The 57,671-nt window shown below is 62.8% G+C and carries 53 protein-coding genes and 1 pseudogene (2 of these 54 only partly in view); 28 read left to right on the forward strand and 26 right to left on the reverse strand.

Going from position 1 to position 57,671, the window contains the following annotated elements; all coding sequences use genetic code 11:
* The 3 genes from EHW12_RS29280 to EHW12_RS29290 all read right to left on the reverse strand — a co-directional run.
* Positions 1-587 carry the 5' portion of a solute carrier family 23 protein gene (locus tag EHW12_RS29280; protein WP_125052450.1) on the reverse strand. Its footprint begins 853 nt before the window's first position, so 587 of the gene's 1,440 nt are visible here — the first part of the coding sequence; the start codon lies at positions 585-587; the stop codon falls past the left edge of the window.
* A 292-nt stretch (positions 588-879) separates the two neighbouring features.
* Complete coding sequence (locus EHW12_RS29285; protein WP_047269349.1) at positions 880-2,103, reverse strand: aminotransferase class III-fold pyridoxal phosphate-dependent enzyme; 1,224 nt, start codon at positions 2,101-2,103, stop codon at positions 880-882.
* A gap of 40 nt (positions 2,104-2,143) precedes the next feature.
* Positions 2,144-3,622, reverse strand: a complete 1,479-nt coding sequence (locus EHW12_RS29290; protein ID WP_125052452.1) for an amidase — start codon at positions 3,620-3,622, stop codon at positions 2,144-2,146.
* On the opposite strand from EHW12_RS29290, the gene EHW12_RS34775 reads away from it, so the two are divergent.
* Positions 3,614-3,754: a hypothetical protein gene (locus EHW12_RS34775; RefSeq protein WP_155277953.1), complete on the forward strand. Its 141-nt coding sequence runs from the start codon at positions 3,614-3,616 to the stop codon at positions 3,752-3,754. The genes EHW12_RS29290 and EHW12_RS34775 overlap by 9 nt on opposite strands.
* Here EHW12_RS34775 and EHW12_RS29295 read toward each other — a convergent pair.
* Entirely contained in the window at positions 3,748-4,857 is a 1,110-nt protein-coding gene (locus tag EHW12_RS29295; protein ID WP_007735206.1) for a ring-opening amidohydrolase, read from the reverse strand. The genes EHW12_RS34775 and EHW12_RS29295 overlap by 7 nt on opposite strands.
* Before the next feature lie 223 nt (positions 4,858-5,080).
* On the opposite strand from EHW12_RS29295, the gene upp reads away from it, so the two are divergent.
* From upp to EHW12_RS29315, 4 genes are all read left to right on the forward strand, one after another.
* Positions 5,081-5,704: a uracil phosphoribosyltransferase gene (upp, locus tag EHW12_RS29300; protein WP_007735207.1), complete on the forward strand. Its 624-nt coding sequence runs from the start codon at positions 5,081-5,083 to the stop codon at positions 5,702-5,704.
* A gap of 92 nt (positions 5,705-5,796) precedes the next feature.
* The gene (locus EHW12_RS29305; RefSeq protein ID WP_003946020.1) at positions 5,797-7,494 is read left to right on the forward strand and encodes a PucR family transcriptional regulator; all 1,698 of its coding nucleotides are present in this window, start codon (positions 5,797-5,799) and stop codon (positions 7,492-7,494) included.
* A 289-nt stretch (positions 7,495-7,783) separates the two neighbouring features.
* Positions 7,784-9,010: a CoA transferase gene (locus tag EHW12_RS29310; RefSeq protein WP_007735210.1), complete on the forward strand. Its 1,227-nt coding sequence runs from the start codon at positions 7,784-7,786 to the stop codon at positions 9,008-9,010.
* Entirely contained in the window at positions 9,007-10,518 is a 1,512-nt protein-coding gene (locus EHW12_RS29315) for a carboxyl transferase domain-containing protein (protein WP_125052454.1), read from the forward strand. Before EHW12_RS29310 ends, EHW12_RS29315 begins: the two co-directional genes overlap by 4 nt.
* An 87-nt stretch (positions 10,519-10,605) precedes the next feature.
* Here the strand turns inward: EHW12_RS29315 and EHW12_RS29320 are convergent, their stop codons facing one another.
* From EHW12_RS29320 to EHW12_RS29330, 3 genes are all read right to left on the reverse strand, one after another.
* Positions 10,606-12,039, reverse strand: a complete 1,434-nt coding sequence (locus EHW12_RS29320) for a solute carrier family 23 protein (protein ID WP_003946008.1) — start codon at positions 12,037-12,039, stop codon at positions 10,606-10,608.
* 148 nt (positions 12,040-12,187) lie between these two features.
* Positions 12,188-13,831: a PucR family transcriptional regulator gene (locus EHW12_RS29325; protein ID WP_007735212.1), complete on the reverse strand. Its 1,644-nt coding sequence runs from the start codon at positions 13,829-13,831 to the stop codon at positions 12,188-12,190.
* A gap of 102 nt (positions 13,832-13,933) precedes the next feature.
* Entirely contained in the window at positions 13,934-15,049 is a 1,116-nt protein-coding gene (locus EHW12_RS29330) for an XdhC family protein (protein ID WP_020909752.1), read from the reverse strand.
* 282 nt (positions 15,050-15,331) lie between these two features.
* On the opposite strand from EHW12_RS29330, the gene EHW12_RS29335 reads away from it, so the two are divergent.
* The 3 genes from EHW12_RS29335 to EHW12_RS29345 are packed head-to-tail and all read left to right on the forward strand — an operon-like array spanning position 15,332 to position 17,878.
* Positions 15,332-16,519: a CoA transferase gene (locus EHW12_RS29335; protein WP_003946016.1), complete on the forward strand. Its 1,188-nt coding sequence runs from the start codon at positions 15,332-15,334 to the stop codon at positions 16,517-16,519.
* 43 nt (positions 16,520-16,562) lie between these two features.
* A complete protein-coding gene (locus tag EHW12_RS29340) occupies positions 16,563-17,222 on the forward strand; it encodes a TetR/AcrR family transcriptional regulator (protein ID WP_003946066.1) in 660 nt (219 codons plus the stop codon).
* Positions 17,219-17,878: an enoyl-CoA hydratase-related protein gene (locus EHW12_RS29345; protein WP_007735215.1), complete on the forward strand. Its 660-nt coding sequence runs from the start codon at positions 17,219-17,221 to the stop codon at positions 17,876-17,878. The genes EHW12_RS29340 and EHW12_RS29345 overlap by 4 nt, the downstream gene beginning before the upstream one ends.
* Here EHW12_RS29345 and EHW12_RS29350 read toward each other — a convergent pair.
* On the reverse strand, positions 17,846-18,391 hold the full coding sequence (locus EHW12_RS29350) for a hypothetical protein (protein WP_225320201.1): 546 nt from the start codon (positions 18,389-18,391) through the stop codon (positions 17,846-17,848). The two genes, EHW12_RS29345 and EHW12_RS29350, sit on opposite strands and share 33 nt — an antisense overlap.
* Positions 18,392-18,506: 115 nt before the next feature.
* Between EHW12_RS29350 and EHW12_RS29355 the strand changes: the two genes are divergently transcribed.
* On the forward strand, positions 18,507-19,238 hold the full coding sequence (locus EHW12_RS29355) for an MBL fold metallo-hydrolase (RefSeq protein WP_030537720.1): 732 nt from the start codon (positions 18,507-18,509) through the stop codon (positions 19,236-19,238).
* On the opposite strand, the gene EHW12_RS29360 is transcribed toward EHW12_RS29355, so the two are convergent.
* A complete protein-coding gene (locus tag EHW12_RS29360; protein WP_125052456.1) occupies positions 19,230-20,621 on the reverse strand; it encodes an amidase in 1,392 nt (463 codons plus the stop codon). The two genes, EHW12_RS29355 and EHW12_RS29360, sit on opposite strands and share 9 nt — an antisense overlap.
* 150 nt (positions 20,622-20,771) lie before the next feature.
* Complete coding sequence (locus EHW12_RS29365; RefSeq protein ID WP_007735219.1) at positions 20,772-21,083, reverse strand: metalloregulator ArsR/SmtB family transcription factor; 312 nt, start codon at positions 21,081-21,083, stop codon at positions 20,772-20,774.
* Positions 21,084-21,174: 91 nt separating this feature from the next.
* Here EHW12_RS29365 and EHW12_RS29370 point away from each other — a divergent pair, with 91 nt between their 5' ends.
* Positions 21,175-22,233 carry an SDR family oxidoreductase gene (locus EHW12_RS29370; protein WP_125052459.1) on the forward strand — a complete coding sequence of 353 codons (1,059 nt, stop codon included), beginning with the start codon at positions 21,175-21,177 and terminating at the stop codon, positions 22,231-22,233.
* 139 nt (positions 22,234-22,372) lie between these two features.
* Positions 22,373-23,671: a hypothetical protein gene (locus EHW12_RS29375; RefSeq protein ID WP_118605734.1), complete on the forward strand. Its 1,299-nt coding sequence runs from the start codon at positions 22,373-22,375 to the stop codon at positions 23,669-23,671.
* 24 nt (positions 23,672-23,695) lie between these two features.
* Here EHW12_RS29375 and EHW12_RS29380 read toward each other — a convergent pair whose 3' ends face one another.
* From EHW12_RS29380 to ugpC, 6 genes are all read right to left on the reverse strand, one after another.
* Positions 23,696-25,885: a transglycosylase domain-containing protein gene (locus EHW12_RS29380; protein WP_030537723.1), complete on the reverse strand. Its 2,190-nt coding sequence runs from the start codon at positions 25,883-25,885 to the stop codon at positions 23,696-23,698.
* Positions 25,886-25,997: 112 nt separating this feature from the next.
* Positions 25,998-26,207: a hypothetical protein gene (locus EHW12_RS29385; RefSeq protein ID WP_019746112.1), complete on the reverse strand. Its 210-nt coding sequence runs from the start codon at positions 26,205-26,207 to the stop codon at positions 25,998-26,000.
* A gap of 22 nt (positions 26,208-26,229) precedes the next feature.
* Complete coding sequence (locus EHW12_RS29390) at positions 26,230-27,066, reverse strand: carbohydrate ABC transporter permease (RefSeq protein ID WP_003946046.1); 837 nt, start codon at positions 27,064-27,066, stop codon at positions 26,230-26,232.
* Positions 27,063-28,238: a sugar ABC transporter permease gene (locus tag EHW12_RS29395; RefSeq protein ID WP_007735224.1), complete on the reverse strand. Its 1,176-nt coding sequence runs from the start codon at positions 28,236-28,238 to the stop codon at positions 27,063-27,065. The genes EHW12_RS29390 and EHW12_RS29395 overlap by 4 nt, the downstream gene beginning before the upstream one ends.
* A 20-nt stretch (positions 28,239-28,258) precedes the next feature.
* Complete coding sequence (locus EHW12_RS29400) at positions 28,259-29,548, reverse strand: ABC transporter substrate-binding protein (RefSeq protein ID WP_007735225.1); 1,290 nt, start codon at positions 29,546-29,548, stop codon at positions 28,259-28,261.
* 170 nt (positions 29,549-29,718) lie between these two features.
* Positions 29,719-30,792: a sn-glycerol-3-phosphate ABC transporter ATP-binding protein UgpC gene (gene ugpC / locus EHW12_RS29405; RefSeq protein WP_003946073.1), complete on the reverse strand. Its 1,074-nt coding sequence runs from the start codon at positions 30,790-30,792 to the stop codon at positions 29,719-29,721.
* 114 nt (positions 30,793-30,906) lie between these two features.
* On the opposite strand from ugpC, the gene EHW12_RS29410 reads away from it, so the two are divergent.
* The 3 genes from EHW12_RS29410 to EHW12_RS29420 are packed head-to-tail and all read left to right on the forward strand — an operon-like array spanning position 30,907 to position 32,652.
* A complete protein-coding gene (locus EHW12_RS29410; protein ID WP_030537724.1) occupies positions 30,907-31,731 on the forward strand; it encodes a DUF2786 domain-containing protein in 825 nt (274 codons plus the stop codon).
* Positions 31,728-32,225, forward strand: coding sequence for a TIGR04338 family metallohydrolase (locus EHW12_RS29415; RefSeq protein WP_039973474.1), 498 nt, complete (start codon positions 31,728-31,730; stop codon positions 32,223-32,225). Before EHW12_RS29410 ends, EHW12_RS29415 begins: the two co-directional genes overlap by 4 nt.
* A gap of 58 nt (positions 32,226-32,283) precedes the next feature.
* Positions 32,284-32,652: a helix-turn-helix transcriptional regulator gene (locus EHW12_RS29420; RefSeq protein WP_003946041.1), complete on the forward strand. Its 369-nt coding sequence runs from the start codon at positions 32,284-32,286 to the stop codon at positions 32,650-32,652.
* Here the strand turns inward: EHW12_RS29420 and EHW12_RS29425 are convergent, their stop codons facing one another.
* Together EHW12_RS29425 and EHW12_RS29430 are read right to left on the reverse strand one after the other, a co-directional pair.
* Positions 32,653-33,240: an ATP-dependent Clp protease proteolytic subunit gene (locus EHW12_RS29425; RefSeq protein ID WP_125052461.1), complete on the reverse strand. Its 588-nt coding sequence runs from the start codon at positions 33,238-33,240 to the stop codon at positions 32,653-32,655. It lies immediately after the preceding gene.
* Between the two features lie 4 nt (positions 33,241-33,244).
* Positions 33,245-33,853: an ATP-dependent Clp protease proteolytic subunit gene (locus EHW12_RS29430; RefSeq protein WP_007735229.1), complete on the reverse strand. Its 609-nt coding sequence runs from the start codon at positions 33,851-33,853 to the stop codon at positions 33,245-33,247.
* A 282-nt stretch (positions 33,854-34,135) separates the two neighbouring features.
* Here EHW12_RS29430 and EHW12_RS29435 point away from each other — a divergent pair, with 282 nt between their 5' ends.
* Complete coding sequence (locus EHW12_RS29435) at positions 34,136-34,930, forward strand: LLM class F420-dependent oxidoreductase (protein ID WP_030537640.1); 795 nt, start codon at positions 34,136-34,138, stop codon at positions 34,928-34,930.
* Here EHW12_RS29435 and EHW12_RS29440 read toward each other — a convergent pair.
* The 3 genes from EHW12_RS29440 to EHW12_RS29450 are packed head-to-tail and all read right to left on the reverse strand — an operon-like array spanning position 34,852 to position 39,163.
* Positions 34,852-36,081, reverse strand: a complete 1,230-nt coding sequence (locus tag EHW12_RS29440) for a CoA transferase (RefSeq protein WP_007735232.1) — start codon at positions 36,079-36,081, stop codon at positions 34,852-34,854. The two genes, EHW12_RS29435 and EHW12_RS29440, sit on opposite strands and share 79 nt — an antisense overlap.
* On the reverse strand, positions 36,078-37,793 hold the full coding sequence (locus EHW12_RS29445; RefSeq protein ID WP_007735234.1) for an acyl-CoA dehydrogenase family protein: 1,716 nt from the start codon (positions 37,791-37,793) through the stop codon (positions 36,078-36,080). Before EHW12_RS29445 ends, EHW12_RS29440 begins: the two co-directional genes overlap by 4 nt.
* A complete protein-coding gene (locus EHW12_RS29450; protein WP_007735236.1) occupies positions 37,793-39,163 on the reverse strand; it encodes an MFS transporter in 1,371 nt (456 codons plus the stop codon). The genes EHW12_RS29445 and EHW12_RS29450 overlap by 1 nt, the downstream gene beginning before the upstream one ends.
* A gap of 146 nt (positions 39,164-39,309) precedes the next feature.
* Between EHW12_RS29450 and EHW12_RS29455 the strand changes: the two genes are divergently transcribed.
* Entirely contained in the window at positions 39,310-40,188 is an 879-nt protein-coding gene (locus EHW12_RS29455; RefSeq protein ID WP_003946037.1) for a LysR family transcriptional regulator, read from the forward strand.
* On the opposite strand, the gene EHW12_RS29460 is transcribed toward EHW12_RS29455, so the two are convergent.
* Genes EHW12_RS29460 through EHW12_RS29470 form a run of 3 tightly spaced genes read right to left on the reverse strand, consistent with a single transcriptional unit; the run spans position 40,185 to position 44,064 of the window.
* Positions 40,185-41,876: an acyl-CoA dehydrogenase family protein gene (locus EHW12_RS29460; protein WP_007735237.1), complete on the reverse strand. Its 1,692-nt coding sequence runs from the start codon at positions 41,874-41,876 to the stop codon at positions 40,185-40,187. The two genes, EHW12_RS29455 and EHW12_RS29460, sit on opposite strands and share 4 nt — an antisense overlap.
* 10 nt (positions 41,877-41,886) lie before the next feature.
* Entirely contained in the window at positions 41,887-43,392 is a 1,506-nt protein-coding gene (locus tag EHW12_RS29465; protein ID WP_007735238.1) for a long-chain-fatty-acid--CoA ligase, read from the reverse strand.
* Positions 43,393-43,428: 36 nt separating this feature from the next.
* The gene (locus tag EHW12_RS29470) at positions 43,429-44,064 is read right to left on the reverse strand and encodes a TetR/AcrR family transcriptional regulator C-terminal domain-containing protein (RefSeq protein ID WP_042450632.1); all 636 of its coding nucleotides are present in this window, start codon (positions 44,062-44,064) and stop codon (positions 43,429-43,431) included.
* A gap of 175 nt (positions 44,065-44,239) precedes the next feature.
* Here EHW12_RS29470 and EHW12_RS29475 point away from each other — a divergent pair, with 175 nt between their 5' ends.
* The 12 genes and pseudogenes from EHW12_RS29475 (at position 44,240) to EHW12_RS29525 (ending at position 56,426) form a co-directional block, all read left to right on the forward strand.
* Positions 44,240-45,220, forward strand: coding sequence for a helix-turn-helix domain-containing protein (locus EHW12_RS29475; protein ID WP_003945977.1), 981 nt, complete (start codon positions 44,240-44,242; stop codon positions 45,218-45,220).
* Positions 45,221-45,424: 204 nt separating this feature from the next.
* Complete coding sequence (locus EHW12_RS29480) at positions 45,425-46,486, forward strand: phenylacetaldoxime dehydratase family protein (RefSeq protein WP_007735242.1); 1,062 nt, start codon at positions 45,425-45,427, stop codon at positions 46,484-46,486.
* A gap of 115 nt (positions 46,487-46,601) precedes the next feature.
* Positions 46,602-46,970 carry a winged helix-turn-helix domain-containing protein gene (locus EHW12_RS29485; protein ID WP_003946030.1) on the forward strand — a complete coding sequence of 123 codons (369 nt, stop codon included), beginning with the start codon at positions 46,602-46,604 and terminating at the stop codon, positions 46,968-46,970.
* Positions 46,971-47,014: 44 nt separating this feature from the next.
* Positions 47,015-48,421: a substrate-binding protein gene (locus EHW12_RS29490; protein ID WP_042450634.1), complete on the forward strand. Its 1,407-nt coding sequence runs from the start codon at positions 47,015-47,017 to the stop codon at positions 48,419-48,421.
* Positions 48,422-48,535: 114 nt separating this feature from the next.
* Positions 48,536-50,101 (forward strand): amidase, encoded by a 1,566-nt coding sequence (locus EHW12_RS29495; RefSeq protein WP_042450636.1) that lies wholly within the window; start codon positions 48,536-48,538, stop codon positions 50,099-50,101.
* Between the two features lie 73 nt (positions 50,102-50,174).
* Positions 50,175-50,798: a nitrile hydratase subunit alpha gene (nthA, locus tag EHW12_RS29500; protein ID WP_042450854.1), complete on the forward strand. Its 624-nt coding sequence runs from the start codon at positions 50,175-50,177 to the stop codon at positions 50,796-50,798.
* Positions 50,799-50,824: 26 nt separating this feature from the next.
* Positions 50,825-51,064: pseudogene (locus EHW12_RS36075) on the forward strand (nitrile hydratase subunit beta); the annotation flags it as partial.
* Positions 51,065-51,213: 149 nt separating this feature from the next.
* Positions 51,214-51,462 (forward strand): SH3-like domain-containing protein, encoded by a 249-nt coding sequence (locus EHW12_RS36080; protein ID WP_346774222.1) that lies wholly within the window; start codon positions 51,214-51,216, stop codon positions 51,460-51,462.
* 98 nt (positions 51,463-51,560) lie between these two features.
* A complete protein-coding gene (gene zigA / locus EHW12_RS29510; protein WP_042450649.1) occupies positions 51,561-52,760 on the forward strand; it encodes a zinc metallochaperone GTPase ZigA in 1,200 nt (399 codons plus the stop codon).
* Between the two features lie 31 nt (positions 52,761-52,791).
* The gene (locus EHW12_RS29515) at positions 52,792-53,706 is read left to right on the forward strand and encodes an SMP-30/gluconolactonase/LRE family protein (RefSeq protein WP_042450651.1); all 915 of its coding nucleotides are present in this window, start codon (positions 52,792-52,794) and stop codon (positions 53,704-53,706) included.
* 151 nt (positions 53,707-53,857) lie between these two features.
* Positions 53,858-55,675, forward strand: a complete 1,818-nt coding sequence (locus EHW12_RS29520; RefSeq protein WP_003946057.1) for an ABC transporter substrate-binding protein/permease — start codon at positions 53,858-53,860, stop codon at positions 55,673-55,675.
* Positions 55,676-55,679: 4 nt separating this feature from the next.
* Entirely contained in the window at positions 55,680-56,426 is a 747-nt protein-coding gene (locus EHW12_RS29525; protein ID WP_003946070.1) for an amino acid ABC transporter ATP-binding protein, read from the forward strand.
* On the opposite strand, the gene EHW12_RS29530 is transcribed toward EHW12_RS29525, so the two are convergent.
* Together EHW12_RS29530 and EHW12_RS29535 are read right to left on the reverse strand one after the other, a co-directional pair.
* Positions 56,412-57,593 (reverse strand): DUF6596 domain-containing protein, encoded by a 1,182-nt coding sequence (locus EHW12_RS29530; RefSeq protein WP_042450653.1) that lies wholly within the window; start codon positions 57,591-57,593, stop codon positions 56,412-56,414. The two genes, EHW12_RS29525 and EHW12_RS29530, sit on opposite strands and share 15 nt — an antisense overlap.
* A gap of 8 nt (positions 57,594-57,601) precedes the next feature.
* A protein-coding gene (locus EHW12_RS29535) for a YciI family protein (RefSeq protein ID WP_003945999.1) crosses the window boundary here: on the reverse strand, positions 57,602-57,671 show its 3' end. It continues 338 nt past the right edge of the window; the window shows 70 of its 408 coding nt (coding positions 339-408); its start codon lies beyond the right edge, outside the window; it ends in the stop codon at positions 57,602-57,604.

Below are 57,671 nucleotides of genomic sequence, written 5' to 3' on the forward strand. Positions count from 1 at the left end.
AAAACCAGCGCGACGAGAATGGCGATACGTCCCAGGAAGCCGCGTAGCGCAACGCTCATCACGATCAGTGCAACCATCACGATCAGTGCCACCCACTGATCCTGCGGCCAGTACAACCCCGCGACCACAGGCGCCAGGTTGAAGCCGATCAACATCACCACAGCGCCGGTGACCACCGGCGGTAGCGCTTTACTGATGACGCCACCGCCGAGAAAGTGGATGGCGATGCCGACGAATCCCAGAACCAACCCCGACACCAGAATCGCACCGGTCACTTCGGCCGTCGTTCCACCTTGGGCACGAATGGCGGCAACGCCACCGACAAAAGCTGCGGATGTTCCGAGGTAGCTGGGGACGTGCCCCTTGACCACCAGCAGGAAGAAGAGCGTACAAAAGCCTGACATCATCACGGCAAGTTGAGGATTGAGGCCCATGATGATCGGGAAGACGAACGTCGCGCCGAACATCGACACGACATGCTGGCCGCCCAACCCGATGGTTCTCGCCCAACTGAGTCGCTCGCCGGGAGCGACCACTTCACCGGCTCCGATATTCTTTCCGTCTCCGTGCAACGTCCAGATCGGCATGACGAGACCTTTCGCAAAGGAGGAAGGTGTTCGAAATGCTTTGTGCCCCAGCTCACAAACACCGTGTCTGGAGTGAAACGCTAATGCAGGACCGAGATTTGGACGTGATGACAATCTGCCAGAACCCACTCACCGAGATTGGCAACAATGGTGGCAGATGATGCGGGCAGGGGTCATCGTCAGTGTTGGAGGCAGTTTCGACCGAAATGAGGACCACGCCACGAAGGGCCCAAACATTTTCTTCGGCTTAATGATTCCGTAACACGATGTCTGTCAACGGAAAACGACAGTCCTAGCCGAGGGCTGCGAGGATCCCCGCGGCCATCTCCGCGACCTGATCATCGGTCATCACAAACGTCGGCGAAATCTGCATCGCACCCTGACCCGCAGCACGACCCGAAATACCATGCTCGCGAAGCGTCTTCACAAACGGCAACGCCTCCGCCGGATCAGCCAACTGCACCGCAGCAACCGCACCGAGCCCACTACGAACCTCCGCCACCCGCGGATGCTCCGCCAGCGGCTGCAGATGCGTATGCAACGACGCCTCCAAACGCTTCGACTCCGCGAGCAAATTCTCACGCTCGAGAATGTCGAGGTTCGCCATCGCCGCCGCAGCAGCACCGGCATGCCCGCCGTACGTGTACCCATGGCGCCACCACGAACCCGCATAGAACGGCTCCGCCACCCGCGGCGCGATGAACACCGCACCCATCGGCACGTAACCCGACGTCAAACCCTTTGCCGTGGTCATCATGTCAGGCTGCAAATCGAAACGAGTGGACGCGAACCACTCACCACCGATCCGGCCGAAACCGGTCACGACCTCGTCGACGACAAACAGGATGTCGTGCTCGCGGCAGATGTCACGCACCTCCGCCAGATACCCCTCCGGCGGCAGATACACCCCACCCGCACCGATGATCGGCTCCGCGAAGAACGCCGCGATCTTGTTCGCACCGACCCGCTCGATCAACTCGAGCAGACTCTTCGCATCATCCCAGCCGACCGTCGCCGCATCCGCCATCAGCTCGCCGTACCCCTCACGGTTCACCGGAATACCAGCGAGAGCCGTTCCGGCAACATGCATTCCGTGGTACGCCTTCTGACGACCGACGATGATCGCCTTCTCCGGCTGCCCCACCTCGTGCCAGTACCGACGAGCAAGCTTCGCCGCAGTGTCCACCGAATCCGAACCACCCGAAGTGAAGAAGATCTTGCTCCCGGCAACCGGCGCGATCGTCGCCAACCGCTCCGCCAACACCTGCGTGGTCTCGGGAACGAAATCACCGAAATTCGAGAAATGAGCGATCTTCGACAACTGAGCCGCCACCGCATCCGCGATCTCGGTGCGCCCGTGCCCGACATTGGTGAACCACAGGCCCGCCGTCGCATCCAGATACCGCGTGCCCTCGCGGTCCCAGATGTACGCGCCCTCACCGCGTGAGACGACAAACGCGCCGTTCTTCTCCACAGCGCCCATGTCCGCGAATCCGTGCCACAATGCCGAAGCCATCGTCGTTCTCTCCCAACTGGATACGTTCGAAATAGATCGGTCAGTTCACGCGGAGTGCGGGCGGAAGAACCCGCTCGACCCACTGGGTTGCCTGCTCGAATGCGTAGGCGAGTTGGAGTACGTCCAAGTCGGCGCCGTGCCGACCGATGATCTGGATACCCATGGGAAGCGAACGATCATCGAAGCCGACCGGCATCCCCGCAACCGGAACCCCGGCCATCGTCCAGGGAACAACCGTCTCCATCCACCGGTGATACGTGTCCATCGACCGGCCGTCGACGGTCTCGGGCCAGTGAGTGTTCTTGTCGAAAGGAAACACCTGGGCACTGGGCGCAAGAATGTAGTCGTAGGTTTCGAACATCTTGGTAATGGCCGACAGCCAGCCGTTGCGGGCCTCCGCGGCCTTGGTCACGTCGAGAGCCGACAGTGTGACCGCGTGCTCGAGTTCCCACAACAGTTCGGGCTTCATCAACTCGCGCAAGCTCGGATCGTTGTACTGATCGATCAAGCCGAGCTGTGCCCACCAACGCCACCGCAAGAACAGTTGCCAGATGTCCTCGGGTTTGAAGTCGGGAAGCGCCGCCTCGACGCGGCACCCCAACTGTTCGAAGACCTCGAACGAGGATTCGCACAACGCGAGAACTCCAGGTTCGGTTGCTAGGTAACCGTTCCAGTCACCGACCCATGCGATCCGAGAGCCCTTCAGATCACGTGCGAGGCTTTCGGTGAATACCGCGGGATCCTCACGAATCCCCAACGGTGCATAAGCATCCGGCCCCGCCATCGTGGAAAGCAGGTGAGCCACGTCGGTGACGGTTCGGCCCATCGGGCCCACAACAGCGCCCTGAGCGATGAATCCCGTCTCCGGTATCCGACCCCAGGATGGTCGAAACCCAACAACATTGTTGAATGCCGACGGGTTTCGGAGCGAACCCATGTAATCGCTTCCATCAGCCACCGGCAGCATGCGGAGCGCCAACGACGCTGCGGCGCCTCCGCTGCTACCGCCGGCTGTGCGCGAATTGTCGTACGGCGACACCGTCGTACCCCACACCGGGTTGTACGTCTGGGATCCGAGCCCGAACTCCGGTGTGTTCGTCTTGCCGATCACGATGGCACCGGCAGACCTGATCCGCTTGACGAACAGTTCGTCATCTTCGGCGATTCGGTCCGCGAACATCGGCGACCCGGACGTGAACGGCAGACCCTTGGCTGCCGAAAGATCCTTCACCGCATGCGGAAACCCGTGCATCCAACCGAGATACTCCCCACTCGCCAACTGCGAATCACGCTCGCGCGCCTCCGCCGTCAACGCTTCCCGATCCCGCAATGCGACGATCGCGTTCACCGCCGGGTTATGTAATTCGATCTGATCGAGGAAGCTGTCCATCACCTCGACACACGACACTTCACGCCTGCGTATCAGACCACTGAGCGTGACCGCATCGGCCATGACGAGTTCGCGATTCTCGGGCGCACCGGAAACGCTCTCGTCGACAGGGTCAGCAGCATGAACCATCGTGAATCCTTTCAAGCAGTGAAGTGGGGTACGCCGCGGCGGACTCGCCGACACCGGCAACTGATTCGAGGACGAATTGCCGGTGGCGGCGCGACTGTCGAGGTTTCCAGCGAGGTTCTTGCCTACTACTGACCGAGATCGACGATGGCAGCGACTGGGCCGCCGCCCTCGGGACCCTGGTGCGCTGCCGATACCGAGACGAACACTGCCGGATCGCCGGTGACAGCTGCCGTGACTCCGCCGACACACGACTTGATCTGGCGGTGCCAGTGCACGTCGGAGTCGTCGAGCATCGCATTACGACGGCCACGGACCGTTCCGTCCTGACTGGCCTCGCACTTCAAGAACACGTTGACGAGTTGACCGTCCAGGTCGCTCGAGTGCGGCCGCTCCGGAAGTTCGAGTCCGGCGTCACGGATCGCCGCCCAGATGCCGTCCTGGTCGAGCGGATCCTTCATCACGCTGTGGCCGATCCGGTAGCGTCCGCCGACGCCACGTGCGTTACCGACGACGACGATCTGCGCGCGGTCCAACTCGACGCCGGACGAGCAGGATGCGACAGAGGAGAAGAGTTCGCGGCTGTGCATGACATCTTCGTCGGTCGGCATGTCGATTTCGCCGAGCGCAACCGCGATCCCCAGAGCCGTTCCGCCGTTGGACAGGTCCATCGACTCATGAGTCTGTTCGGTCCACACAGTCTTGCCGCGGCTCTTGGCGTCACGGATGGTGTGAATTGTCAGCAACGGAGTCTTGGTCTGTACGTAGTGCACGTCGGCGGGATCGGTGATGCCGGCATTGGCCATCGCGTCTTTCACTGCCGCAGCAACTTTGGTGATCATGGCCGTACGGCCGATGTCTTCGGGCAGCAGTTGCTCACTCATGGCGACACCCACGGTCAGTCGCGGCTCGTCGGTCTTGGTGACCTTGTCTGCCGGCACGGTCGCGAAGATCGTCGCGTGCGGGCTGATCACGCCGTCCGTGCCGCCGGACCAGACGATCGGCACCTCCGCCACTTCTTCGGGGCTGCGATTACCCTTGGCGGAGAGAACCTCTCGGAACGCTCGGTCCGCGATGATGCGCGTGTAGTCGTTGACGCCGCCGTTACCCTCGGTTTTGCCGATGACTGCAATGACGCGGTCGGCCTCGAGGACACCGTCGTCGATCAGCTTGGCGAGCTCACTGGCGTCGGAGACGCTGTGTAGCGGAACCTTACGGACCTCGATTGCTTCGGGCATTGGCATCTCCTTGTATAGGGAATCGTGGAGGCAAAATTGGGCCTTGACAGCTCCGGGCGCCCAGTCCAGCCGAGCGGTTCGGAACTGCCGTGTCGACCACGCTATGACGACTCGAACCCATCGGCATCGTCAATACTTGCCCAAACGAAAACCGCGATTGGTTATTTCGACTCCGAATCACCGGTTGCGCGCCGCCCCATCGGTTCTCACTTACGATTCGACCATGGACACCACTGTTGTCGACCATCCGCTGGCGGCATCGCTGCTCACGACCATGCGCGACGCTCGCAGCGACAACGCAACGTTCCGGTCCGCCTTGCGCAGACTGACCCATATGTTGGTCTACGAGGCCATGCGCGGCGCAGAACTGGAACAGTTCGACATCGAGACGCCAGTTGCTCCGACGCTGGGGGTGCGGCTGGCGAATCCACCGCTCCTGGTCCCGGTCTTGCGAGCGGGCCTCGGCATGGTCGAACAGGCGAGTGCCCTCATTCCGCAGGCAGGCGTCGGTTTCGTGGGAATGGCACGAGACGAGAAGACACACCAGCCGGTTCCGTATCTGGAGTCCCTGCCTGCTGATCTGTCGAGCACCCCCGTCTACGTCCTCGATCCGATGTTGGCGACCGGTGGATCCATCGTCCGCACAATCGATCTGCTCATTGCACGCGGAGCCACCGATGTGACTGCAATATGTGTCGTCGTGGCTCCGGAAGGGATCGAAGCACTGAAGAACTCCGGACATCCGGTCCGGCTCCTCACAGCGAGCATCGACGACGGCCTGAACGAAAATGCTTTCCTGATACCTGGACTCGGAGACGCGGGCGATCGCCAATTCGGGCCGCGGTAGTTGGCAGACATACGGAGAACCGCTCATTCCGAGAGGCTATTTTCGTCAACTGTTGACAATGTTCGTCGCGTGATCGAGCGTAGTCTCGCGACATGGATAGATCTGCCAAATATTCGAGCGAAGAGCTTCAACATTTGCCAGAAGGTGGCGACTACAGACTCACAGTTCGGGATGTCCTCGAGCTGCCCAGTCTGCGTGGAGCCGAAGTCCTTGCCGGGCACGGGGGCTTGCGCCACCTCGTTCAATCGGTGAACGTGATGGAAGTACCGGACATCCTCGCTTGGGTGAAGCCGAACGAGTTGTTGGTGACAACCGGGTTCCCGCTGCGCTACGGGCGAACCGGCGAGCTTCTCGACGACACAGATCTCAGTGACCTCGTCGACGGTCTTGCACGTCGAGGAGTCGCGGCACTTGCCGTGAAAACGGGCCGTTATCTCGACGAGCTGCCCGAGGCGATGCTGCACATGGCAGAGCAGCGAGGGCTTCCGCTGTTGGTTCTTCCCGTCACCGCGGGATTCGACGAGGTGATCTCGGAGGTCTTCACCAAGTTGGTGGCGAAGCAGTCCGCGGCACTCGACATTGCCGATCGACTTCACCGCTCGTTGACGTCGATCGTCTTGGAAGGTGGCGATCTACCTCAGATTGCCGCAGAATTCGCCGCGCTTTTCGACGTCAGCGTTCTGATCTGCTCGCCGGACGGAAGGGTATTGACCGAGGCCGGGGATTCAGCCGCGCTGAATGCGCTTCCGTTGTTCGAAAGCACCGGTCGGTTCCTGACCGAGCGGGTCGCCGTCGGTTTACAGAACGCGCCCAAGGGATTTCCCGGCCAGTTGGCGCTCACCCGAGTGGTGGCCGGCGGCACCGACCACGGCCGGATGGTGGCGTACGCCGGCACCCACGAACTCGGCGCAGTTGTCGTTCAAGCGCTGGAGCGAGCGGCCACCGTTGCCGCGCTGGCCGTCACCAAACAGCTGGCAGTTGCGGCAGTGGAATCCAAGTTCCGCGGAGACTTCCTCCGCGACGCACTGATAGGCGAAGCCGGCTCGCCTGCGGAAGTGAGCGCGCACTTCACCCAGTTGGGGTGGGATGTCACTCGTCCACTTGCCGTTGTGGTTGCAGAACTCGACGTCGATCACCCGGAATCCCAGCACGCGAATTCCACTCGCACGGACCAAGATCGACTCAGCGACGGCTGGCAACAAGTGGTACGAACACACGAGCGGACGGCGCCGTCCGTCGGGTTTCGACACGAGGTGGTCACGCTTTTCCCGACCAGCACCGACCGTGCGGTTCGGGACATCGAAGGGTTGGTGCGCAAGGTTGCCGGCGATCGCACCAGCGGCCGCCGATCCTTCAGCACGGGAGTGAGCCGGGTGATCTACTCCCTGGCCGATCTACCCGCGGCCTACGACCAAGCCTGTACAGCCGTGGTCGTCGGCCGACGTATCAACGGGCCGGGGCAGATCGCACACTTCGACGAACTCGGTGTACACCGACTCCTCTCGCTCCAGACGGACAAGAGCGAACTGCGTTCGTTCACCGATGACGTTCTGAAGTCCTTGTCGGCGGACAACGCCGAAGCCGCTGACCTGCGTCTGACACTCCAGACCCTGCTCGACTGCAATTGCAATGTCGCCGAGGCCTCCCGGGCGCTGCACATGCACTACAACACTTTGCGTTACAGAATCGGAAAGCTGGAGAGCGTCGTCGGATCGTTCACCGACGACCCCGTCCTTCGATTGAACGTCTCACTCGCCCTGCAGGTCATGAAGATGCACGAAATGTCATGACTTCGCACGATATGAGCTGACAGAACGTCCCGATAACGGTTCGATACAACCGCAATCGCGCCGCCCGGTGAGCGTTCGTCACTTCTTACCCACCACTGACACCCGTCGTCGGCAAGGTTACCCATGTGCCGTTCACCGGTGCCCGCTTACGGTTCGAAAGACGGGCCGCACATACCTCCTTCAGTGGCCCTGGCCGGTTTCTCGGTCCAGCGGACCGGAGTCGACCGAACTACGGAGGCCTCAACCACCAACTGGCTCAGCCAATTACACCAGAACACGGCGGTGCGACATGAACTCGACTTCGAAGCCTCACAACACAAGTGCTCGTAGTGGTCCGTTACACGACGTGATAGTCGTCGACCTCACGCGCGCACTCGCGGGTCCTCACGCGGCAATGATGCTCGGCGATCTGGGTGCCGACGTGATCAAGGTCGAATCACCTCACGGCGGCGACGACACCCGTGGGTGGGGGCCGCCTTTTGTGGAGCCCACGTTGGAACCACCGAACACACAACGGGAATCGACGTATTTTCTGTCCACGAACCGGAACAAGAAGTCGATCACGCTCGATCTGAAATCCGACAGTGGGCGCGCGACCCTCGAAGATCTCGTCTGCCGCGCCGATGTTCTCATGGAGAACTTCCGCACCGGAGTTCTCGATCGACTCGGATTCTCGACCGAGCGGCTGGCCGAACTCAATCCTCGACTGATCGTTCTGTCCATCAGCGGTTTCGGCCACGACGGCCCGGAAGGCGGTCGCGCCGGCTACGACCAGATCGCCCAGGGGGAAGCCGGACTCATGTCGCTGACCGGCTCGAGTCCGGACGACGTTCAACGAGTCGGAGTTCCGATCGCCGATCTTCTCGCCGGAATGTACGGGGCGTTCGGTGTCGTCGCGGCTTTGAAGGAACGCGAACAGACGGGGAAAGGCCGCGTTGTCCGAACGTCGCTCTTGGCCAGCGTGGTCGGTGTTCACGCGTTTCAAGGAACGAAGTGGACCGTCGCCGGTGAGGTAGGCACAGCGCAGGGCAACCACCATCCCTCCATCGCACCGTACGGACTCTTTCGTACCGGCGATGGCGCAGTGCAGATCTCGGTCGGCAGCGAAAGCCTGTGGAGAAGATTCTGCGAAGGATTCGACCTCGACCCTGACGCCCCGGGTATGGCAACAAACGCCGAACGCGTCGAAAATCATTTCCAGGTCGTCGAATTGATCGAACGTACCTTCAAGCCGTACTCGCGTGACGAGCTTCTGACCGAACTCGACCGCATCGGAGTACCGGCAGGACGGGTTCGGACGATCTCCGAAGTGTACGAATGGGAGCAGACCCGATCACAGGGATTGCTCGTCGACGTCGACCACAGCACGCTCGGAAACATCACACTGCCCGGTCCACCGCTGCGATTTTTCGATCCGGACGGAACCGAAGTGACGGAGACCCGCCACACTGCACCTCCGGTTCTCGGTGAAGACACTGACGAAATCATGTCGTGGCTACAAGGATTCACCCGATGAACCGCCTGACGGCTCGCGACTTGCTCGACCTGGTGATCGATGCCGGCACCTGGGAGTCGTGGGATACCCCTCCGATTCCCGTCGCGACCGACTCCGACTACGCCGAAGCACTTCTGCGGGCCCAGGAGAAGACCGGGCTCGACGAATCCGTCCTGACCGGAAGCGCCTCCGTCCGAGGCCGCCGTGTGGCAATCATCATCTGCGAGTTCGGTTTTCTCGGCGGATCGATCGGCGTGGCGGCGGGAGAACGCCTCGTCGTCGCCATCCGTCGAGCCACCCAAGAGCACCTGCCCCTTCTTGCGCTTCCCACGTCCGGGGGAACGCGCATGCAGGAGGGGACGACGGCGTTTTTGCAGATGGTCAAGATCACCGCGGCGCTCATCAAGCACAAAGAAGCGCACCTGCCCTACATCGTCTATCTCCGAAACCCCACCACCGGAGGCGTATTCGCGTCCTGGGGATCACTCGGTCACGTGACGATCGCGGAACCGGGGGCCCTCGTCGGATTCCTCGGCCCCCGAGTGTTCGAGGCCTTGTACAACTCACCTTTCCCCGCCGGTGTCCAGACAGCGGAGAACCTTCACGAGCACGGACTCATCGATGCAGTGAGGCCGCCAGACCAGCTCGCCGAAATCGTCGAACGCGCATTGCGCATCATCACCGGGGCGCATCGTGGGTACTTATTGCCCAGTGACCCGTGCTCGTACGATTGCCCACCCGATACGTCGGCGTGGGAATCCGTCGTCGCATCCCGGCGCGAAGACCGACCGGGGATACGGGAAGTGTTGCTCAATTCCGCCTCGGACATGCTCCCGCTCAACGGAACCGGCCAAGGCGAGAACGATCCCGGCATCATGCTCGCGCTCGTTCGCTTCGGCGACATGCCCTGCGTCCTTCTCGGACAGGACCGGCGCGGACAGACTGCTCACTCCCCACTCGGCCCCGGCGCTCTGCGGGAGGCTCGGCGAGGTATGCGGCTGGCCGCAGAACTCGACCTGCCGCTGGTGACGATCATCGACACAGCGGGCGCGGCACTGTCGAAGGAGGCCGAAGAAGGTGGACTGGCGGGCGAGATCGCTCGGTGCATAGCCGACATGATTTCACTCGAGGTCCCCACCATTTCCCTCCTGCTCGGGCAGGGCACGGGCGGCGGCGCCCTGGCACTGATTCCGGCCGATCGAGTGCTGGCGGCCCGCCACGGTTGGCTCTCGCCCTTACCTCCCGAAGGTGCGAGCGCGATCATGTTCCACGACGTCACGCACGCGCCGGACATGGCAGCCAGTCAAGGGATCAGGTCCTTCGATCTGCTCGCGGGCGGCATCGTCGATCGGGTCATCCCCGAATTTCCCGATGCCGCGGACGAATCCGCCGCCTTCTGCACTCGCGTCGGAGCGGTACTGCACTACGAGCTGAGCGTGCTCAGTACTACCGATGCGACTGAACGGCTCAACACCCGCACCGAACGCATCGACCGTATCGGCCTGGTCGAAGCCAGTACCTCCGTCTGATCGATCAGTACCCAGAACACCGGAAAGGCCGGACATCCTCCGCGGAGGATGTCCGGCCTTCGTCGATCGAGCACACTCAGCCAAGCGTCACGTGAGTTGCTTGGCGGGTTCCTCCCGATCGCCGCCGGGAGTCTTCGAATCCGGCTTGTTCGGTTCCGGATTCTTCGCATTCAGTTCCGGGTTCTTCGAACCGATGAACTGGCACAGGTGGTACATCCCGATCACGACGATGGTGCCGAGCGCGATGCCGCTGAGCGAGAACGTGTCACTGAACTTCAGAGCCGTGTCGCCGATACCGATGATGAGGCCGGCCGCGATCGGCATGAGGTTGAGCGGATTGCCGAAGTCGACGCCGTTCTCCTTCCAGATCTTGGCGCCGAGCAGACCGATCATGCCGTAGAGCACCACGGTGATTCCGCCGAGAACACCGCCGGGCGTCGCCGAGATGACGGCACCGAACTTGGGGGAGAAGCCGAGCATCATGGCGACGATGCCGGCAACCGCGTAGGCGGCGGTGGAGTACACACGGGTCGCTGCCATGACACCGATGTTCTCGGCGTACGTCGTGGTGGGCGAACCGCCGACGCTGCTGGCGATAGCGGTGGCGAAACCGTCACCGGCGAGCGCACGTCCCATGTACGGGTCGAGGTCGTCCCCGGTCATCTCGGCCACGGCCTTGACGTGGCCCGCGTTCTCCGCGATCAACGCGATGACACCCGGAAGGACCAGGATGATGAACGTGAGGCTGAACGACGGAGCGTGGATGCCGACGATTCCGTTGGCCTCGTCCGAGAACGGAGGAAGCCCGAACCACGACGCCGACTGCACCGAATCCCAGTTGACGCGGAAGTGCTCGGTGATCTGACCGGTGCCTGCGTCGTAGGAGGTGATCGTCCCCGAGACCCGGTCGAGGATCCAGGAGAGGACGTAGCCGAAGATCAGCGCCAGGAAGATGGCGATGCGCGCCATGAAGCCGCGTAACGCGATACTCATGACGATCAGGGCCACCATGACGATCAGGGCCACCCACTGGTCCTGCGGCCAGTACAGCCCCGCGACGACGGGTGCCAGGTTGAATCCGATCAACATCACCACCGCGCCGGTCACCACCGGGGGAAGAACCTTGAATACGACCCGGCCACCGAGGAAGTGGATCGCGATACCGATGGCCGCCAGGACGAGTCCGGACACCAGGATCGCGCCGGTCACCTCGGCGGACGTTCCGCCCTGGGCGCGAATGGCGGCGATACCACCGACAAAGGCCGCCGACGTTCCGAGGTAGCTGGGAATGCGTCCCTTGACCACCAGCAGGAAGAAGAGCGTACAGAAACCCGACATCATCACGGCAAGTTGAGGATTGAGCCCCATGATGATCGGGAAGACGAACGTCGCGCCGAACATCGACACCACGTGCTGGCTGCCCAGCCCGATGGTTCTTCCCCAGCTGAGCCGCTCGCCGGGAGCGACCACTTCACCCGGTTTGATGTTCTTTCCATCTCCGTGCAACGTCCAAATCGGCATGATGGGACCTTTCGTGCAGAGGAAGGTGTCCGAACGCTGAGTGTGCTCCAGCTCACAAAACACCGTGACTGGAGTGAAACGCTATTACAGCGCGGGGGTATCGACGTGATGACAATCTGCCAGAACCCACGGACTCGGATTGGCAATATTAGTGATTGATGCCGCGCATCGCGGTTATCTTCAGTGCTAGAGACAGATCCAGCCGTAGCTCGGGTTGCGCCGTGAAGGGTCCCAGCATTTTCTCCAGCTTAACGACCCTGTAACGCAGTGTGTTGTAATGGAAGTGGAGCTTGCGCGCTGTCTCGGCGATGTTGATGTTGGTCGCGAGCAAGACTTCCAATGTCTTGCGCATGTCCTGCGCTTCGGCAGTTTCCTCCGTCAGTTCTCGCAGTGTCTCCCGCGCGAACGTCTCCAGCTCGTTTTCGTCCTCGACCAGACTGAGCAGTCTGTACACACCGAGATCGTCGAACTGAGTCACCGTCCACGGACCGGAGATCCGTCGCCCGACGGTCAGTGCGGTGCGCGCCTGACTGTAGAGCGCGGGGACTGCGTCGATCGCCGCTGTCGGCCGGGACACCCCGACACTGAACGGCCTTCTCCCGCCGCCACCTTCACCGCGAACGACCGTGACGAGGTCCCGCACCAATGCCATCGTGTCGGTGCCGACGCCCATGACGATCACCGTCTCGCCCGTCAGCGCGGTCACCGCCGCACCGGGATCGCGGTGGGCGATCGCCCCGGAGAACGCCATCGCCTGGCGATCGACAACAGGCAGCCGAGCGGGCGCCGCAGAGGCCGGTTCGTCGATCGGGTCAGGCTCGATCGAGACGATCACCAGCGGGCGGTCGAAGTCCCAACCGAATGTCTTGGCATGGGAGACAACGTGATCGTGGTCCCCGGCCCGACCGAGGAGCAGGTCGTGAACGAAGTTGGCGCGATGGCGTTCCTCCACCGACGCCACGGCTTGTTCGCGGGTGATGACCAACGCACACACCGACGCGGCCCGCTCGACCAGGTACTGGTCGTAACTCGTCATCACGCGCTCACCGGTGAACAACGCGAGACGCCCGTGGTCGATGTGATTGGCGGAAATCGCGGACACCGCGATGAATTGACCGTCGAACTCGTGCAGACCCAATCCGCCCTCGACGGTGTCGGTCCGCAGACGACCGGTGGAATCGACGGCGGGACAGGCAGACAGATGCTTGCGCTCCGCGGCGTCCCCGGCGCGGCAGATCTCGCGTCCGTCCGAGGTGGTGATCAGGGCGGCGCCCTTCATCTCCCGTGCGATGACTTCGGTCAATTGCGGGAGGCCGCCGCCGCCCATCACGACGTCGACCAGCAGCCGTCGCAAGCGCTCGGCCCCGAACATGGCGTCGATCTGGGCCGACTCCGTCTGCTCACGGTCTCTCGCCGCAGGGTGATCACACGCACCGTGAAAAACCAGGAGCGGGAAGCCGGCGCTTTCGGCCGCGTCGACCAGCTCCGGCGCGAGAGTGTCCCCGTCTGCGCCGAATTGGACGGCAAGTGCCGCAACACCTCGCGTCGACAACCGTCCGACAAATGCCTTGAAGGTTTCGGTGACCCTGGCGAGGGTTTCCGGCGTGGTGATCAGCAACTGTCCGTGCCGCAGCCACGGTCCGATGTCCGGAACCGCCATGAATCCCACCCGGGCTACCGTCGGGTCTTCGCAGCCGCCGGCGACCTTTCGAACACCAGGAAGGAGCTGGGTTCGAAGAAGTTCGGAGAGAACAGCATTCACCTCGGATGCCGGTACGGCCGGGTTTGCCACTTGGCAGGCACCTCGATTTCATTCGGATCACGGAAGATGGTTCACGAAAGAAACGATCCTATCCCCACCGAACACAAGATGTCCGAATTCAGCGCAGTCGACTCAGGCCGTTCGATGCAGGGCGGTCGGATTCTCCTGAGGTGGCGGGTGGATCGGCCCCTGCAGATCCCGCAGTTCCAAACCGGAGGCATTGCGCAGGGTCTTGGTCATCTCGGCGAGGATCGACACTGCAGTCTCCTCCGGTGTCCTCGCGCCGAGATCCAACCCGATCGGTGAGTGCAGACGCCCCAACTCGGCGTCGGTGACGCCTCGCTCCTTCAACAGCGCCACCCGACGCTCATGCGTCGCACGACTTCCCATCGCGCCGACGTACGCAGCCGGCGAACGCAGCGCGATCTCGAGCAGGGGGATGTCGAACTTCTCGTCGTGCGTGAGCACGGCCAGGACGGTTTTGTTGTCGATCGGTGCGGTTTCGAGGAACTTGTGTGGCCACATGACGACCAGATCGTGGGCGTCGGGGAAGCGCGCCCGTGTCGCGAAGACCGGCCGTGCGTCCACGACGGTCACGCGATAACCCGCAAAGGCGCCCAACGTACACATCGAGGCCGCGAAGTCGATGGCCCCGAACACGTACATCCGCGGTAGTGGCGCGAAGATCTCGACCAGCAGGTCGTGCTGCGAATCGATGAGAGTTCCCGCCGGCGCGACAAAAGCGACGGACTCACCGGTGTCCATCGTGCGCAGCAGGATGGACACCTCGTCCTCCGTGGCATCCAGATCTCCGCTGCGTCGGCCGTGCTCGACGACGAGGTGCCGTGCCGGTGCTCCCGGACGCACTTCGGTGACCACGACGACGGGCGTATCGGCCTCGATCCGTTCACAAACCTGACCGAACTCGGCGAAATCGGCTCCGACGGCCTGGACGAACACTTCGATGGTTCCGCCGCAGGTCAGCCCTACTCCGATGGCGTCGTCGTCGGAGACGCTGAAGACCTCGACGCGACTGGTGCCGTCGGCGAGAACCTCCTGGGCGATCTCGTACAGTGCACTCTCGATACACCCGCCCGAGACGCTGCCGACCACCTCGCCGGAGCGTGAGACGGCCATCGAAGCACCGGGCATGCGCGGTGAGGATCGCCAGGTACGGACAACCGTCGCCAGTGCAAAATCCTCGCCGCGGGCGTGCCACTGCGCCAGCTGAGTGGAAATGTCGCGCATCGCCTCGCCTCCCGCTTGCATCGCCGTCCGTAGAGAGTTCACGGTATCGGCCCACCGCAATCCTGCCTGTCACACAATGCGCCTAAATCCGGGCCCTGCAGTTGTGCAATGTCGCCGTCGCATCACCTTGCGCTCTCGACCAGTGTTGTCACCGAGCCCAGCCGAAAGCAGGCCTGACCTTCATTCTTCCCCTCTCCGACGATCACTGCAGCGGCAATTCACGCAGATGGTGCGACGGATCGAGTGGGCGACGTTGCACACCACAGAACCGAGGTTTCTCCCATGGACCAATTGCTCAGCGGTATCAAAGTTCTCGACCTCACCCGTGCTCTCGCGGGCCCTCTGTGCACGTCGCTGCTCTCGGATTTCGGCGCCGACGTGGTCAAGGTCGAAACCCGTGGCTCCGGCGACAGTTCGCGTCAGTGGCCGCCGTTCGACGGCGATCGAAGCCTCTACTTCGCTTCCGTGAACCGCGGCAAACGGTCGATCGCCATCGACATGCGCAGTGACCGCGGGCGGAAACTGCTTCGCAGCCTGGCCCTCGACGCAGATGTGCTGGTCGAGAACTTCCGTCCGGGAGTACTGGCCGACATGGGGCTCGATCCCGACTCGCTCGAGCAGGAGAATCCAGGGCTCGTCGTGATGAGCATCAGTGGTTTCGGCCCGGTGGGCCCTGACCAGTTCGCGCCCGGACTCGATCAGGTGGCCCAGGGCATGTCCGGGCTGATGTCGGTCACCGGTGCCGGGGAACAGACCCCGATGCGGGTCGGTATCCCCATCATCGACACGGTCTCGGGCATCTACGCAGCGCTGGGCATCACGGCGGCGCTTGCCTCTCGCGGTCGCGATGGTCGTGGGCACCGCGTGCAGACCTCATTGCTGGAATCCGCGATCTCGATCATGACCTTCCAGGCGCAGGACTACCTGAGCACCGGGCGGGTTTCGACGCCGAACGGCAATACGCACCCGACGATCACGCCGTACGGCGCTTTCGACACTGCCGACTTCCCGATCAACATTGCCACCGGCTCGGACAAGCACTGGATCGCACTGTGCTCGGTACTCGGTGACCCCGAGCTCGCCTTCCGTACCGAATATGCCACGGGTAAAGAACGTTTGGCGCACCGAGACCAACTGACCAAAGAACTCGAGGACCTACTGACCACGAAGGGCGCGGCGCAATGGATCTCCGAGATCCGCGGTGCCGGAATCCCCTGCGGCCCCATCCATTCGATCGATCAGGTGTTCTCCGACCCGCAGGTCGAGGCATTGCAGATGGTCGAGCAGACCCAGAGCGCCGACGGAACGTCGATTCCCGTTGTCCGCGGACCGTTCTGGGTGGACGGCAAGACCCTTCCCGTCAGGAATGCGCCACCCATGACTCTCGGCGGTGACGCCGACGACGTACTCACCGACTTCGGCCTGCGCCCGGAGGAGATCGAGGATCTTCGCGCAAATTCGGTGATCTGACCGCACACTAGTAACAGAGCAGACGCTCTGTTACTGTGCGTTCATGCCTCGGCCACGCGTCCACGACCTCGACACCCTGCTCGACGCTGCCGAAAAACTTGCCGCCACTGCCGGACCGAGCGCTGTCACGGTCCGGGCAGTCTCCGACGCCACCGGTGTATCCAACGGGGCGATCTATCACGCATTCGGCTCTCGCAGTGGACTGGTCGGTAGCGCGTGGCTGCGTGCTGCGCGACGATTTCTCGCGCTTCAACAATCGAGAGTGGACGACGCTCTCGCGGACCCGTCGCCGACTTCGGCGGTTTCCGCCGTCGTCGCAGCCGCCGAAGTTCCGGCCGTCTTCGCGCTCGACTACCCACAATCCGCGTTGCTGCTGTTGACGATCCAGCGCGACGAACTGCTCGGCACCGACGTCCCTGCCGACATCGCCGAGCAACTCACACAACTCGACCGGTCTCTGGTCGAGTTGTTCATCCGGTTGTCGACCGCGCTCTGGGGCCGCAAGGACGGCAGAGCCGTCGAGGCAATCGAGGCCTGTGTTGTCGGCCTGCCTACCGGATTACTCATTCATCCCGCCAAACGCGCCGACGGTTGGCGAGTCCCCGACGCCGCAGCACGCGCGCGGTTGGATGCCGCCGTTCGAGCGGTTCTGCATCTCGACCCACCACTGCCCAAGCCACGCAACAGGAAAGGCCAATCATGACCGCAACTCTGCGCTTCGAAGACAAGATCGCCGTTCTCGATCTCGGCGAGGACGAGAATCGATTCTCGCCGGAGTGGCTCGATTCCGTCGACAAGCTACTCGACCAGGCTTTGAGCGAAAGCGCACATGCCCTGGTCACCACGGCGACGGGCAAGTTCTACTCCAACGGACTCGACCTCGACTGGCTGGGCGCGAACGGCGACAAGGCGAAGTGGTATGTGCAGCAGGTGCAGTCGCTGTTCGCCCGGATGCTGACGTTCCCGATGCCCACCGTCGCGGCGATCAACGGCCACGCCTTCGGAGCCGGCGCCATGCTCGGCATCGCGCACGATTACCGCGTCATGCGCGATGATCGCGGCTACTACTGCTTCCCGGAGGTGGACATCAACATCCCCTTCACCGAAGGAATGGCAGCTCTCATCCAGGCCAAACTCAGCCCGGCGTCGGCAATCGTCGCCATGACCACGGGGCGGCGATACGGCGGAAGTGACGCATTCGCAGCCGGTTTGGTGGACTTCACCGCATCCGTCGACGCTTTGACCGCCAAGGCCATCGAAATGGTTGCACCGATCGGCCCGAAGAATGCGGGCACACTGGGGGCAATCAAGTCGACGATGTTCGCTTCAGTGGTCACCGCTCTGAACACCGACGGCTAGAAGCGACGGACTGTGTTCTCGCAGAGCCGCTTCCAGATCGTCGGCAACACTTTCGGGATCGCGGCCTTCGGTGCTCAGAACCACGTCGACTCCACTGAGCGTCGGCATCGAACCGGCCAGCAGTTGTGACGCCTCCACCAACTCGTCCAACCCGGCCCAGCCGGCCGGTTCACGTTCGATGATTCTGGTACGCAACGTATCCGGATCGGCCTCGAGGCGCGCCAGCAGGTGCCCCTCGGCGCCGGTCGCGGCCAGCAGGGCGCGCCCGTAGTCGTCGTCTTCGACGGTAGCCGTGAGGAACAGGAGTTCGTACCCCGCTTCCCGGTACGACGCACACAGCATCCCGACGTGTGCGATTGCCCGTTCGGTCCCCAGCGGCGGATAGCACCGCTCGAGTTCGTCCACCTCGATCATCGCGTTGCTCACCCCGGCCTCGCCGAGTCGATCGTGAAGCGCGGTCAGCACGGAACTCTTCCCCGCGCCCGGCGGGCCTGTCAGCAGCAGTACGAACACGTCCTCCACTATTGCAGAGCCGTAAGCACGTCCAGAACCTTGTGCAGGCGCGGGGCGGCGAGAAGGCTGGAGAAGACAGCTCGACATGTACAACAGCCCTGATCGGAGCACAGCGATGACCACCACGATCACCGAAATCGCGCCGGACATCTACCGACTGTCGACCTTCGTGGACGAAGCGAACCTCACGATGAACCAGTTTCTCGTCGACGGCGAGGAACCCTTGCTCTTCCACACCGGGCAGCGAGCGTTGTTCACCTCGGCTTCCGACGCACTCTCCACGCTGATCGACATCGACCGTCTGAAATGGATCACGTTCGGTCACGTCGAGGCCGACGAATGCGGGTCCATGAACTCCTGGCTTGCGGCGGCCCCCGAAGCGCAAGTTGCACACGGTGCGATGGGGTGCTTCGTCCAGGTCAACGATCTGGCCGATCGGGCGCCACTTCCCTTGCAGGACGGCGACGTACTCGAAACCGGCAGCCGCCGAGTCCGGCACATCGACACCCCACACGTCCCACACGGTTGGGACGCGGGCCTGATGTTCGAGGAGACGACGTCGACGCTGTTCTGCGGAGATCTGTTCACCGCGTTCGGGCACCACCCCGCGACCACCGAGCACGAAATCGTCGGCCCCGCTTTGGAAGCCGAGGACTTGGGCCACGCCACCTGCCTCACCCCGGATCTCGAACCCACGATCCGTGCCCTGGCCGACCTCGAGCCGCGGATTCTGGCGACCATGCATGCACCGACGTACTACGGCGATTGCGTCACCACTCTTCACGACCTTGCCGACTCGTACGCAACACGTTTCGCAGCCGAAACCGAAAAATGGAAGTCAGACTAGAGCTTGCGCCTTCGACGTGATTCGCGCCGCCACGGACAGCGCAACGTGCTCGCGGAACGGTCTCGCCACCACCTGCACCCCGATCGGTAAACCGTTGCGGGAGAGTCCTACCGGAACCACGACCGACGGAAGACCGAGCACACTGATCGCCCGGCAACTCGCGAGCGCATCCATCCATGTGAGTTTGCGACCGTCCACCTCGAAGCTCTCCACACCGAGCGGCGGAGCGAGCACCGACGCAACCGGCAGGATCAGTGCGTCTCCCATCTCGCCGAGGAATTCGCTGATCAACACCGCGCGATCCGCCCACAGCGCTTCCACCTCGGCGGAACTGCGATCACGGCCTGCCGCAAGCATGGCGGTGATGTCCGCGTCGAAAGCGTGCGCTGAACCTGCTGCGAGAGAGTAGATGTCCGCGTGGGTCTCGACCGATCGCAACGCACCGAAAAGCGCGTTGGCCCGCGACAGGGCCAGACCGTCGTACTCGCTCGCGTCCAGGCTGATCGCCACCGTCCGAACCGCTGACCGGATTTCTTCGTCGACGGGAATCGTTCCCTCGCGGGTGGCCCAGCGGATGTCGAGGTCGTCGACGTCGACCGAATCAGGCTCGGTCCACGAGAAATGCGGCTTCGACAGGACGCGCAACGCAAGCGCCGCATCACCGAGGTTGCGGGCCAGTGGGCCGATGGTCTGGATCGTGCCGTGCATCGTCGCAGGGTTGGCGAGTACCCGTCCATCCGAAAGCACGCCTGGATACTGACCTTCCGGATCGACACGTCCGAGCGTCGGGCGAACCGAAGTGAGGCCGGTGCAGTGGGCGGGCCAACGCACCGAGCCACCAAAATCCGTACCGAGTCCGAGCACGCTCATCCCGGCAGCAACCGACGCGGACTCGCCGCCACTCGACCCGCCGGGGGACCGGACGACGCCGTCCGGTCGCACCGGGCTGGCCGTGGTTCCGAACAATTCGTTGCGAGTCAGGCCGCACGCACCGAATTCCGGGGTGTTGGTCTTGCCGATCAGAATTGCGCCGGCAGCCTTGAACGCCGCAACGGCCGGTGCATCGACGGCCGGGACGTTGTCCGCCAGAGTTCGAGAACCGGCGGTGGTGCGCACGCCGGCAGTGGCGATCAGGTCCTTGACCGTGAACGGAACCCCGGCAAGGGGGCCGAGTGTCTCACCGAGAAGGCGTCGTTCGTCCAGGGCATCCGCGGCCGTGCGAGCCTCCTCGGCGCACACGGTGACCAGTGCGTTGAGTTCGTCATTGCATTCGTCGACCCGTGCGAGGTGGTCTTCGACGATGGTCCGCGCCGACGCCTGACCCGACCGCACGGCTTCGGCGAGGGATCGGGCATCACGGCCCACCCAGCTCTCACGACTCATCGCACGCCTCTCCTTGCCAGTACCCTCTGCCGAGCGTAAGGACAACGAGCAACCCGAGAAACGACCACAATGCACATACCGACGGCGCCGGCGATGTGAGGTTTTGCCACAACATTGGCGGCCCCGGAGGGATCGGTCAGGTGCTGGTACCTACAAACCCTGCCTGATGAATGCAGCAAGCTTCTCGATCTGTTGCTCGTTTCGTTTGTAATGCCGCCACTGACCGATTCGTGTGGTGGTCACCAGATCCGCGGCCTGGAGTGCGGCCATGTACTGAGACGCCGTCGATTGCGACACCTTCGCCCTCGCTTGAATGTGCTTGAGGCACACTCCGACCTCCTCGGCAGGCTCGAGCTGAGGGGGAAAGCTCCCGGGGTCTTTCAACCACTGCAGGATTTGCACACGCATCGGGTTGGCCAGCGCCTTGAACGCCGTTTCCCACTCGGTTGTTGCGTCTTCCATGTTCGTGAGCATACCGCTAGATCGCGAAATGCCGATATGTGTGGTTCACTCCCTATATCGCAACATCGCGATATACCAATGGGAGGCTGAAATGGTGCAGCACGACAAAGTGGCACTCGTGGTCGGAGCCCGAGGCGTGATCGGTGGGAACTTGATCGATCACCTCGAGTCGACCGGAGAATGGAAGATCATCGGACTCTCGCGGCGAGGCGGTACGGACACCGACCGGGTCGAACACATCGCAGTCGACCTGCTCGATCCCTACCGGACTGCAGCGGCACTGAGCGGACTGGGCGACGTCACTCACGTCTTCTACGCCGCCTATCAAGACCGCCCGACATGGGCCGAGCTGGTTCCGCCCAACTTGGCGATGCTGGTCAACACTCTCGACGCCATCGAGCCCGTTGCGGGCGGACTCGAGCACGTCAGCCTGATGCAGGGCTACAAGGTTTACGGGGCACACCTCGGACCGTTCAAAACTCCGGCCCGCGAGAGCGATCCACCGCACATGCCACCCGAGTTCAACGTCGACCAACAGCAGTTCCTCGAACGCAGGCAGCTCGACAAGTCGTGGACATGGTCGGCGATCAGACCCTCGGTCGTCTCCGGATTCGCACTGGGTAACCCGATGAACCTCGCGATGGTCATCGCCGTCTACGCGACCATCTCGAAGAAACTGGGTGTCCCACTCCGATTCCCCGGCAAACCCGGCGCGTACACCAGCTTGATCGAGATGACCGACGCCGGACTCCTGGCCGAAGCGACGGTCTGGGCCGCGACCAACCCCGAGTGCGCAAATCAGGCGTTCAACATCAACAACGGCGACCTGTTCCGCTGGCAGGAGATGTGGCCGAAGATCGCAGCCTTCTTCGACATGGACGTCGCGCCTCCGCTCCCGATGTCCCTCGACGTCGCAATGGCGGACAAGGAGTCGGTGTGGGATGAACTCGTCGAGGAACACCAACTTGCTCGGACCCCGTATTCCGATGTCTCGTCCTGGGGGTTCGGTGACTTCGTATTCGGATGGGACTACGACTTTTTCGCTGACGGATCGAAAGCTCGGCGGTTCGGATTTCACCGCCACGTCGACACCGAAGCGATGTTCCTCGACATCTTCGCCAATCTGCAAGCTCGGAAGATAATCCCCTGACTGAAACACGGTCACCCGGATCCTACGAACACTGTCACTGTCGGACCCCACGACTAACGTCGTAGGCGGGGTTTGAAAAGCAGGGGTTTCGGCGAGTCGTCGGTAGGGCCCCATGCGCCCCCGGACCAGAGGAGCGACGATGTCGGACAATACTTTCGATCTGGAAATCCTGAGTGCCTGGACTACTTTCGAGACTCATCTCGCTCGCTACATCTCCGTGATGGAGGACGACGACACCCTCGTGGTGGAGTCGCATTACGACAGCATGGACGAACTGGCCGACGCACCCGCGTGCATCCAGTTCTTCGCATGGAACCAGACCTCCGTGCGCTGTGAAGTTCCTTCCAACAGGTTTCTGCATCCACTGCGGATGCTCGAACCGGAAGACCATTCAGCGCTGCTCGACATGGGGTTCAACGCTCCCGATCTGTGCGAGCACGTACCCGAGGGCAATGGGTCCATGTCCTTCTACATCGACGTCGACCGCGCTCGTCCCGAGGAACTGGTGACAAAGGTGTTGCGCGTCTTCCGTGAAATGTGGAGCATTGCGCACCCGTCGTTCCTGCGTGCCAGCACCAGTGGGCGCGAGTCGACGCCGGCGTTCGCCACGACGCCGTCTCACGCTCCCTCGGGTTCGGGCGACATGCTGCGGATCCTGGTCGACGGGGCCGTCGAGCGCCTTCTCGGTCATCCGCCCAAGCGTGACGACGACGGCGACATCCCGCTGGTCCGCGGTGAGCAGGTCACCTATGTTCGTGTCCTCGAGGACGACGAGTACGTAGAGGTGTTCTCGCGGGTCGTGCATTCGGTGGAGAACCTCGAGAACGCTGCTGTAATTCTTGCTCAGCTCAATCGGCAATGGCCGACCATCAAGCTCATTCTCGTCGAGCAGAGTGTGCTGGGCGTGGTCCGCGTGGACGGCGCACCCTTCGTCGCCGAGCACCTGCTGCGGGCTCTGCGCTCGTTCGCCGAACTGGCCGAAGCATCCGACGAACTCGCCGAAGAACTGGGCGGGCAACCCATCCGCGCAACCGGAGACACCGCCTTCAACGACGGCATGGCCTCCGAGCACGAAGATCCCGGTGCCGAATACGAGTCACACGAGTGCCACGAATTTCCTCCGGCTCTCATGGCGCTCCTCGAACTCGACGCAGACGGAACGGGCGAGCTCAGCGCCGAAGAGGTTGCCGTGATCTGTGAGCACGACCGCGACACCATTCTCGACTACCTGCGGATCAGCCAGGAGCAGGAGACTGCCTGGCACGAGGCGTTGACCGAGTCCATCCGCCGCAAGGACGACGACACCGACCTGTGTGCGGGCGAGAAGCGCGCGTGGACGCACGCGATCCGCAACCTCAGGCGCGGACTGCGCGTCGTCGTACTGCCCGCCAAGGATGCAGCGCCCACCCAACTCGGTCTCTTCGACGATCAGGCCTGAGAACCGGAAATCGAGCGCTGCTTGTCAGCCCGGTAGTGGGATGACGATGCCCGGCAGGATCTCGATCTGACGCGGCAACTGGGGGAGCGGCGGCACTTCGATCGGCGGTAGGCCGGGCACCTCGATGGGCGCCGGGGGAGCGACCGCGCCCGTCGTGGGCGTGCCCGTCCCGTCCCCCGAGGTCACACCGGAGTTCGCGGGAACGCCGGCCTGCCCGCCGATGGGGTCCGGCCACGGGAAGCTCTCCCAGTCGGATCCCTTCAGCGCGCCGTCCATCGTGCTCTTCCAGATGTCCGCAGGCACTCCGGAGCCGTAGATCAAACCACCGTAGGAGTTGGTGATGGCCTGAGCGTCGGAAGTTCCGATCCACACCGCGGTGGACAGCGACGGCGTGTAACCGACCATCCACGCATCCTTGTTCTGGCCCGTGTCACCCAACTGCGCGGTACCGGTCTTGGCTGCAGACGGGCGTCCACCGGCAAGCGCGTGACCGTTCGAGTACGACGCGATCGGGAGCATTGCCTGCGTGACGTTGTCGGCAACGGCAGCATCGAGACGACGCTCACCGGGAGAGACCGGGCGATCGAGCAGGACTTCACCTTCGGCCGTCACGACCTTCTGGATGAAGTGCGGCTGCTGGTACACACCGGAATTGGCGAGCGTCGCGTAAGCGGACGCCATGTCGATAACGCGAGACTGATACTGGCCGAGCACGATTCCGTTCTCCGGCGGACCACCCTCCTGTGTGAGCGTCGGGTAGTCGAGTCCGGGAATGTGCTCGGGGATGCCGGCCAGGTGGGCGGCGTCGGCGATCTTCTGGGGACCGTTCTCCATCGAGAGCATCAACCGGTAGAAGCTGGTGTTCAGCGAACGCTTGAGTGCCTCGGCGATGGTGCATCGACCACAGGATTCGCCGCCGACGTTTCCGATGGTCACGCCGTTGATCGTGAGCGGTGAACTGTCGAACCGTGCGGACAGCGGAATGTCTTCCATCAATGCTGCGACCAGACCGAAGACCTTGAACGCGGAACCGGTCTGCAGCGGCGCCTGGGCGTAGTCGAAGCCGGCTCCGTCGTCACCGCCGTAATAGGCGTCGACGCCACCGGTCTTGGGGTCGATGGACACTACTGCGGTCCGCAGGTCTTCCGGCTCGCCCTCGAGATTCCGCCTGACGGCGTTCAGCGCAGCTTCCTGCGCAACCGGGTCGATGGTCGTCGTGATCTGCAGACCAGCGGTGTTCAGCGTCTGATCGCTGATACCGGCCTCTGCCAGTTCCTTGAGTACCTGGGTCTTGATGTGGCCTTCGGGTCCTGGCGCCTGGTTCAGATCGGTCGGCCGATTGGCGGGGGCGACGACCGGGAACTGCATCGCGTCGCGATCCGTCTTGGTCAGGCTGCCCAGTTCCACCATGCCGTTGAGAACGTAGTCCCAGCGCGCTTGCAGCGCGGACAGATTGGTCTCGGGGTCCAGGAACGACGGGCTCTGGATGACGGACGCGAGAACTGCACCTTCCTCGACACTCAGCTCACTGACCGGCTTGTCGAAGTACGCGTTCGACGCGGCGGCGATGCCGTACGCACCGCGACCGAAGTAGATGGTGTTGAGATACGCGGCAAGAATGTCGTCCTTGGACCATTCGCGCGCCATCTTGGCGGAGATGACGAGCTCACGCAGCTTCCTGTCGATACTGCGCTTGTCACCGACCAAGACGTTCTTCACGTATTGCTGAGTGATCGTCGAGCCACCGCCGGCACTTTCCTTGCCCATCACGTTGTCGCGGGCAGCGCGAGCAAATCCGGAGATCGAGAACCCGGGGTTGGTGTAGAAGTTACGATCCTCCGCCGAGAGCACCGAATCGCGGACGTGAATCGGGATGGCCGACAAAGCGACCTCGGTCCGGTTTCCCTCCGGCGGCACTACCTTGCCGAGCACGGTCGTGCCGTCGGCCATGTAGATGGTGGACACCTGATTGGTCTGCATGTCAGAGGGGCGCGGGACGTCGGTCCGGCTGTACGCGACAGCAAAAACCGACGCGGGCACGATGACCATCAGGAGCACGAGCACGTAGATGGTCCGCCGGACGTACCGCCACTTCGAGCGCTGCTTTTTCGCGGGCTTGGCCGACTTGTTCGACCGGGGCGAATTAGCCGACTTGCCCGATCGAGCCGACGACTGATCGCCACCCGTCGCACTCGATCTGTTAGATGGACTCACTCAACACTCCCGGTCGTGGATCCGGACTTACCGGCACCATTCCACCAGGGTGATATCTCGATCAGATAACTCCCGGCAACTGCGATACCGAAATGTCACCCTACCGGGCTGGCTACTCGCGACGTTCTGCTCGGACCGCGTTCCGATATCCGCGGAACGCGAGCCCGAGAGCGACGACGCAACCGAGCAGCACCAAAGACGGCATCACGCCGGGGTCTCCCTTGACGATCGCGACCACAGCGCCGATCAACGCCATGAGGGCGAAGACCGAGATGAAGCCGGCAATCAGCTCCATACGCTGGGCGCGCGAAGCCCGCCTCATCGAAACCGTGCGCAAGCGCGCATCACGACTTGACGCCGCCTGCGGTCAGACCGGCGATGATGCGTCGCTGGAAGATGAGAACCATGATGACCAGCGGGACCATCACGAGGGTTCCGCCGGCCATGATCGAGGTGTACGGCGTGACGAATGGGTCCGTTCCGGAGAACTTGGCCATCGCCACGGTGACGGGTGCGGTCTTGTCACTCGAGAGTTGGAGCGAGAGCAGGTACTCGTTGACCGTTGCGATGAAGGCGAGGATCGCGGTGGTGAACAGTGCCGGCGCGGCGAGCGGAAGCATGATCAGACGGAAGGCCTGGCCACGGGTGGCGCCGTCAATACGCGCCGCCTCCTCGAGCTCCCACGGAAGCTCGGAGAAGAACGACGTCAGCGTATAGACCGTCAGCGGCAGCACGAACGAGATATTCGGGATGATCAGCGCTTTGTAGCTGCCGATCCAGCCGATGTCGGTGAACAACTGGAACAGCGGGGTCACGAGGGCGACGACCGGAAACATGGACGCGCCGAGGATGATTCCGGTGACGAAGTATTTGCCACGGAAATCGAAACGCGAGAGCGCGTACGCCGTGAACACGCCGATGACCAAGGCGATCAGCGTGGTCGCGCCCGCGATGATGAGGCTGTTCATCAGTGCACGGGTGAAGTTCACCTTCGCGTCGGGATCGAGCGCCGCGGTGAAGTTGGACAGCGTGAGATTGGTGGGCCACAGCGACGTCGAGAACGTGTCCGCCGGGTCGCGCAGCGCCGTCACGATCATCCAATAGCAGGGAGCGAGTCCCCACACGATGATCAGTACGACGCCGATGTAGGTGCCGATCTTGCCGCGTAGTGCCTTGTTCATACCGGCTCCCCCTTCCGCTGCTTTTCCTGCGTGCTGACCGCATTTGCTCCGAGGAATCGGACCAGGATGAAGGCCACAGCGAAGATGATGAGGAACGTGATGGTGGACAGTGCCGACGCCGAATTGGCGCCGACGCGCATCTGATCGACCACCAGAACCGAGATGGTGGAGGTGGCGGGATTGGATCCCATCATGATCGCGGGCAGGTCGTACATGCGCAGCGCGTCCATCGTGCGGAAGAGCACCGCCACCATGAGTGCGGGCTTGACCAGCGGAAGCGTGATCATGCGGAACCGCTGCCACGCCGTCGCACCGTCGACCTTGGCGGCCTCGTAGACGTCGGCGGGAATCATCTGAAGACCCGCGAGGATCAGCAACGCCATGAACGGCGCGGTCTTCCAGACGTCGGCGACGACGATCGCGAATCGCGCCGGCCAGGGGTCCGCCGTCCACAGGATGTTGGTGCCGAGGATCTTGTTGGCAATGCCGTCGTTGGCGAAGATGAAGAACCAGAGCTTCGCGGTGACGGCGGTGGGGATGGCCCAGGGAATCAGCACGGAAGCGCGGAGCAAACCGCGTCCGCGGAACGTCTTGGCCATGATCAACGCCATCGACAGACCGATCACCGTCTCGAGCAGGACGGTGACGACGGTGAAGCCGAACGTATTTCCGATCGACTGCCAGAACTGCGATCCGAGTGTGCCGGGCGGGCAGGGAATCGAGCCGTTGGCGGTGTTGCAGGACTGGGTGATCCAGTTCTTGTAGTTGTCGAACCACGTGAACTGACCGGTGACGAACATGCCGGTCTCGGGATCGAGCTTCTTGCCGTCGCTGTGCATCGACATCCAGATCGCTCGTCCGAGCGGATACAGAATGATGACGGCGAGAACGATCAGCGACGGTGCGACGAACGCCCACACCGGAACTCGTCGACGCTTCTTCGGCTTGTCCGCCGACGCAGGCGGGGGCGAGGTCGGCGGGGGTGGAGTAGCTGCAAGGTCAGGCAGAACCTTGGTCAGGGATGTCCCTGCTGCCTCGGATGCCGACGGCTCTTCTAGCGGTTCCGGTGCACGGTGTCTCCCACCAACGCCCGAACGGTCGGGACCGGTTGAACCGGCCCCGACCGTGGGGTTGGTAGGCACAGCCGCGGAAGGATCCTGCGGTTCTGCCATTGCTTATTGCTCCTGGTAGATCAGTTACCGGCGGTTTCGATGCCGGCCTTGGTGTCCGCCAAAGCCTGCTCGACGGTCTTCTCGCCGCGAATAGCAGCGTAGGTGTTGTCGGAGATCGACTTCGACACCTGCGTGTAGTACGGCGTGACGGGGCGCGGCTGAGCGGTGGCGAGTGCTTCCTTCAGGGTCGCGAAGTACGGGAACTGAGCGAGCACTGCCGGATCGTCGTAGACAGCCGAGAGGACGGGTGCGCCGCCGACCTCGGTGAAGTACGTCTGCGACTTCTTGGTCTGCATGAACTCGAGGAAGTCACGAGCCGTGGCGGGTGCGTCCGAGTACGCGCTGATGCCGACGTTGTAGCCGCCGACGGTCGAAGCGCCCGGTCCGTCGACACCCGGAAGAACGGTGTAGCCGTACTTGCCGGCAACCGAGGTCTTCTCACCGTCGACCGAGAAGCCGGACCACGTGCGCATGAAGAGTGCCTTGCCGTCGCCGAACGCGGTCTGCGACTCGCCCTCGGAGTAGGTCAGCGCTTCCTGCGGGATCGTGTTGTCGGCGAAGTTGTCGACGATCGACTGAACGCCTGCCTTCGTCTTGTCGTCGATGGCCGGGGTGAGTCCGTCCGGGCCGACCCACGGTCCGTCGAAGGCGTTGGTGATCTCGGTGGTGTTGACCGTCAGGCCCTCGTAGTTCTTGAACTGACCGATGTAGCAGGAGATGCCGGCTTCGACAGCCTTCGGGCAGTTTTCCTTGAGCTCGGCCCACGTGGTGGGGGCCTTCTCGACGAGGTCCTTGCGGTAGTACAGGAAGGCGGCGTTGGTGTTCTTCGGCGCTGCGTAGAGCTTGCCGTTGTAGGTGCCCGAAGCGACGGTCGACGGCAGGAGGCCGGACTCGTCGATCGCGAGGTCACCCTCGAGCGGCAGCAGCCAACCGTTTGCGGCGAACTGGGCGGTGTTGACGACGTCGACGCCGATGAGGTCGTACTCGTCGCTCTTGGCCTGCATGCGCTGGGTGATGTCGTCGACCTGCGCGTTGGCTTCCTTCGCCAGCGGCTTGAGCGTGACCTTCTCGTCCGGATGCTCGGCATTCCAGTCGGAGATGATGTTTTCGAGCGCCTCGTTCAGGGCATCCTGCCCCTCGACGATCGTGATGGGTCCGCGGCCTTCGCTCGAGGACGATCCCCCGGATGCGGCCGTGGTGCTGGTTCCGCTGTCCTTGTCCGAATCGGACGAACAGCCTGCCAGTACCAGCATGGACGCTGCCGTGGCTGCAATTGCAGCGCGGCGCATCGCCTTCGAGTTCAGAACCATGGATTCGCTCCCCGTATGTGTATGACAAATAGACGGTCACCGAGAGCCTGCTCACGGCATGCGCCATGAGTGCCGGCTCCCGGCATCGGCCCCTACTGTGGCACGAGACACCCGTACTTGTGGGTATTACGCCGAACCTGAATCGGTCATGTGTCGTTTGACAGGTCGACCTAACCCAGGCGACGCCCGTCGGTGGTGGCAAAAATGTGCACCTTCTCGGGGTCGACGCGCAGGTTGACTCGCTCGCCCTTCTGCGGCGGATTGCGCCAGTCACCACGCGAGACGATCTGCTGCAACCGTCCGCCGATCGTGGTCCGGCCGTAGACGTAGGCGTCCGAGCCCAGTTCCTCGACGACGTCGACCTCCATCGGCAGGCCTTCGGCGGCGATCTCGAGGTGCTCGGGGCGAATACCCAGAACAACCTCGGTTTCGACGACGCCGTTCATCGTCTCGCGCGGAACCGGAACGATCCCGTCACCGAATGCGACGCCGCCGTCGACGACGGGGAGGGTGAAGAGGTTCATCGCGGGTGAACCCATGAAGCCGGCGACGAAGACGTTCTTCGGCTTGTTGTACAGCTCGCGCGGCGAGGCGCACTGCTGCAGGATTCCCTTTTCGAGGACGGCGACGCGGTCACCCATCGTCATGGCCTCGACCTGGTCGTGGGTCACGTAAACCATCGTCGTCGCGAGGCGTCGTTGCAGCTGAGCGATCTGCGTACGTGTCTGCACACGGAGTTTTGCGTCGAGGTTCGAGAGCGGCTCGTCCATCAGGAAGACCTGCGGCTGGCGAACGATGGCGCGGCCCATCGCCACTCGCTGACGCTGGCCACCGGACAGCGCCTTGGGCTTGCGATCGAGGTACGGCTCGAGATCGAGCATCTTCGCGACCTCTTCGACGCGGGCGCGGATCTCCGTCTTGTTGGTTCCGGCGAGCTTGAGCGCAAAACCCATGTTCTCGGCCACCGACATGTGCGGGTACAGCGCGTAGTTCTGGAAGACCATCGCGATGTCGCGCTCTTTCGGCTCCTGACCGGTGACGTCGCGGTCGCCGATGAGGATGCGTCCACTGTGGACGTCTTCGAGCCCGGCGAGCATGCGCAGGGTGGTCGACTTTCCGCAGCCGGAGGGTCCGACGAGGACGAGGAACTCGCCGTCCTCGATCTCGAGGTCGAGCTTGTCCACTGCCGGAGTGTTCGATCCGGGGAACAGGCAGGTGGTGCTCTCGAAAGTCACTGAAGCCATGACGGGGTTGATCCCTTCTACCGGCAGGAACGTGCCGGACGATCCAAGTCGAGGGTGAGCGTGTGCGCTAGCAGCATAAACGTCCGTGTCGGCGCGCGAGCGTAGTCTTTCACGGTGAGTTCGGAGAAGATGCTGACCCGCATCGGTGCGCTGCTTCGCCAAGCGGAGTCCACCGACAATCCACACGAAGGTGAAGCCTTCATGGCTGCCGCTCAGCGGTTGGCCACCAGTTCCGCGATCGACCTGGCGGTCGCGCGTGCGCACACCGCGTCTTCGGAAAAGCGTGCGACGCCCACTCAACGGCTCATCACCATCGGCGAACCGGGCAAGCGCGGACTGCGAACGTACGCCCAGTTGTTCATCGCCATCGCCGCTGCCAACGACGTGCAATGCGACATCGCGCAGACGTCGGCCGTCATCTACGCCTACGGGTTCGCCGGCGACATCGACGTGTGTGAGGCCCTGTATTCGAGCCTGCTCTTCCAGATGGTGCGTGACTCCGACGCGTACGTGCGTTCCGGGGCGTACCGCGGCGAAACGTCCGTGCGGACCGTCGTCGAAACTCGTGGACGACGACGCGTCAGCACGCAGGTCCGCAAGCCGGTCGCCGGAGTGACGGCGCGCCTGAACTTCCAGATGGCGTACGCGTCCCGCATCGGCGCTCGGTTGGCCGAGACGAAGCAGGAGACGGAGAAGACTGCGATCGCAGAATCTGCCACGTCGTCTTCCGAAACCGCACTCGTGCTGCGTAACAAGGAAATCGAGCTGAAGGACTACTACTCGTCCAACTCCAAAGCGCGTGGGACGTGGCGGGGCGGCGGCCGCGCAAGCGCCGGGCATTCCTCGCATGCTCGACGAGCGGGTGATCGGGCTGCGCGCTCCGCACGTCTGGGGAACCTTCCGGAGATCGGCGGGGTGCGCGGGCAGCTGGACTCGTGAGGGATACGCAGCGGAGCGCCGTCTACGAGGCAGAGACGTTGGTGCGCACCATGTTCGATCGCGCCGACCAGCGTGGACTTCGGAGCGTCGAGGTCATGGGTTCCACCATCACCTTGCCGGTCGAGCGCAAATTCGGTTCCGTGGAGTCGGTCCAGGCGTACTGCGATCAGCTACTCGGGCTGAATTGGGTACGGGAGACCTGGACTCGCGCAACCATTCCGGTGTCCGTACGCTCCCGCGGCGGCAATGCCGCCGCTCACTACTCGAACGACGTCATCGCCGTCCCGGACGACCGTGACGGCCGGTGGGCGCTACGCGAATTCGTTGTCTTGCACGAACTGGCGCACCACCTCGGCGACCCCACTTCCGACGAGGCCTCCCACGGGCCCGAGTTCGTCGACCGCTACACCAGCCTTGTCGGCGAGATCATCGGGCCCGAGGCGGCCTTCGTTCTTCGAGCGATGTTCCTTGCCGGTGGTGTTCGAACGGACTAGATGTCAGCCCTCGGTGAACCGGGTGGTGTGCGAACCGGTCGGCTGGAATACTCGGCCTATGGATGCGCCGCGCAGACTGGTCCTGGTCAAGGGTGAGTCGGAACTCCCCGATCCGGCTGTCGCCGTGCGCAAACCCCCGCTGATTCGTGAAGCCTACGGACGAGTGCTGCGGGAGGTTCGACGCGATCAGGACCGAACTCTCGACGACGTAGCCGCAAAGGTCGGGATGTCGAAGCAGTACCTCTCCGAGATCGAACGGGGCAAGAAGGAACCGTCGTCGGAAATTCTGCGCGCCATCTGCGAAGCGCTCGGGATGCCGCTCGAGCACCTGCTGTTCCGAGCGGGCAACAGGATCGTTGCGCTCAACTCCCTCACCTTCGGACATTCTCCCGCCCCGATCTCCGGTCCCGTCCTGATGGCAGCCTGATCAGTTCCCTTCGATGAGGGTGTCAGCCAGTCCGTAGGAGATAGCGTCGTCGGCAGTGAAGATCCTGTCGCGATCGGTGTCCTTACGGAGCCGCTCGACGCTCTGACCGGTGTGCTTACTCAGAATCGCCTCGGTCTGCTCCCGGATTCTCAGGATCTCGGCTGCTTGAAGCGCGAGGTCCGAGATGGTGCCACTACCTTGCGTCGACGGTTGGTGCAGCAGCACCCGCGAATGGGCAAGAACATGCCGATGGCCTGGAGTGCCGGCGGCCAGAAGCACTGCAGCAGCCGAAGCCGCTTGACCCATGCAGTACGTCGAAATCGTCGGTTTCAAGAACTGCATGGTGTCGTAGATCGCGAGCATCGCCGTGGTGGAACCGCCGGGAGAGTTGATGTACAAACCGATTTCGCGATCCGGGTTGTCGGCTTGCAGATGCAGCATCTGAGCCATCACGACGTTGGCGACGCCGTCGTCGATCTCTGTGCCGAGAAAGACGACGCGCTCGTTGAGCAGCCTGCTGAAGATGTCGAAAGATCGCTCACCCGTTGGTGTTCGCTCGATGACACTGGGAATCGTGTACTGGGACATGACGTCACAATCCGATCTTGGGGAAGGTAGCTTGCGGTGCTATCTCGGCGAAGGACGTCACGACGCGGTCGACGATTCCGTACTCGCGCGCCTGCTCGGCGGTGAACCAGCGATCCCGATCGCTGTCGGTCTCGATCTCTTCGACGGTCCGGCCCGTTTCGGCGGCGAGGATTTCCTGCGATTGACGCTTCATCAGCTCGAGACTCTCGGCCTGGATCGCAATGTCCACCGCAGTGCCACCGATACCTGCCGAAGGTTGGTGCATCATGATGCGGCTGTGCGCCAGGCTGATTCGCTTGCCGTGGGTGCCGGAGCAGAGGAGCACCTGGCCCATGCTGGCCGCGAAGCCCATCGCGACCGTCACGACGTCATTGGGGATGAGCTTCATCGTGTCGTAGATGGCCAGGCCGGCAAACACCGATCCGCCAGGTGAATTGATGTAGAGCACGACGTCGCGCTTGGGGTCGGTGGTGGCGAGGAGCACCAGTTCCGAACACACACGTTCGGCCATGGCGTCGTTGACCTCGCCGGTGAGCAGAATGGTTCGCTGTCGGAAGAGCCTGTCTGTCAACAGGTCACGGTAGCCGGTATCGGTGGGAGCTTCAGTAGTCATGAATCCATTCCTACCGGCGCGGCAGTGCCGCGGCCCCGCCTGTCTGCTGTGGGCAGACCACCCCTATGGTTACCCGCCCCCTGTTTTTACCCGCCCCCTTTGACTGCCCCCTGTTTGAGCGAACGGCACGTTCAGTCGATCTAAGGCGCCGAAAGTACCGTTCGCTCGAAAAGGGGTGGGCACAAGATCGGGCAAACCCGTCACCGACGGCGGCGGTAGCGGTACCGCGCACACCCGGCCATGATGGGAGAAGACAACCATTCCTCTCGTCAGGAGCGTGGCATGACTCGTCCGGTACGCATCGGTGTTCAACTCCAACCCCAGCACGCACCCGATTACGGGTTGATACGCGACGCCGTCTTGCGGTCCGAGGACGCCGGGGTGGACATCGTCTTCAACTGGGACCACTTCTACCCGTTGACCGGCGATCCCGACGGCGCACACTTCGAATGCTGGACCATGCTCGGCGCCTGGGCCGAGCAGACCGAACGCGTCGAGATCGGCGCCCTGGTCACCGGTGGTGGCTACCGCAATCCGGATCTGCTGGCCGACATGGCGCGAACCGTCGACCACATCAGCGGTGGGCGCCTGATCCTCGGTATCGGTGCCGGCTGGTTCGAGAAGGACTACGACCAGTTCGGATACGACTTCGGCACTCCCGGTTCACGGCTGAAACTGCTTGGCGAATACCTCCCCCGCATCACGGGCCGCCTGGCGAAGGGCAACCCGCCGCCGACGCGCAACATCCCGGTCCTCATCGGCGGTGGCGGCGAGAAGAAGACCCTGCGCTTGGTCGCCGAGTACGCCGACGTCTGGCACAGCTTCGGCGACCGTGAGACACACCTGCGCAAGTCAGACATCCTCTCCGACCACTGCGCCGACGTGGGCCGGAACCCGCTGGAAGTAGAGCACTCGGTTCCGTGGCCTGGGCTCGAAAATGCAGCCGACCTGGTCGCCGACGGTGTCTCACTCTTCACCGTCGGCGTCAGCGGACCGGACTACGACCTCACGACGCTTGCCGAGGCCATCGGTTGGCGCGACGACAACACGCCGCCTGCGTTGAGCGGGCTGGCCTGAGCGGTACCAAGGACTTCGTCGTTGTCGGCGCCGAGAACGGGCGGCGCCGACGTCAGACGTGGCCTCTGGCCGGAGAAGTTGACCGGAAAGGCCACTTGCTTCAACGGTCCGAGCGTCGGATGGTCGACGGTTCCGACCATGCCGAGCGCGGCGGTGTGGGGATCGGAGTAGATCTCGTCGAGATGCCGGATCGGTGAGACCGGTACGGCGCGTTCGGCGAGAAGAGCGCACCAGTGTTCGACGGTCTCCGATGCGAAGGCGCTGGTGAGTTCTCGTTCCAGACTCTCGCGGTTCTCCACCCTGTCGCGGTTGCGGGCAAAACGCGGATCGGTGACCAGTTCACTCCTTCCGATGGCCTCGCACAGCGACGCCCACATCGCGTCGTTGCCGACAGCGACGACGAAGTACCCGTCGCTGGCAGGAAATGCTTGATACGGAGCAAGATTCGGATGACCGGAGCCCAACGCAGTCGGGCGCTCACCGGTGGCGAAGTAACTGGTCGCCCAGTTCACGTGCATCGCGAGTTGGCACTCGTACAGCGACGTGGTCACGTACTGTCCGCGTCCGGTCCGGCCTCGTTCGACCAACGCGGCCAGGACACCGACCAGTCCGAAAAGCGCTGCGCCCAAGTCTCCCAACGCAAACCCGGATTTCATCGGAGCACCACCCGGTTCACCGGTGAGCGACATGAGCCCACCCGCGGCCTGCGCGATCATGTCGTACCCCGGTTCGTCGCGCAGCGGTCCTTCTTCACCGAAGGCAGAGATGTGCAGGGTGATCAGATGCGGGTATCGCTCGGACAGCGCCTGGTAGTCGAAGATCTTCTGTAATCCGCTGCCCGGCTTGAAGTTCTCCACGACCACATCGGTCTCTTCGAGCATGCGGTGGATGATCTCCTGTCCTTCGGTGGACTTGAGGTCGATCGTGACCGACTTCTTGCCGCGGTTGATCGCGAGGTAGTAGGCGGCATCTACGCCGACGAAGGGAGGCCCCCACGAACGCGTGGGGTCGCCGCCTTCAGGGTGTTCGATCTTGGTGACGTCGGCTCCGAGATCGGCAAGCGACATGGTTGCGTACGGCCCGGCAAGGATCTTCGACAGATCGAGCACGCGGACACCAGCCAAGGGTGTGGGTCCTGTTGGAGAATTCACCGCTGACCTCCTGCTACGGAGAGGAACTCGGCAATGACGTCACGTGCATCATCCAGCTCGACGTCACCGCCGTCGGTTATCACGTCGAGATCGCCGAGCGCGGCCGACGGCACCTTCCCGGCAAGACCGGCCAGGTAGGAATTCGCCACCAGCAGCGACCGGTACCCATTACCGTGTCGGATGCCGTGGTCCGCAAGATCGAAAAGCAGCGTCGCCATGACGGCACGAGCCAACTCGTCGGCATACTTTGCGCTGGCGGCCTGGGCGGCATCGTCAGATCCGGAGATCAGACGATCTCCTTCCTCTACCAGTTCCTCCCAGCGCCGCAACAGAACTCCGGCACCGGCCTCGCACTCCGGTCCGACGGTGGACAGGATGTCCGTCATCGCTCCCGCGACGGTGCGGTGCGAGCCGAACTTGCGTAGGCACCGAAGTACGTCCAGCGCAATGACATTGCTCGACCCTTCCCAGATCGAGCCCAAGTGGGCATCCCGCACTAGTCGCGCGTTGGCCCATTCCTCGATGTAGCCGTTTCCTCCGCGCACCTCCATGGCCTCGCCGGTGACCACCCGCGCGCGTTTGCAGGCAAAGTGTTTGGCGATCGGTGTCAGTACCCTGATCAGTGCGCGCGCCTGTTCGTCGCCGCCGTCTGCTGCCTGAAGACACTGTGCGCTGTACGCGACCAGGGCCAGCGAAGCCTCGGCATCGAGTGCAAGGGGAAGAAGTGTCGCCCGCATCAGCGGCTGGTCGAAGAGCCTCTTACCGAACACGACTCGGCTCTTCGAATGTTCGACGGCTTCACGGACTGCTCGGCGCATGAGAGCGCTCGAACGCATCGCATTGGAGAGGCGAGACGTGTTGACCATCTCCGCCATCTGGCGGAACCCTCGATCGAGTTCACCGACCTGGAGTGCGTACGCGCGGTTCAGCGTCACCTCGCCGCTCGGCATTGAACGCGTACCCAGCTTGTCCTTGAGACGATCGATCGTGAGGTTGTTGCGCTCGCCGGATCCCAAGGTCTTGGGCACCATGAACATTCCGACTCCACGCGTCGAACCATCCTGTCCGCCCGGGAATCTTGCGAGGGTGATGATCACATCGGCATCCGGGTTGGAGGCGAACCACTTCTTGCCCGTCAGAACCCATCCGTCACCGTCGCGCTCGGCGCGTGTTTCGGTGCAGGCGATGTCGGTGCCTGCCTGAATCTCGGTCATGAACATCGCACCCGTCTTCGCCTGCTCGGGGTCCGTCGACGTCAACGCGTCGATCCAGGGCGAGAACACGGCCGGATCACCGAACATACGCAGGGTCCGCGCAGCAGCATCTGTCATCGACACCGGGCAGGCCAGCCCGAACTCTGCCTGCACGAAGATGTACGACGCGAGATACTTCGCGAGTGGCGGATGCACGGAGTCCCATCCGTGCAACCCTTTTCGGTGCGACATGGCGGACAGGCCGTACTCGTTGTACGCCGCCCGGCACAGTTCCAGGTAGGCCGGGTGATAGGAAATCCGGTCGACGCGGTCACCGGCCTTGTCGAATTGCTGCAGCACCGGCGGGTTCTTGTCCGCGATGTCGGCAAGCTCGGACAAACGGCCGGCGGCATCTCGGCCCAGTCGGTCGAGCAATCCGTTCAACGTCTCTCGGTCCGCCCCGGCGGTCCATCTGTCCACTACCGCTGTCAGAGCGGGGTCGGTGTGTGCAAAGTTCATCAGTGGTCAACGCCTTTCAGGGTGGAAACATCGGTCATGTTCGAGGCGCTCGTCGAATCCGGCCCTTGCGCGTGCAGCGCACTCCTGCGCAGCAAAGCAGTCATACAGATAAGGGAGAGAACGACATACACGAGCCCTAGAGCTACGACCGGCCAGATCGAGTTGGTTCGCGTCAGCAGATACTGGCTGACCATCGGGGCCGTTCCGGCAAAAACGGCGGTCGACAATTGGTACGACAGAGAGATGCCGGTATACCGAACATTGGTGGGGAAAACCTGCGCCAGAATGCCGGCCAACGCGGCGTAATACATTGCGTGAGGCGCCGTCGCGAGGACCATCCCCAGAATCGCCAAGGGCACGGAGCCCGTCTGAACCAGCACGAACATCAGTGGTAGGAGCACGATCTCCGGAAGCAGCATCCAACGGACCGCTTTCGACGGATCGATCCGCGTGGCCAGCACAGCGCCGAAAGGCTGTACGAGCGCCTGGGCTACCAGTGCCACGGTGATCACGAGGAGGAAGTCACTGCGCTCGAAGCCGAGATCCGTTGTCGCCCATGAGAGCGCAAAAGTTGTCTTGACGTACGTGATGGCAACACCGGCAACCACAGCGCCGACGCCGAGAGCAAGTTCGACGGGATGCGACCGCAACACTTCGACCAGCGGCATCCGTGTACGCTCCTGTGCCGCAACAGCCTTCTTCATCTCGGGCGTCTCGGAGATGTGCAACCGGATGTAGAGAGCGACGATCACCAAAGCTGCGGATCCGAGGAACGGCAGACGCCAACCCCACGACTCGAACACGGAATCCGACATCAACGTCAGGCCGAGGAAGGCCAGCGTCGCGAGCAGGTTGCCGACCGGTGAACCCTGCTGCGCAAACGCACCGTAGAGCACCTTTTTCTTCGGGGGAGCGAACTCGGTGGCGATCAATACGGCGCCACCCCATTCGCCGCCCATGGCAATGCCCTGGAGAACACGCAGTGCCACAAGCAGTATCGGTGCCCAGATCCCGATCTGGGAGTACGTAGGGAGGAGACCGACACCGACAGTTCCCAACCCCATGAGCGCGAGGGTGATGATCACGGCGTTCTTGCGACCGAACTTGTCTCCGAAATGACCGAACACCACTCCGCCGACCGGACGAGCCACGAATCCCACGGCAAAAGTCGCGAAGGCTGCGAGTGTCCCCACCGCCGGCGACGCATCCGGGAAGAACAGCGGGCCGAGCACCAAGGCGGATGCGGTTCCGTAGATGTAGAAGTCGAACCATTCGATGGTCGTTCCGACAAACGCCGTCATTCCGGCCTTGCGTGCCTGTTTGGTGTTGTATTCAGGCGGATTGGTGTCTTGACCTGGGTTTTGATCCACGGTTCTCCCTGATTCTCGCGTCGGGCATCACCAAGGGATGCAATGTGAGGCGTGAATCACTATCGTCCGAAATCCATGTAGAGTCCAAGACTTAGTTCGACTCATTTATGTGGGAGAACCACATAATGAAGACCGGGAGGAGCGACATGGAACTGCGTCAGCTGCGCGCGTTTCTCGCAGTCGCCGACGAACTTCATTTCGGCCGGGCCGCCGAGCGACTCCACATCGGGCAGTCCCCGCTCAGCCAGACCATTCGGGCGCTCGAGCGCGAACTCGGCACCGACCTGTTTGTCCGGACCACCAGATCAGTGCAATTGACCGCAGCCGGCGAAGCCTTGGTCACGCCCGCACGAATCATCGAAGCGCAGATCGCCGTGGTACGAGAAATCGCATCGGCCGCGTCGACTGGCGAGACGGGCCGTGTCACAGTGGGTTTCGGCGGAACAGGCGGCTACACCGTCCTGTCGGCCCTCACACGGTCCTTGGCCGACTCCCATCCGGGAATCGAACTGGAACTACGGCCGCAGATGTACTCGGGTGAGGTGCTCGACGCTCTCCGACGCGGAGCACTGGACATGGGCATAGTCGGCCTGCCCATTCCGCGCGGATTCGAGACACACACGGTGCGGGAGGAAACCTTGATGGTCGCGGTTCCTGCCAGGCATCACCTCGGTGCGCATGACTCGGTGTCACCGGAAGACCTGGCAACCGAGCGATTCGTGATGTATCCCGCCGAGCACGGCTCGGTGGTCCGCGATGCGACGTTGTCCGTTTGTGCCACAGCAGGTTTCACGCCCACCGTCGCGCACGAAGCCCCCGATCCGTACAGCCTGTTGGCCATGGTCGGAGCGGGGGTCGGGATCGCCGTCGTCGTGGAGTCGACGGCGCATCTGTCCATGGACGGGGTCGTGTACCTGCCGATCGCCGGGGCCACGCCCACGCTGAAAATCGCGATGGCATGGCGACCGAACAATCCGACGCCGGCAGTACACACCGTCACCAGGGTACTGAGGGAGCAGCCTTAGGCTCTCGCGAGAATTCCGGCGAAATCTGTTCCCACAGGCAGAGTTCCGTACTCGTGACCACGGTCGGCACCGAGGCGAGCGGCAATGAACGCATCGGACGAGGCGGCCGGGGAGTGGCGCACCATGAGCGAAGCCTGCAGCGCCAACGCCATAGCCTCGACGACGGTCCGAGCGCGGAGCTGAGCGTCGGCGGGTGCCATCGTGGCGAGCTCACCGAGTTGGCGTCGTACCCGATCGAGGTGCTGATCGAGGACCGGGTTGTTGCCGCGGGCGAGGTTGATCTCGTGGTCGAAGGCGGCAACGGAGTCGGGTTCACGGGTCATCGCGCGCAGGACGTCGAGCGCGATGACGTTGCCCGACCCCTCCCACACGGCCATGACGGGCTGCTCACGGTAGCGACGGGCAAGAGGGAAGTCCTCGGTGTAACCGTTGCCGCCCAGGCACTCGAGGGCTTCGTAGGAGTGGTGCGGGCCGCGCTTGCAGATCCAGTACTTCGCAACAGCCGTCGCGAGTCGGCGGAACGCCTTTTCCTGCTCATTCGCGTCCTCGTCCTGCGCACGGGCCAATCGCAGTGCGGTGATGGTCGCGGCCTCGGATTCGAGAGCCAGGTCGGCGAGCACCGACGTCATTGCGGGCTGATCTGCCAGGACGGCACCGAAAGCGCTGCGGTGCCGTGCGTGCCACACCGCTTCGGCCACCGACTGACGCATACCTGCCGTGCTGCCGAGAATGCAGTCGAGTCGCGTCTGGGACACCATTTCGATGATGGTCCGCACACCACGTCCCGGTTCGCCGATCATGGTGCCGACGGTGCCGTCGAGCTCGATCTCGGAAGACGCGTTGGACTTGTTGCCCAGCTTGTTCTTCAGACGCTGGATGCGGAAGACGTTGCGTGTGCCGTCGGGCAGGATGCGGGGGAGAAGGAAGCAGGAAAGTCCCTCGCCGGCAGCACCTTCGGCCTGAGCGAGAACCAGGAAGGCGTCGGACATCGGCGCGGAGCAGAACCACTTGTGTCCGGTGAGGAGGTAGTCCGCACCCGAGCCGCCACGTCCGGCCGGCTTGGCGATGGTCGTGTTGGCTCGCACGTCGGAGCCACCCTGCTTTTCCGTCATCGACATTCCGAAGATCGCGGATGCCTTTCCGGGAGCATCCAACTCGGGGGTGTAACTCCGAGAAAGGGCACGCGGGGTCCAGATGGCGGCTACATCGGGTTGCAGCTCGAGCGAGGGGATCACAGCGTGCGTCATGGAGATCGGGCACGCGTGGCCCGGTTCGACCTGGGAGAAGAGCATGAATGCCGCGGCCCGAGCCACGTTGGCACCCGGCTTGGGGTCAGCCCAGGCAGAGGTGTGAGCACCGTGCGCAACGGCGGCAGAGATGATCCGGTGATACGACGGATGGTATTCGACCTCGTCGATGCGGTTTCCCCAGCGATCGAAGGTCTTCAATTCGGGGATCACCGTGTTGGCCAGCTCGGCGTCGTGCTGGAACCCGGCACTGCCAACCAGTTCACCGATATCGGTGAGTTCACTGGTGGCCCAATCGGCGTCGTGACGCGCGACGCCTTCGGCCAGGACCGTATCGAGCAGGAACTCGTTGACGTCCGTGCGCGGTACCGACTGGTTGAGCACTGCATGGGTGCGATGCGGAGCCGGGTGGGTGACGGTCTTCTCGGAAATATCAGTCATGACAGGCCTTTCAGCTCGCTGCGCGGATGAGGTGCTTCTGGATCTTGCCGGTCGGTGTACGCGGAAGAATCGTCGCGAACACCACTTCACGCGGAATCTTGTAGCGCGCCAACTTGTCCGAGAGGTAGTCCTTGATGTCGTCGGCGCTGATGACATCCGGTTCACGCCAGACGACGTGCGCGACGACGGTCTCGCCCCATTCTTCGTTGGGTTTTCCGACAACGGCGACGTCGACGACGTCCGGGTGGCCGGAGATCACGTCCTCGACCTCCTTGGAGTAGACGTTCTCGCCGCCCGTGATGATCATGTCCTTCGCGCGGTCGACGATGAAGAGGTAGCCGTCCGCATCCTTGCGCGCCAGATCGCCGGTGCGATACCAACCGCCGTCGGCAAATGCAGCCTTCGTGGCAGCGGGGTCGTCGAGGTACCCCTGCATGACGGTGTCGGCGCGCAGCCAGATCTCACCGATCTGATCGGGCTCCGCGTCGGTGCCGTCATCGGCAACCAGGCGCAGGTCGACGCCGGCCAGCGCGACGCGGCCGATCGAGCCCGCCTTGCTCAACTGTTCTTCGGGGTACAGCACGGTGCCCACTGGCCCGGTCTCGGTCATGCCGTAGACCTGCCGGAATTCGGTGGTGCCGTACGACTCCACCAGTCGCCGAGCGACATCCGCGCCGATCGGTCCCCCGCCGTACAACCACGCACGAACGCTTCCGAGGTTGTAGTCGGCAAAGTTCGGCACGAGGTTGAGTGCAGTGGTGTAGATGACCGGCGGGCCGAAGCAGAGGGTAATGCGTTGTTCCTGAACTGTTTCCAGGAATTTGACGGGATGGTACTCGCGCAGCAGCACGACGGTTCCGCCCATGTAGAGCGTGGACATGAACCAGTTGTTGAGCGGGGAAGCGTGCCAGATCGGGACGGCCATGAGCAGTCGCTCGTCCCGAGTCGTCGACACGGCGAGGGCCGCGGTGACGGCAACACCGACGACGTTGCGGTGGCTGTGGACGCAGCCCTTGGGCGAGCCGGTAGTCCCCGAGGTGTAGAGGATTTCGGCCGGATCGTTCTCGTCGATGTCGATACCGTCAACGCCGTCCTGGCGGGTGATGGCGTCGTCGAAGAAGTCGAAACCGTCTGCGACAGAGTCCGTGCTGATCAGCTTGGCCGTTGTCTCCAGTCGACCGACAACCGGCGCCAACTCACCGTCGAAGACGCACACCGACACCTTCGCGTGTCCCAGCACGTAGGCAACTTCCGGAGTCTGCATCTTGTGGTTGATGGGGACCACGACGGCGCCCAAGCGCCAGGCACCGAGCATCGCGTACACGAATCCCGGAGTGTTGTAACACATCAGCGCGACGCGGTCGCCCGGCTGCACGCCCAGCGACTTCAAATAGCCTGCGGCGCGTCGACTTCCGTCCTGAACCTGGGAGTACGTGTGATCGTGACCATCGAATATCAGGAAGGGTTTGTCCGGGGTCTTGGTGACGTTGCTGTCGAATACGCGAACGATATTCATCGAAGTCCTTGTCGGAGAATCACGCTCGAAGAGAGTTCATTCCATCGAGCTGTTGAGTACGGCGTCGGGTATCTGGAGGGTGGCGAAGATGACGGCAACCGCCTCCTCGAGGGAGTAGCCGAAGCTCTCGCCGGTGGCAGTCTTCTGGATGACGAGGCCGAAGATCGCAGACCAGAAGGCCTTGGACTCGACGTCGATGCCCGCGCGCAGCTGCCAGCCGGTGCGGATCAAGGTACGGAGGAGGGCGGTTTCGCCCGAGGAGTGCAGAGTGCGAAGCGTTTCGGAGATCAGGTCGCGGAGTTCACCACGACGACCCGTCATCATCATCGCTTCCACGAAGAGTTCGACGCTGGGAGCGCCCGCGCCCAGGAGGGATCCGACCAGCTTCTCGGTGTAATCGCCGACCGTGTCGGCGTCGGCGGCATCGACCTCGGCACGCTTGCCTGCGCGCAGAACGGCCGCGCACGCCACCTCGACGAAGAGCTTTTCTTTGGAGCCGTAGTAGTAGGTCACCTGGTTGGGATGGGCGCCGGCGGCCGTGCAGATCTGCGCGATGGAGACGCTGTCGCCGTGCTCGAGGAAGAGCTCGGTTGCGGCGTTGAACAGTGCCATGCGCGTCTGCTTGCCCGACTCACGCGTCGCGCGCGCTGCGGGAACTGACTCGGTGACCATCACGAACTCCTACTTGTTTGTATGACAAACAATAACTCGTCGTTGTTTGTATGGCAAACAATTTCTCCCGACGTGATGACATGTCGACTCCTATCGACATGTCCGATGTGCGGGATTACTCTCTGAACATCGAGCACCCGAGAACTTCGGCTTTTCTGCGAGGAGGCGCCCTGCAATGCTCGCGCGATCCGGCTTCTCCCTGCCCACACGCACGACTCTCACGGGCGACTGGGCAGATTTGTTGCGTGAGCATTTTGTCGCGCTCGACGTATCCGATATCGAAGACGGCGATCGATTCAGCGGGGCCGTGCACTCGGCCCAACTCGCACACGTTCGGGTGTCCGCAGTTCAATCGATGGAACAACGAATAGTCCGTAGCAGCAGCCTGATCAAGAGCGACGGTGCGGACTATCTGCAAATCGGGATGATCCGCCGCGGTAGCGCGGTAGTGCGGCAAGACGACCGCGAATGCGTCCTGCGACGTGGCGACTACGTCCTGTACGACACCACGCGCCCCTTCGATTGGCAGATCGAGGGACACGCACACGACGGCATCTGGGGACTCGAGGTGTTCACCTGGCCACGGTCATACCTGTCACTCAGCGACGCGGAGGTCACGAGTTTGACGGCCATTGCCTTCGACGGACACGCGGGCCTGAGTGGCCTGCTCGGTCGCTTTCTTCACGATCTTGCCTCCGTCCGCATGACGTCCGACGCGAGCGGAGACGAAGAGGAAGTCGTCAACGAGATCGGCAACCTGGTCAAGTCCGTTCTTCACACAACTGCGCGACCGATCACCTCGCGGCGAACCAGCCTCTACGAATCCGCCCTGTCGGTCATAGACGCCCGCATCGCAGACCCGGCCCTGTCTCCGGTGGACATCGCGGGATCGGTCAAAGTCTCCATTCGCCAGTTGCACCGAGCCTTCGCCGAACACGGCACGACGGTGTCACGGTCGATTCGCAGCCGTCGACTCGACGGTTGCCGTCGTGAGATCGTGCAACGACACGGAGTAGAGCGGTCGCTGACTCAGATTTCTCACCGCTGGGGATTCACCGACCTGGCCGCCTTCAGTCGAGCCTTCAAGGCGGAATTCGGGATCAGCCCGCGGCGATACCGGTCGCAAGCAGCGGCCCCCACAAGTACTACCCGCTGATCTGTAACATCTTCGGACACTTACCCATTGAACATGGTGTTCAAAATTTTCTGTCGCCGAAGCGTATCCACAATTCTTGGCACGGTAGGCCAAGCATCGGGCGCTGACGGCCAAGTTTGCTCGGCTGAGCGGGCGTAGATTTTCGGCACGGCGTTGCCAAGTGCCAGGCACCCGATTCGACCACCTACATCACAGGGAGCACTCATGGAATCTGCAATCGGCGAACACCTTCAATGCCCGCGCACTCTGACCAGGCGGGTCCCGGATACCTATACGCCACCGTTTCCCATGTGGGTCGGGCGCGCAGACGACACATTGCACCAGGTCGTGATGGGCTATCTCGGCGTGCAGTTCCGCGGCGAGGATCAGCGCCCGGCAGCACTGCGGGCGATGCGGGATATCGTCGCCGGCTTCGACTTGCCGGACGGACCGGCACACCACGATCTCACCCATCACATCGACAACCAGGGCTACGAGAACCTCATCGTGGTCGGTTACTGGAAAGATGTTTCTTCCCAACATCGTTGGAGCACATCACCTCCAGTGTCCTCCTGGTGGGAGTCCGAAGACCGCCTGTCGGACGGATTGGGGTTCTTCCGCGAGATCGTGGCACCGAGAGCCGAACAATTCGAAACGCTCTACGCGTTCCAAGACGACCTCCCCGGGGTGGGAGCTGTCATGGACGGTGTCAGCGGCGAAATCAACGAGCACGGCTACTGGGGTTCGATGCGCGAGCGGTTTCCGATCTCCCAAACCGACTGGATGCAGGCCTCGGGCGAACTGCGGGTCGTCGCCGGTGACCCCGCCGTAGGTGGACGCGTAGTAGTGCGGGGACACGACAACATCGCACTGATCAGGTCCGGGCAGGACTGGGCCGACGCGGAAGCAGACGAGCGCAGCCTCTACCTGGACGAAATCCTGCCCACTCTTCAATCGGGCATGGACTTCCTCCGCGACAACGGCCCGGCCGTCGGGTGCTACAGCAACCGATTCGTACGCAATATCGACATCGACGGAAACTTCCTCGACTTGAGCTACAACATCGGCCACTGGGCCTCCCTCGACCAACTCGAACGGTGGTCGGAATCCCACCCGACCCATCTACGGATCTTCACGACGTTCTTCCGGGTGGCCGAGGGCCTTTCGAAATTGCGTCTCTACCATGAGGTCTCGGTATTCGATGCCGCCGATCAGCTCTACGAGTACATCAATTGCCATCCCGGGACCGGAATGCTGCGCGACGCGGTGATCACCGCCGAGCACTGACCGAAGTCGCCGGCAATCTTCGGCCACATTCTTTCCCTCGGAGGCAACTCGAGATATGTTGACGGGTGTCGACATATCTCAGTAGAGACCATCGAGGAAGCGCGGACAGCAGACAGTGACTACTCAACGAAACGAAGAGTTGGCGTTTGCTGTGCTGGCCGACCAAGTGCGTCGACAGATTCTTGACACGCTGGCTACCCACGGCGAGTGCAACGCGGGCTTCATCAGCGATCAAATTTCGACGGTCGGTCGCACCACGGTATCCACACATCTCAAGGCGCTGCGGTTGTCCGGCGTGATCGTCGAACGGCGTCAAGGACGTCATCGCCTGTTCTCGATAGATCCATCGGGGCCCGCCAACGATGCACTCCAGTTCCTGCGCGACGTCCTCGGGCGAGCGCTGGAAGCAGGTTCGAACGCCTCCGAGTTGCCGACCACTGCGACTGAGGATTCAGACGTCGCATCGGTGCGTCGCCGAGCGTGATGCCCTGTTGAGCCCCAGCACCTATTTCAGGCAGGAAGTAGAACGTGCCAGGTCTCTCCGTAACGGCACAGATCGTGACGACCGACCCACCAGGGTCAGCCTTCGAGCGCCTCGAAACGGGGCAACTGCTCGAACTCGAATGTGAGCAACTGACGGTCGGGGCCGCTGCCGCCATCTCCCTTCCCGTCGGCGACGGCGCACGCGCAGATCCAGTCGGAATGCCGATCACGCTGTTGGGATACGTCGCCGGCGTGAAGCGGGGCCGATCGGTCGTGATCGTGCACCACCAACCGTGGCGCGGCCGCCTGACGATCCGGTTCTTTCCCGACGGCGCCGGGACCCGGATCGTTCTCGAGTCCAGCCTCGATCAGGACGGCATTTCCTGGCTTGCCAACAAGCGCGGATTCGCTCCACCCGAACCTCCGCGTTCCGACCGACATCGGATCGGGCTGCTGGTCAGCAAATCCGGCCCGGCAGCTGTATTCGCCCAGGCGACAGAAACGCTCGCAGCCCTGGCCGTGGAAGAAATCAATGCCGACGGCGGCGTCGGCGGCGTTCTCGTCGACTTGGTGATCGGCGATGACGCTTCCGACTCGGCGGCCGGAGCGGCGACCGCACTGCGATTGGTGAAAAGCGGATGTCGCGCCGTTTTCGCGTGCGTGACATCGTCGACCTTCAATGCCGCTGCATCTGCATTGCAGAACACCGGTGTGCTGTTGGTGCACACAGTTCTCAACGAGGGAGGTCGATCGCGTCCGGGAGTCCTTCGATTGGGTGAGCGACCACTCGACCAGACGCGAGCGGGTATACCCGCAATGATGTCCGAGACCGGTTCTCGCACTTGGTTCCTGGTCGGCCAGCAGTATTCGTGGTCGTTCGGAGCGCATTGGGCGGCCCGGCGTGTGATCGCCGAATCCACAGGTTCGGTGGCCGGCGAAGTCTACGTACCGTTGGGGACAACCGACTTCTCACGCATCATCGAGTCGATAGCCGACTCCGGGGCCGAACTGATTCTTTCCACCCTGGTGGGCCATGACGAGGTCTTCTTCGAACGACAATGCGCCCAGCACGGACTGCGGGCCACCACGCGGACGTTTGCATTGGTCCTCGACGAGGCCACTCAGCAGCTCATCGGCAATTCCGATGCTGACGGAGTCTGGGCGGCATTCGGCTACTTTCAATCCGCAGCCGGCGATCACGACCTCGAAAAGCGATACAGCGCGAGCTCGAACGAACTCCTGCCTCCGCTCAGTTCCCTGTCGGAGACAACGTACGAAGCGATCGTCGCTTACGCACGCGCAGTCGAACGAACGTCCGCAGGCGATCCGGAAACAGTACTTCGGCAGCTTGTCACGACGTCGAAAAGCTCTACGAACAACGGCGTTCCACTGCATCGACCGATTCTGCTCGCTGAATCACGCCGTGGGCGCCTGTACCCCCGTTCTCTCTGAGCGCGCGTAACCCGAACTTAACGAGTCAATATGTCGATACCTATTGACGCAATTATGGATCCGGCCCTAGTCTGAAAGACAAGTGAAGCCGATCACATCAGGAGCACACTTCTCATGGCGACAATCCGACCTGACGACAATGCAATAGACACCGCCGCAAGGCATTACGGCATCACTCTCGACCAGTCAGCCCGGCTCGAGTGGCCGGCACTGATCGACGGAGCACTGGGCTCCTACGACGTCGTCGACCAGTTGTACGCCGACGAGGCAACCCCGCCGACCACGTCACGTGAGCACACGGTGCCAACAGCGAGCGAAAATCCTTTGAGCGCTTGGTATGTGACCACAAGCATCCCGCCGACGTCGGACGGCGTCCTGACCGGCCGACGCGTGGCGATCAAGGACAACGTGACCGTGGCCGGAGTTCCGATGATGAACGGGTCTCGGACAGTAGAGGGGTTCACTCCGTCTCGCGACGCGACTGTGGTCACTCGACTACTGGCGGCCGGTGCAACCGTCGCGGGCAAAGCTGTGTGTGAGGACCTGTGTTTCTCCGGTTCGAGCTTCACACCGGCAAGCGGACCGGTCCGCAATCCATGGGACCCACAGCGTGAAGCAGGTGGATCATCCGGTGGCAGTGCGGCTCTCGTCGCAAACGGTGACGTCGATTTTGCCATCGGCGGGGATCAGGGCGGATCGATCCGGATCCCGGCGGCATTCTGCGGCGTCGTCGGACACAAGCCGACGTTCGGGCTCGTCCCGTATACCGGGGCATTTCCCATCGAGCGAACAATCGACCATCTCGGCCCGATCACACGCACGGTCCACGATGCCGCACTGATGCTCTCGGTCATCGCCGGTCGCGACGGTAACGACCCACGCCAAGCCGACAGCGTCGAAGCAGGCGACTATCTGTCCACCCTCGACTCCGATGTGGATGGTCTGCGAATCGGGATCGTTCGAGAAGGTTTCGGGCACGCGGTCTCACAGCCCGAGGTCGACGACGCAGTCCGCGCAGCGGCACACAGTCTGTCCGAAATCGGTTGCACGGTAGAGGAAGTAAACATTCCGTGGCACCTACATGCTTTCCATATCTGGAACGTGATCGCCACGGACGGTGGTGCCTACCAGATGTTGGACGGCAACGGATACGGCATGAACGCCGAAGGTTTGTACGATCCGGAACTGATGGCACACTTTGCTTCTCGACGCCTTCAGCACGCCGACGCTCTGTCCGAAACCGTCAAACTGGTGGCTCTGACCGGCCACCACGGCATCACCACCCTCGGCGGCGCGAGCTACGGCAAAGCCCGGAACCTCGTACCGCTCGCCCGCGCCGCCTACGACACTGCCTTGAGACAATTCGACGTCCTGGTGATGCCCACACTGCCCTACGTCGCATCCGAACTACCGGCGAAGGACGTGGATCGTGCAACCTTCATCACGAAGGCTCTCGGGATGATCGCCAACACAGCACCGTTCGACGTGACCGGACATCCGTCCCTGTCCGTTCCCGCCGGCCTGGTGAACGGGCTTCCGGTCGGAATGATGATCACCGGCAAGACCTTCGACGATGCGACGGTCCTCCGGGTCGGGCGCGCATTCGAAAAGCTTCGCGGCGCGTTTCCGACGCCTGCCGACCACATCTCCGACTCTGCACCACAACTCAGCCTCACCTAGTTCTGTATCCGCACTTGCACAACAAATTCCACCGATTCACACATGATCAGCCCGCATAGAAAAGGTGAACCAGATGTCAGTAACGATCGACCACACAACGGAGAACGCCGCACCGGCCCAGGCGCCGGTCTCCGACCGGGCGTGGGCCCTGTTCCGCGCACTCGACGGTAAGGGATTGGTACCCGACGGTTACGTCGAGGGATGGAAGAAGACCTTCGAGGAGGACTTCAGTCCAAGGCGCGGAGCGGAATTGGTCGCGCGGGCGTGGACCGACCCCGAGTTCCGGCAGTTGCTTCTCACCGACGGTACCGCCGCGGTTGCCCAGTACGGATATCTGGGCCCCCAGGGCGAGTACATCGTGGCAGTCGAAGACACCCCGACCCTCAAGAACGTGATCGTGTGCTCGTTGTGTTCATGCACCGCGTGGCCCATTCTCGGCCTGCCCCCTACCTGGTACAAGAGTTTCGAATACCGTGCGCGAGTGGTGCGTGAGCCACGGAAGGTTCTCTCCGAGATGGGAACCGAGATCGCGTCGGACGTCGAGATCCGCGTCTACGACACCACCGCCGAAACTCGCTACATGGTTCTCCCGCAACGTCCCGCAGGCACCGAAGGCTGGAGCCAGGAACAGCTTCAAGAGATCGTCACCAAGGACTGCCTGATCGGCGTCGCAGTCCCGCAGGTCCCCACCGTCTGATCACCCCGACAAGAAAGAAGCACACCATGGATGGAGTACACGATCTTGCCGGAGTTCAAGGCTTCGGCAAAGTCCCGCATACCGTCAACGCCGACATCGGCCCCACCTTCCACGCCGAGTGGGAACACCTGCCGTACAGCCTGATGTTCGCCGGTGTCGCCGAACTCGGGGCATTCAGCGTCGACGAAGTTCGATACGTCGTCGAGCGGATGGAACCACGCCACTACATGATGACCCCGTACTACGAGAGGTACGTCATCGGCGTCGCGACACTGATGGTCGAAAAGGGAATCCTGACGCAGGAAGAACTCGAAAGCCTTGCAGGGGACCGTTCCCACTGTCGCGGCCCAGCGAATCCGAAGGGCGTCCGGCACCCGTCGAGACGACCACCTTCGAAATCGGTCAGCGAGTACGCGTGCGCGACGAGTACGTTCCGGGGCATATTCGAATGCCTGCGTACTGCCGCGGACGAGTGGGAACCATCTCTCATCGGACTAGCGAGAAGTGGCCGTTTCCCGACGCAATTGGCCACGGGCGCAACGACGCCGGCGAAGAACCGACGTACCACGTGAAGTTCGCCGCCGAGGAATTGTTCGGTAGCGACACCGACGGCGGCAGCGTCGTAGTCGACCTTTTCGAGGGTTACCTCGAGCCTGCGGCCTGATCGTCCAACATTCCGGGCGGCGGTCACGCGATCACAGCGTTTCGCGTGACCGCCGCCTGATCACAGCAATTCTCTCATTCGGAAGGACACTGGAAATCATGGTCGACACACGACTTCCGGTCACGGTGCTGTCAGGTTTCCTGGGCGCCGGGAAGACGACACTACTCAACGAGATCCTGCGAAATCGAGAGGGTCGGCGGGTCGCGGTGATCGTCAACGACATGAGCGAAATCAACATCGACAGTGCAGAAGTCGAGCGTGAGATCTCGCTCAGTCGCTCCGAAGAGAAACTGGTCGAGATGACCAACGGCTGCATCTGCTGCACCCTGCGAGAGGATCTTCTCTCCGAGATCAGTGCCTTGGCCGCCGATGGCCGATTCGACTACCTACTCATCGAATCTTCGGGCATCTCCGAACCGCTGCCCGTCGCAGAGACGTTCACATTCATCGATACCGACGGCCACGCCCTCGCCGACGTCGCCCGACTCGACACCATGGTCACCGTCGTCGACGGCCACAGTTTTCTGCGCGACTACACGGCTGGGGGCCGCGTCGAAGCCGATGCCCCGGAAGACGAACGAGACATCGCGGATCTGCTTGTCGATCAGATCGAATTTGCCGACGTCATCCTGGTGAGCAAGGCCGATCTCGTCTCGCACCAGCACCTGGTCGAATTGACCGCAGTCCTGCGCTCTTTGAACGCATCCGCTGCGATAGTTCCGATGACGCTCGGTCGCATCCCACTCGACACGATTCTCGACACCGGTTTGTTCTCACTCGAAAAGGCTGCACAGGCCCCCGGATGGTTACAAGAACTCCAAGGTGAACACATCCCCGAAACCGAAGAGTACGGAATTAGTTCGGTGGTGTACCGCGAGCGCGCACCCTTCCACCCCCAACGGCTGCATGATTTCCTCAGCAGCGAGTGGACCAACGGAAAGTTACTTCGGGCCAAGGGCTACTACTGGAATGCCGGCCGGTTCACCGAGATCGGGAGTATTTCTCAGGCCGGTCATCTCATTCGCCACGGATACGTCGGCCGTTGGTGGAAGTTTCTACCCCGTGACGAGTGGCCGGCCGACGATTACCGTCGTGACGGAATCCTCGACAAGTGGGAAGAACCCGTCGGAGACTGCCGACAAGAACTCGTCTTCATCGGCCAATCCATCGACCCGTCTCGACTGCACCGAGAACTCGACGCGTGTCTACTCACCACAGCCGAGATCGAACTCGGGCCAGACGTGTGGACCACCTGGAGCGACCCCCTGGGCGTCGGCTATACCGACCAGACCGTTTGATATTGGTCCGGTTTGCCGTAAGTTGTGCGCAATGGGGGTATCACGCAACCGAACTCGGGCGTTGTTGATCGTCGCGGCGATCGCAGCCGGGACCGTGGCTGCGGCGACGCCGGCGGAGGCAACCTGGACAACCGCGCCGATGTGCGGCGAGTGGCGGGTCGAAACCGTAGCGCAAGGGTTGGAACAGCTCGAAAACCTCGAGCCCGATGACAACGGCGGGTTCTACCTCTCCGGCGAGTCGAAGATCTATCACGTCGACGCCGCAGGACAGGTACGAACTGTCCTCGACGACATGGCTGCCCCTGGCGGTTTGCAACTCGACGGTTCGAGGCTGTCCTTCCTCACCAGACAGGACGGCAAGCTGTTGCACCTGGACACCTCGACGGATCAGCTGTCCGCACCCGTCGACTTCGCGGGCAACGGCCTGCTCCGGCTTCCCGACGGCGATCTGCTGACCACGTGGGTCGGAACAGAAGGAGGTCCGCCAAAGGGCGTCTCGCGCTATCTGCACGACTCCGGAGCCGTCGTTCCCAATTGGTCGACAGTGCCGCGTTCGGAGGGACTCGCGCTCAGTCCGGATCATCGAGCCGTGTACACCGATGACCTGTTCACCGGTCAGATCATTCGAGTGCCCTTGGATACCCCTGACGCGTGGACAGTTGTAGCGACGGTCCCGAGCCTGATACCCGGACTCGACGATCTGACCATGTCGCAGGATGGAATGCTCTACGCCGCTGCTCACGTCGAAGGCTCGATCTATCGCGTACACCCTGAAACCGGCACTTCCTGCGTCGTCGCTTCGGGTCTGTCGAATGGGTGGAACGGGCCGAGTTCAGTGCGTATAGGACAGGACGGCGACGGCTGGGCGCTCTACGTCACCGGCTTCGACGGAACGCTGCGTCGCCTGGTACCTCCGTCGGGCGTCGAACTCGCACCCGTCCGCTGACGCCGATCTCTTCGGCACGAGATTCCCCGACCTGGCGATACTTAAAATCACGCTGATTTGAAGGCATGCCCGCAGCGCAACGGCCCCTTGTCCGAAAACTGTCAACAGTTCTACACGGAGAAATGGCTACCCTTAGGTTTACGCTGCACGCATGTTTTCTTCCGTCGCAGCGAAGATCCGCCTGGTGGTGGCACTGCTCCTCACTGCCCTCCTGGCGCTGACTCTGTCATCGTGCTCGAGTGGCTCGGATTCGTCGGCAGCCCCCACAGACCTGTGTGCACCTCCAGGAGTGGGAGCTGCAACCGCGGCGCCCACCAATCTGGACGCGGCAGCGGGTGCGGGCGCCGAAGACCGCTACACCACGGCCACCGTCACCCCGGTCGATCAGATCGACACCTCGAAGCTGAATCTGATCAAACCCGGGGTCATCACGGTCGGCACGCTCGGTGACGCGCCCCCGAGCATCTGCGTCAACTCCGAGAATCAGTACACCGGATACGACAACGAGCTGCTGAAGGCCGTCGCGGACAAGCTGGGCCTGAAGGTCGAGTTCGTCGGCACCGAGTTCGCCGGGCTTCTCGCCCAGGTTGCCGGTCGACGCTTCGACGTCGGCTCGTCGTCCATCACCACCACGGACGACCGTCGCAACACCGTCGGCTTCACCAACGGTTACGACTTCGGATACTTCTCCCTCGTCGTGCCTAACGGCAGCCCGATCACCGGCTTCGGAGACCTGGACGCATCAAAGCGCATCGGCGTCGTACAGGGAACCGTGCAGGACGACTACGTCGTGAACACGCTCAAGCTCGATCCCGTGAAGTTTCCCGACTACGCCACGGCGTACGCGAACCTCAAGTCCGGACAGATCGACGCCTGGGTAGCTCCGTCTCAGCAGGCCGAAGGTGCAATCGCTCCCGGTGATCCGACCTCGATCATCCAGAACACCTTCTCGGTCAACAACTTCGTCGGCTGGGCGGTGAACAAGGAAAACCAGCCCCTGATCGACGCCCTCAACTCCGGCCTCGACGCAGTCATCGACGACGGAACCTGGTCTCAGCTGTACGCCGACTGGGTACCGCGCCAACTCCCTGAAGGCTGGAAGCCCGGATCCAAGGCCGCGGCCACTCCGGAACTGCCCGACTTCGCAGCCATTGCCGCGGAAAACGCAGCAAACGGCGACGGTGGCGATACCGCGTCGTACCAACCGAAGTCGACGCTCGAACAGCTCAAGGACACGTTCTTCGACTGGGATCTGTACAAGAAGGCATTCCCCGATCTCCTCAAGACCGGTCTTCCCAACACCCTGATCCTTGCGCTCGCGTCCGGCATCATCGGCACGATCCTCGGCATGCTGCTCGCTGTCGCCGGTATCTCGCGCACCCGTTGGCTGCGCTGGCCGGCCCGCGTCTACACCGACATCTTCCGTGGCCTGCCCGCAGTCGTCATCATCTTGATCATCGGGCTCGGCGTCGGACCGATCGTCAAGGGAATCACCGGTAGCAATCCGTACTGGCTCGGTGTCGCGGCGCTGTCACTGCTCGCGTCGGCATACATCGGTGAGATCTTCAGATCCGGAATCCAGAGCGTCGAGTCCGGACAGCTCGAGGCTTCACGTGCCCTCGGTTTCAGCTACCGAAAGTCCATGTCGCTGGTCGTCATCCCGCAGGGTGTACGACGCGTTCTGCCGGCGTTGATGAACCAGTTCATCTCGCTGATCAAGGACTCGTCGCTGATCTACTTCCTCGGTCTGCTCGTCACCCAGCGGGAACTCTTTGCCGTCGGACGTGATCTCAACGCCCAGACCGGCAGCCTGTCCCCGCTCGTTGCGGCAGGCTTGTTCTACCTTGCTCTGACCATCCCGCTGACGCACCTCGTCAACTACATCGACAACCGACTCCGGACCGGACGCGCCGACACTTCAGGCACGTTGGATCCGCTCGAGCAGGCCATCGTCGTGGAAAGGGGCTGAAGACATGACCACCAGCTCTGAACTGAAGTCCGTATCGCTCACCGGCAAGGACCTGCATCTGTCCTTCGGCACCAACAAGGTGCTTCGCGGCGTCAACCTGCACGTCGACGCCGGAAACACCGTCACCGTCATCGGGCCCTCCGGTTCGGGCAAGTCGACGCTCCTGCGCGTGCTGAACCGTCTGCACGAGCCCGAGCAGGGTGACGTGCTGCTCGACGGGAAGTCCGTCCTGAAGGACAACCCCGACGAGCTACGCCAGCGGATCGGCATGGTGTTCCAGCACTTCAACCTGTTCCCACACAAGACCGTCGCCGAGAACATCGCACTCGGGCCGAACAAGCTCAAGGGTTTGTCGAAGGAGCAAGCTCGGGCGCTCGCGCTCGAGCAGCTGGATCTGGTGGGGCTCAGGGAGAAGGCCGACTCGCGGCCCGGCAACCTTTCGGGTGGTCAGCAGCAGCGCGTCGCCATTGCCCGCGCCCTGGCGATGAAGCCCGAGGTCATGTTCTTCGACGAGGCGACATCAGCTCTCGACCCCGAACTGGTCAAGGGTGTTCTGGCATTGATGGCCGATCTCGCGAAGTCCGGCATGACCATGGTCGTCGTGACGCACGAAATGGGTTTCGCGCGTTCCGTTTCCGACAAGGTGCTGTTCATGGATCGCGGCGCCGTTGTCGAAACCGGTACTCCGGAACAGCTTTTCGACGATCCCGAGACAGATCGACTGCAGGCGTTCCTGTCACAGGTTCTCTAACCCAGGACGCTTCAGAGATCGACGGGCGTTGATCCTCGACGCCTGAAGCATCAGATGGTCACGTTCGGCGAGGTTGGATGCCTTGTGCGCTGCATCGGCATACAACCTCGCCGCCGTCTCCAGGTCTCCGTCGCGTTCACGCAGATAGGCCTCGACTGCGGCATGGCGTGGAAGTGAATCGTCCAGCGCTGCAAGAGCTGCCAATCCGGCGCGTGGTCCGTCTGCCTCGCCGACGGCCACCGCTCGGTTGAGCCGGACGATCGGGCTGTCGGTCAAGGCTGCGAGTTCGTCGTACCACTCCACGATCTGCACCCAGTCGGTCTCGTCTGCTGTGAGAGCGTCGGCATGGAGTGCAGCAATGGCGGCCTGGGCCTGGAACTCACCGAGCCGGTCGCGGGCGAGAGCTGACTGGAGGATTGCGACTCCTTCGGCAATCGAATCGGTGTCCCACCGGCTGCGATCCTGCTCGGCTAGCGGAACCAGACTGCCGTCCGCGGCAGTTCGCGCGGCTCGACGAGCGTGATGGAGCAGCATCAGTGCGAGCAACCCTGCGACTTCGGGGTGATCGATCGCGGCCGCCAACTGCCGGGTGAGCCGGATGGCCTCGGCAGCCAGGTCGACGTCGCCGGAGTACCCCTCGTTGAAGACCAGATAGAGGACACGCAGGACGGTGGCGACATCGCCGGGTTGCTCGAACCGGACGCCGGAGACCGTGCGCTTGGCTCGGCTGATGCGCTGAGCCATAGTCGCCTCGGGCACCAGGTAGGCCCGCGCAATCTGGCGGGTGGTCAGCCCGCCGACAGCGCGCAGCGTGAGTGCGACGGCGGACGACGGCGTCAACGACGGGTGCGCGCACAAAAAGTAGAGCTGGAGTGTGTCGTCCACGCCCGGCACCGACCCGCTGACCGGCCGCTCGCCTGGCTGCTCGTCAACCAGAAACTCCCGCTTGCGACGAGCCGCATCCGACCGGATCCCGTCGAGGAACCGCCGCCAGGCCACCGTGACCAGCCAGCCCTTCGGGTCCCGCGGCGGGTTGTCCGACCAGGTCCTGACCGCCTCGAGCAGAGCGTCCTGCACGGCGTCCTCGGCCGACGCGAAATCTGCTCCGCGGCGGACGAGGATGCCGAGCACGCTCGGAGTCAGACTCCGAAGCAGGGCGTCGTCCATGACAGGTTTCAGTCCGTGATGGTCGGCGGCTCGGTCAGGAACGGGCGCAGTTCGAGCCATTCGTGAATCGGCTTCCCG

Source organism: Rhodococcus sp. NJ-530 (assembly GCF_003860625.1).
Classification (GTDB): domain Bacteria; phylum Actinomycetota; class Actinomycetes; order Mycobacteriales; family Mycobacteriaceae; genus Rhodococcus_F; species Rhodococcus_F qingshengii.

Bases quoted from the DNA above. Each gene is read 5' to 3' on its own strand.
- EHW12_RS29285 (WP_047269349.1), bottom strand. From the start codon at position 2,103: ATGGCTTCGGCATTGTGGCACGGATTCGCGGACATGGGCGCTGTGGAG.
- EHW12_RS34775 (WP_155277953.1), top strand. From the start codon at position 3,614: ATGAACCATCGTGAATCCTTTCAAGCAGTGAAGTGGGGTACGCCGCGG.
- EHW12_RS29290 (WP_125052452.1), bottom strand. From the start codon at position 3,622: ATGGTTCATGCTGCTGACCCTGTCGACGAGAGCGTTTCCGGTGCGCCC.
- EHW12_RS29295 (WP_007735206.1), bottom strand. From the start codon at position 4,857: ATGCCCGAAGCAATCGAGGTCCGTAAGGTTCCGCTACACAGCGTCTCC.
- upp (WP_007735207.1), top strand. From the start codon at position 5,081: ATGGACACCACTGTTGTCGACCATCCGCTGGCGGCATCGCTGCTCACG.
- EHW12_RS29305 (WP_003946020.1), top strand. From the start codon at position 5,797: ATGGATAGATCTGCCAAATATTCGAGCGAAGAGCTTCAACATTTGCCA.
- EHW12_RS29310 (WP_007735210.1), top strand. From the start codon at position 7,784: ATGAACTCGACTTCGAAGCCTCACAACACAAGTGCTCGTAGTGGTCCG.
- EHW12_RS29315 (WP_125052454.1), top strand. From the start codon at position 9,007: ATGAACCGCCTGACGGCTCGCGACTTGCTCGACCTGGTGATCGATGCC.
- EHW12_RS29320 (WP_003946008.1), bottom strand. From the start codon at position 12,039: ATGCCGATTTGGACGTTGCACGGAGATGGAAAGAACATCAAACCGGGT.
- EHW12_RS29330 (WP_020909752.1), bottom strand. From the start codon at position 15,049: ATGCGCGACATTTCCACTCAGCTGGCGCAGTGGCACGCCCGCGGCGAG.
- EHW12_RS29335 (WP_003946016.1), top strand. From the start codon at position 15,332: ATGGACCAATTGCTCAGCGGTATCAAAGTTCTCGACCTCACCCGTGCT.
- EHW12_RS29340 (WP_003946066.1), top strand. From the start codon at position 16,563: ATGCCTCGGCCACGCGTCCACGACCTCGACACCCTGCTCGACGCTGCC.
- EHW12_RS29345 (WP_007735215.1), top strand. From the start codon at position 17,219: ATGACCGCAACTCTGCGCTTCGAAGACAAGATCGCCGTTCTCGATCTC.
- EHW12_RS29355 (WP_030537720.1), top strand. From the start codon at position 18,507: ATGACCACCACGATCACCGAAATCGCGCCGGACATCTACCGACTGTCG.
- EHW12_RS29360 (WP_125052456.1), bottom strand. From the start codon at position 20,621: ATGAGTCGTGAGAGCTGGGTGGGCCGTGATGCCCGATCCCTCGCCGAA.
- EHW12_RS29365 (WP_007735219.1), bottom strand. From the start codon at position 21,083: ATGGAAGACGCAACAACCGAGTGGGAAACGGCGTTCAAGGCGCTGGCC.
- EHW12_RS29370 (WP_125052459.1), top strand. From the start codon at position 21,175: ATGGTGCAGCACGACAAAGTGGCACTCGTGGTCGGAGCCCGAGGCGTG.
- EHW12_RS29375 (WP_118605734.1), top strand. From the start codon at position 22,373: ATGTCGGACAATACTTTCGATCTGGAAATCCTGAGTGCCTGGACTACT.
- EHW12_RS29385 (WP_019746112.1), bottom strand. From the start codon at position 26,207: ATGAGGCGGGCTTCGCGCGCCCAGCGTATGGAGCTGATTGCCGGCTTC.
- EHW12_RS29390 (WP_003946046.1), bottom strand. From the start codon at position 27,066: ATGAACAAGGCACTACGCGGCAAGATCGGCACCTACATCGGCGTCGTA.
- EHW12_RS29395 (WP_007735224.1), bottom strand. From the start codon at position 28,238: ATGGCAGAACCGCAGGATCCTTCCGCGGCTGTGCCTACCAACCCCACG.
- EHW12_RS29400 (WP_007735225.1), bottom strand. From the start codon at position 29,548: ATGGTTCTGAACTCGAAGGCGATGCGCCGCGCTGCAATTGCAGCCACG.
- ugpC (WP_003946073.1), bottom strand. From the start codon at position 30,792: ATGGCTTCAGTGACTTTCGAGAGCACCACCTGCCTGTTCCCCGGATCG.
- EHW12_RS29420 (WP_003946041.1), top strand. From the start codon at position 32,284: ATGGATGCGCCGCGCAGACTGGTCCTGGTCAAGGGTGAGTCGGAACTC.
- EHW12_RS29425 (WP_125052461.1), bottom strand. From the start codon at position 33,240: ATGTCCCAGTACACGATTCCCAGTGTCATCGAGCGAACACCAACGGGT.
- EHW12_RS29430 (WP_007735229.1), bottom strand. From the start codon at position 33,853: ATGACTACTGAAGCTCCCACCGATACCGGCTACCGTGACCTGTTGACA.
- EHW12_RS29435 (WP_030537640.1), top strand. From the start codon at position 34,136: ATGACTCGTCCGGTACGCATCGGTGTTCAACTCCAACCCCAGCACGCA.
- EHW12_RS29445 (WP_007735234.1), bottom strand. From the start codon at position 37,793: ATGAACTTTGCACACACCGACCCCGCTCTGACAGCGGTAGTGGACAGA.
- EHW12_RS29455 (WP_003946037.1), top strand. From the start codon at position 39,310: ATGGAACTGCGTCAGCTGCGCGCGTTTCTCGCAGTCGCCGACGAACTT.
- EHW12_RS29460 (WP_007735237.1), bottom strand. From the start codon at position 41,876: ATGACTGATATTTCCGAGAAGACCGTCACCCACCCGGCTCCGCATCGC.
- EHW12_RS29465 (WP_007735238.1), bottom strand. From the start codon at position 43,392: ATGAATATCGTTCGCGTATTCGACAGCAACGTCACCAAGACCCCGGAC.
- EHW12_RS29470 (WP_042450632.1), bottom strand. From the start codon at position 44,064: ATGGTCACCGAGTCAGTTCCCGCAGCGCGCGCGACGCGTGAGTCGGGC.
- EHW12_RS29475 (WP_003945977.1), top strand. From the start codon at position 44,240: ATGCTCGCGCGATCCGGCTTCTCCCTGCCCACACGCACGACTCTCACG.
- EHW12_RS29480 (WP_007735242.1), top strand. From the start codon at position 45,425: ATGGAATCTGCAATCGGCGAACACCTTCAATGCCCGCGCACTCTGACC.
- EHW12_RS29495 (WP_042450636.1), top strand. From the start codon at position 48,536: ATGGCGACAATCCGACCTGACGACAATGCAATAGACACCGCCGCAAGG.
- nthA (WP_042450854.1), top strand. From the start codon at position 50,175: ATGTCAGTAACGATCGACCACACAACGGAGAACGCCGCACCGGCCCAG.
- zigA (WP_042450649.1), top strand. From the start codon at position 51,561: ATGGTCGACACACGACTTCCGGTCACGGTGCTGTCAGGTTTCCTGGGC.
- EHW12_RS29515 (WP_042450651.1), top strand. From the start codon at position 52,792: ATGGGGGTATCACGCAACCGAACTCGGGCGTTGTTGATCGTCGCGGCG.
- EHW12_RS29520 (WP_003946057.1), top strand. From the start codon at position 53,858: ATGTTTTCTTCCGTCGCAGCGAAGATCCGCCTGGTGGTGGCACTGCTC.
- EHW12_RS29525 (WP_003946070.1), top strand. From the start codon at position 55,680: ATGACCACCAGCTCTGAACTGAAGTCCGTATCGCTCACCGGCAAGGAC.
- EHW12_RS29530 (WP_042450653.1), bottom strand. From the start codon at position 57,593: ATGGACGACGCCCTGCTTCGGAGTCTGACTCCGAGCGTGCTCGGCATC.